Raw genomic sequence first — 57,671 nt, 5'->3', positions numbered from 1 at the left:
ATTATCCGGAAGCAGGATTATTTGCTACAAAATATGAACAGGTTTATCCTGAAAATGTGATTGTACCTTCATTCAAATTACAGCTTACTAATAATAGAGGGGTGGTCGATTTTTACAAATCAAATTTGAATGAAGCTATTTATTACCCTTCATGTTTGTGTGTTCGCAAAATAGCTTTCGAAAAAGCAGGGCTCTACGATGAACGGATTAATTTTGGGGAAGATATTGATTTTAATATCCGGGCGCATCAATTTTTCAAACTGGCCTACTGCGATGAACCACAAGTATCATATACAATGGATTCGCAAAACCAAATTACCCGATCAGGAATAAGCAATAAGACACTTACAAATTTTGACAGGTATGAGATTGTAGCAAAAAACCGGAAAGACATTAAACGCTATCTCGACTTCAACCGTTACTTTATGGCCAAAGAGTACCGTAAGGAAGGCAACGAAGCCGGCTACAGGAAAATGGTAAAAGGCATCGACCCAAAAAGCCTGAACTACAAGCAGCGGTTGTTATTACTGATGCCCGGAGCTTTGCTGCGGATGGTCAGTAAAATAAAAGGATTGCTGCTAAAGAAAGGCATAGTAGTGAACAGCTACGACTGAGATTTTACATACTCAAGAAATGCGCTATAATCCCTAATATAATCCTTTTCATCATAAACTTCGGAAGCGATTACCATGCAGACTGCCCCGGATGAGAAGTTTTCCAGTTCACTCCAGATGCCATTCTGAATAAGTAGCCCTTTCACCGGGCTGTTGAGGTTAACACGCTCTTCGCTTGTACCATCTTTCATCACCACATCAAAACTCCCGGAAATCGCTATAATAAACTGTAGCAATTTTTTATGAGCATGACGCCCTCGGGTAACGCCTTCAGCGATATCAAATAAGTAAAAGACCCTTTTAATCTCAAAGGGCACAACACTTTTTTCAATGATACCTACGTTTCCTGTAGCGTCTTCTACTTTTGGTATGTCAATTAAATTTATGTACATCAAATTTTAATTTTCAGGTAATTAATCCACTCAACACCAACGCTTTCTAAAAAAAACTTTCCGATGCTTTTAGGTGCACTTGTTTTGCACTTATCATACAAATATTGATCAGTAGCCATACGCTCCATCGCTTGGCGTAATGCTGTAAAATCCTGGTCTTTTACCAACAGTCCGTTATACTCATGTTGGATAATTTCGGACGGACCGGCATCACAGTTAAAAGAAACTACCGGTGTGCCACAGGCCAATGCTTCAATAAGCACCATGCCCAGTCCCTCCCTGCGACTGCTGAGAACGAAGAATAAAGCATTTTTCATATATACATAAGGGTTATCTTTAAAACCCGGAAACACTACCATGTCTCCCAATCCAAACTTTTCGGCTAATGAGACATAACTCTCAATCAATTTCCCTTTCCCGAGTATAACTAGCTTGATTCCCTTAGTCGGCAATGATGAAGCGGCATAGGATTCAATGAGAAGGTCAAATTGCTTTATGTTACCGTCCATGCTACCTACAGCCAGGACATATCTATAACTGGTATCAAATTCTGTTTCAAGGCATTTGTTTATATGTATAATGTCCACAGGATTATATATCCTCTTCACATCCTGCCCTAGATGCCTTTTGATTACATCATCCTTTATTTTGTCAGATACGGCAACCAGGCCATACGCCTTTCGGAATAGCAGCCGTGCGACAAAATTATTTTCAGGAATATAGTAATTCAGCACTGAACTGTGAACTGTAAAAACAATTTTTTTCTTTTCATAGAGCAGCTCATTGATAATCCATTCCTGAAGATAGCTATTCTTGTAACGGAAATCAATTACAAAGTCAAAACGGTGCTTCCTAAAATACTTTCGTAGTTTAATAAATCTTTTCACCTTATTAAACAGCCCAGACTCAAGGTCAAGCCCAAGGTTTAGTAGTTCGCCTGAGTAAGGATAGGTAATTTTGTTCTGTATGATTACTATATGTACTTCTATTCCTTGTGAATGAAAATAGTTCGACAGATCAGCAGTAACGCGCTCTGCTCCGCCATCTGAAAGCATATCACCAATGAGGCATATTTTTATTTCGTTAGTTTGCTGCATCAACTATATTGGCTACATTCGTTGCAAATATAGATTATTCTAATGAAGATATTGCTTTTGGGTGAATATAGCAGGTTTCATAACTCACTGAAAGAAGGACTGACCGAAATGGGACACAAAGTGACACTCGTTAGTGATAACGATTTTAAAAATTATCCCGCCGACATCTATCTTTATGCTTATTGGTTTAAAGACATTTATATCCTCAACAAAATAAGACAAGGCATATTCAGGATATTCAAAACAGATGTGGCCCAATGGGAAACGGCAGTCCGCTTTTACCTGATGCGTAAAAAATTCACAGGCTATGATATCGTACAAATGGTAAATGAGTATCCCATCCAAAGTACTCCTTACCTTGAAATGAAAATGTTGGGATATATCTTTAAAAAAAATAAAAAAGTGTTTGTTTCGTCTTCAGGTGATGATTACATCTGTGTTAAATACATGCTCAGTGGTAAACCAAAATATTCTGTTCTTACACCCTGCAAGGTAAACCCAAACGCTACACATTGCAAATACACCCTAAAATATGTAACTAAGCCCTTCAAAAAGCTTCATGAATTCGTCTTTGAAAATGTTCATGCTGTGATACCCGGCGACATGGATTACGCACTCCCTTTGCAGGGGCACCCGAAATCGACAGGTCTCGTTCCATTCCCTATCAATTTGAAAAAAAATGCTGTAGTGGAGGTGCCATCTCCTATAACCTCAAAAATCATGATATTTCACGGCATTAATAAAGTTAATTATTACAAAAAAGGGAATGATTTCTTTGAAAAGGCCCTAGACAATGTTAAGAATAAATATGGCGACCGCATAGAAGTAATTACTACATGGTCGGTTCCCTACGAAACCTACATTACACTCTACAACAGTTGCCATATCCTGCTGGACCAGATCTATGGTTACGATCAGGGGTACAATGCCCTGGAAGCCATGGCCAAGGGGAAAGTGGTTTTCAGCGGTGCCGAGGACGAATTTATGGAACATTACGGGCTAACCCAAAGCGAAAGGGTTGTTGTAAATGCCATTCCCGATGTACAGGCTATTGCGGATGAATTATCTTTCCTGATAGAAAACCCCTCGGAAATTGTTGCCATGGGAAAAAGAGCACGGGCTTTTGTAGAAAAGGAGCATGACCACGTAATGATTGCTAAAAAGTATTTGGAAAAGTGGGGGCTTTAAGATATTAAAAACAACTGCTTCCTGAAATAACCTGCCAATACTGCCAAATACACTGAATAGGTCAACAAATGTGCCATAACAGCGCCCTCACTGGCATATAGCGAAGCAAAATAAGATGCAGAAACATACAATATCGCAAAAGACATTATTTCAGTAATAATAAATATTTTTATATGTTTTTTTGCCAACAGTTCGTATCCAAGAATCAAAGAGCACACTTTAAGAAAATCGCCCGACAGTTGCCAGATGAAAAGGTTTTGCATGGGCAGGAACTCATCTGAAAGTACTGTGCGGATAATAAAGTTCTTTAGAAAATAAATTACAATAAGCCCAAATGCAAATACAGGTACTATACCTCTGTAATAGCTCCGGAAAACCGAGCGTGTTTCTGTCGGGGTTTTAGCCTGCGAGAGGCCCGGAAGAAAGTAGAGTGTGAGGAGTGTAGATACAAACAGCAGGTAAAATGACGATATACGATTCATTGCTTCCCAGTAGCCCGCCTCATGGTCACCAAAAACCTCAATGAGATTGTTTCGTATAGACAAGTAGATAACAGGGCCGAGAAGGGCAGATATCAAAGCCATGCCACTATAAGAAAACAGACCTTTCAAAACTTTCCTGTCAAAGTGCTTCCATCTTAAAAAGGGAAGACGGGGAAAAATGCGGTATAACAGGTAAAACGATAAAAAGAACATGATCGACGGATAGAGTATCAGGCCAAGGAACGCACCTGGTACGCCAAACTTCCATATTAGCAGAGCCGAAAGCAGTACTCCAACGATGTTGCCCCATATGTTGATGCTCACGACCTGCCTGTATTTTCCAAGTCCGTTGAGTACCGCAATAAAAATAAGGTTACCGGTATACCAAGGCAGGGAAAGCGCAAGTACCCGAAATACCCAGGCATATTCTTCGGTCTTTAAAATCCATTTACTCCACAACAATGCAGGAAAAAAAAGTGCAACGCTAAATAAAAGGATGGTAATAAGTATTGAGATAAATACAGTGCCCAATGTCCGAAATAGCCTTTGCTCCTCGGCGGCGTTCTCAGCTGTATATTTTATAATCCCATTCTGGAATCCTAATATGGAAAAAGTATCTACAGAAGTAAGAAAATTGCGCAGGTTGCCCGTGAGTGCCATCCCGGATGGCCCAAGGAACCTTGCCGTCATTACGGATGCCAGCAACCCGCCGGCAATGCGCACAAGCACGCTAACTGAGTTGAGCGAGGTCACTTTGAATAGGTTAGTTTTAAATATGTTCTTTATAAGGTTTAACAATCGCTATTAATGGTTTAAATCAAAAAATCTCTCAAAAGATTAAAATTTCGGGTTTCTACTTCATAAAAATCCTGAACTATGGTACGCGCGCCAAAGCTCTCTTTCCAATAGCTCAAGCCGCCATTTAGCTTCGTTCCCTGGTCTTCATTTGAAATGCCAAAGTCAAAATATTTTTTTTCTGCAAATACATTATTTATCAGGTGGCTGTACAAAAAATCCAGACTGCCTGTTTCATTTTTACCTGCCAATGCCGATGTGTATTGGGAGTGCGCAACAGTATCGGTTACAAAAAAAGTCGTCCCTGCAACAATGTCATTATCTTTATACACATTGAACTGCCTTATATTATCTGGAAAATTTCGATGAAGCTTTATGATTTCCTCTGCAGTGTGAACCGGAGCGGCATCATGTTTACTACGAAGGTTCGGAATGAGGACTTTGCTCCAAAACAGTTCAAACGCGGGCTCCTCTACTATTCTCAGCCCATTCTTCATGCCTCGTTTTACTCCGTCTTTCCTGTCTTTAGATAACTTTAAAGGATTTTCAGTTACGATTACAGCCAGGCTGTCTCTCCTTACAAGATTGGCTTTAGCAAGAAAAAGTGCATAACTTAGCTCCTCAGCAGGGCTTTTGTGATAAATAGACGGTACCAGTTTTAAGTAAAGTTTTTTAACCCCGTTGGCATGTAAAAAAGTTAACACTGCTTTGAAAATCTGCACCACTGCAGCGAGCTTCACTTTTTCTCCATAAATAAGGCCTCCGTAAGTAAGCCCCTGATGGGAAAATAAAGTATCACCTTCAATATTAGCCGGAAGTACTGCTATAAGATTCCCTGTTTCAAAAATAAGGAGTGAATAATCCCTAAAACGGTCAGCGTGGTACTCCAAAAAATCCCGTTGGAACAGGAATGTAGCATTTTTAGCTTCTGTAATAAAGCTATTCCATGCCAAAGCATCTTTACCGTTATATTTACGCACAGTATACGCCATAGCTTAATGTTTATCCCGCACTACTTTACCATTTTCATCAATCAGCTTATATACGTCATTGAAAATGCTTCCCAACCTTATATTGTAACTCTCATTTTTTTCAAGATGGTTAATGTACGAAGTATTTTCTGCAAGGCAAGAGAACAGTACCCTGAAGACATTTACGTTGCTTTTTAAATTTTCGTCATATTTGGCGTTGTCTAATCCCACCCAGCGTATTGCAGCAAGGTTAGTGAAGGTAGATCGAACAAGGCTCTCATCTTTTGTACTGTATAGCTCATCGTAGGTATCAATACCTACCCACCCTCCATGGTCGGCAAGGATTATTATCAGGGCATTGGGATCTTTATCTTCAATTTGAGCTATAGCTTTTTTTAGCCATAGGTTAGCTTCCTGCAATTTTTCAACATAAGCATCTCTTTTTGCTTTTTTCCCCTCATCACCATATAAATGTACATGATGCGGCAGCACACGCTCCACAAATACAAACTTTGGCTGGCCTCCGGACGGAACATTAGCGAGATCGGCAAGGACATCCCTCGTGAGCTGGGGACGTGGAATTAAATAGGGTATGTCGTCTTTATTTATATTATAATGATCATAAATTCCATGGGTTTTATTCTGCTGGAAATATTCATCCTGTGCCAGTAAAAAAGTCTGGTATCCATTATTTTTAAATATATTAAGTACATTATTTTGCAGGATGACCTCACGGGCGTTTGGCATCTCTTCGGAAGGGAAAAGCATTGCGTCAAAATAATGGTGCTTCATGGCAAACATCGACGCGTTGGATGCGAGGCTTGCCGGGTAATTGCTCCTAAAATCATCGTACACCTTAAATCCGTTACTTTCAAGCCACTCGTAAAAACCATTTTGATAGGAAAAAGGCGGTTTTTCCATTACTTTCCTGCCTGCATAACCATCGGGCTGTATCATGTAGACATTAGGCTTGTGCCTGAACTTCACACTGACTATGTCATCCGGCTGTTCAACCCAATACAGAGGCCTGATATCTTCATATATGTGTACTGCTACTTTAAACAACGGTATGAGCGACATAACCATAATTAGTGCCAGTAGCCTCTTATAATGGTTATATAGCTTAAGCGATAAAAGGCACAACAATATCAACAGGGCCAACAATACTTTTTTCTTAAAAGTAAAAAACATTCCATATGAAAGCAGCGTTGCCATGACCATCACAGCAAGGACAAACAGCAAGTGCCTGCGGAAAGGTTTAAGCTTCCCTGAAAGTCCAAAACCAATATATCCCAAAACCGTAACTGCAATAGCGGGGCCTACAAGCATAAGGAAGAAAAATCCGGCATGCTCCCATGTATTGATTGTTGTATAATTATTACTATAGAAGAAGAGGAATGGATAAAAGCCGAAAATGAACCCAGCCAGCAATGGCACATCCTTAGGACTGTCGAAAAAAAAATTTAGCTTGTCTTTCATTGAGCTGTCATTTTATTTTTTCAAATATAATACTGCCATCATCATTAATATATTTATAAACCCCGGCAGGATCTTTAAGTTTTATATAACTGCCATCATTTTCCATATGTTCAAGATATTTTTCTTCACCGCTTAAAAAAGAAAAAACAGTCCTGAAAAGGTTAATTGATGTTTTCATTTCCTTATCATACACCTTAGCCTTAGTATTACTCCATCTTATAGCAGTCTGCACCCCAAATATTGAATAAATCTGATTCCTGTCCGTTATTTTTATCAGGCTTTCATCAGTACAATTCATTCCTGCAAATCCGCCATGGTCGGCACCTACAATTATAATAGCACCCGGATCATTAGAAGTAATATGCTCAATCACCTTTTTAAGCCACGAATTGGCCTGCCGTAATTGATCCAGGTAATCGCGTGTTTCATTGATTGCTCCTTTGGAGTCACTAATGAAATTAGGAATATGTCCTGGGGTGAATTTTTCCAGGAAATAAAAATTGCCTGAAGTGCTGTTATCTTTCATTTGCACTTTAAGATCTGCAAAAATATCCTTTTTTGTATCCAGCCCGTCTTTTATATATGGCAACTCCACTTCACGTATATTACAGTAATCATAACCCAAACCAGGCCTGTTAACAAGCAGATAAGATTTTTCCGTTATGAATGAACTTCGGTATCCATTATTCCTTAGTATTCTAAGTACTGGATTATCGTTCACAATCACATTGCGGGCGCCATAAAATTCAATGTCACTGGCAATGTAATGGTGTTTCATTGCAAAGGTGGCTGAATTGGACAACAAGGTTGAGTTGTAATTTGACCGGAAATTATCATAAAGCGTAAAGCCTTGCCGTTTCAGGAAATCTTCATAATCGCTGTTATCAAATCGGTGAATGCTGTTTTTCAGGGTAGTGAAACTGGTATATCCATCAGGCTGAATATAGTAAATATTAGGTTTTGATCTGAATACAACCTTTTCAATGTCATCAGGCAAATTTTTCCATTCATCCGATGCAGTTGCAAACTTGTATGCAGCACCCGCTATAGGCCTTACGTTAAAAAGCGATATTAAAAATAATATCGGTATCAATGCTTTATAGTACTTGCTGAATCTAAATGACAATAATAAAGCTACAGCAAGCACACCTGCAAAGAAATACAGGTTGTTTTGATTAAGTGTATTTAACTGAAGGATAAAAAAGGCAAAAAAGGCAATGGAGCTTACAAACAAGAATGGCCTAACAGACCTTGAAAGTTTCAGCAAGTTCAGAAATTTATAGCCCAGCAACAATGAAATACAAGGAATAATAATATAATACCCAACAAAAAACAATAGCTGCTGCCATGAATTGGCCAGGGCGAAGTTCTTAGAATAATAAAACAACAGCATGTAAAATCCAACAGCAAACCCGGCCAGCAAAGGGGTGTCCTTGTCTGACTCAATGAAAGCCAAAAGCCTGTTACGCAGTTTTTCCAGCATGCTATTTCCTTTTTAAAAGGTACATTGTCCTTTCGGTATTCGGTATCTGCTGCTTTTCGATGACATCGAAATAAGCGGCATAATCCTTTTCAAAATTCTCTTTATTGTAATAATCAAAATGGTTCAGGAATTCGCGCTTGCTCTTCAGCAGGAAATCTACCCAAGAGTCACCCCTGTCCGGGAACTCGATGATGAGGTATGGCGTAAGGGAAGCAAACATTTCAGCCGACATCGCAAACGGCACATTGCCGGTAAGCGATATATGATGTATAAGCGCAAGTGCCAAAGACACATCATATTTATTTTTCCTGATACGTTCCTGTAAAGAGGCACGTTCAGCGTTATTGAAGCCAATACCCGGGACGGGATTTAATAAGTCACTCACTAATGGCACTATGTTAGTCTCCTTATTCTTCAACACCTGCAGGTAATTGTGGTTTACGGCATTCGGGTCAATGTCTGCTACCAGCAGCTCATCGGCAATATCTTTCAGCTCACGCGAAAAGGTACCGTCGTTGCCACCCAGGTCTACCGCCTTTTTGGCGTTGATGGACTGGTACCATTTACGCACCAGCTTCTTTTTATGTTCAAAGGCCTCAGCATCGTAGTTGGTTATGGAGTAATAATCCCTCCACTCGGTATTTTCCTTTAGTTCCAGCCCGTTGATGTAGCTGTACAGCGAGTCGATTATTTTTTCCTGAGACTGCTTCGATATTCTGATTTCCTTACCGTTACCGGATATTTTATCATCGCTGTATTTCGCATCGTATTTCGCTGTAAGGAAAATATTAGTGTACAATATAGGGTTAAACCTTGCGGTAAACGGAAGCAGCTTTGCCGCCTTTTGAAGCGTTATACCGTCAATGTACTGCGCCAGCAGCTTGAGCATGTCGTTACCGTAGTATTTCGCCAAAACAAGCGGCGCCAAAAAATGCATCAGGAACTGCTTGTATGCACGCCAGGGTTCGCCATCCTTATATATATCAAATGAAAGGCTGTCCACAAACATCGGCTTACCTTTATGAAACGTAACATTGAATGCTGTGGCATCCTTCAGGGTATATCCGTTTTGCAGGCAGTATTTTTGCAACTTAAGCGTATGGAGCGCGGCGTGCTTGTACTGGCTGAAGCTCCATTCGTACGGATAGGAAAAAAAAGGTATGGCTTCCGGCTTCATTATTATAGCGTCACCATGCGAAGAAACCTCCTCATGCCGTACCAGCAGCCCGGCATCAAAAAGCTTTTTGTAAAAACCGCTATCGGTTAGCGATCGGTATTGCCCAAAATAAATGGGGTTTACCTGCCTCAGGAGGATACCGTCCTTCATAAACATGAAACCCGACGGATCCCTGAAGGAGGAGGCATGCCTATTTGCTGTCTCCGCCATCCTTACTTTCTTCAATGTCAATGTCACCCATCAGGCTGTCGTCTTTCTTTTTACCAAAGAACGACTGTATGCCGTACTTAATCCTTTTGTAAAAAAGCAATACGCCGGCACCAACGGCCGCCACGGCCTGTGCCACAAGGGCGCCTGTTCCCGGATCAAAATATAAAGGTAGTATACTCATAGCTGTTTTGTATATAACGGGTAAAAATAGAAAAATTATTTGGCACATCCCATTTCATTGTTCAATTATCAACGCCCATTGCTAAATGCCTGTTCTATAAGTTAAAAAATTGGGGGTTAGTAAATAATTGTTAATTTTAAGCAAAAAAAGAAAATTGCAGTGAAAGAAAAATTACTCACCTTACTTTTTGCGTTGATAGCTTATGGTTCTTTCGGACAGGACATCAGCCTGTACCAGCAGTTCAATGGACGGTACGACTTTACGTTTGTGGGCAACACGCTCAACCCGTCCGAGAACAACATCACGCCTACCTGCACCATCAATACCTCATCGTCGGCCAACCTCAACCTGGCTCCGGGCAACAATATAATTGCCGCCTACTTGTACTGGGCGGGATCGGGAACAGGCGATTTTGACATACTGCTCAATGGCCAGCCGGTGACGCAACAGCGCAATTTTCCGCTTTCCGCACTCAATACCGATGGCCAGACCCGTGCCTACTTCAGCGCCTTTGCCGATGTTACGGCACAAGTGCAGGCAACGGGCAACGGCGCATACACCGTATCGGAACTCGACCTGACCGCATGGATTTCCGATCCGCTGTATTGCGGCATCAAGACCAATTTTGGCGGATGGGCCATCATTGTTTTTTATGAAAATGCCTCCTTACCCCTCAACCAGCTTAACCTGTATGATGGTTTGGAGTACGTACCTACTGCCATCAACATTACACTGCCAAGCCTCAATGTAATTGATAATGTTGGTGCAAAAATTGGTTTCGTGGCATGGGAAGGCGATGCCGGCCTGGCTGTTACCGAAAGCCTCACTATTAACGGCAATGTACTTAGCAATGCGATAAACCCCGCTAACAATGCTTTTAACGGAACCAATACCGAGGCCAACCTGAGCAATATGTACAATATGGACCTGGATGTATACGACATCCAGAACAATATAGCCATAGGCGATGAATCAGCGGAGATAGCCTTACAATCGGGACAGGACTTCGTGATGATCAATGCTATCGTGACCAAGCTCAACAGCCAGTTGCCCGATGCTACCGTGGTTGTGGATGACATTGCCAAAAGCTGTAATTCACGCACCATCAATGTAGATTATACGGTAAGCAACGTAAACAGTACCGACCCATTGCCTGCGGGAACAACAGTCGGGTTTTACATCAACGGCGATCTGGTGGCAACAGTAGTTACCACGACAGAACTACCTATAGGCGGCAGCGAAAGCGGTAGCATCAACATAACAGTGCCCAATAGTGCTCCTGCCGACTTCGAACTATTGCTCATTGTAGACCATATTTCTGCGGTAACAGAAACAAACGAGGCCAACAACACTTTTATAATTAACGACTCGCTTTGGCTCAACCCAACGCCCAACCCTGCCGATATTACCATTTGCGAAGACCCCTCTGCACCCGGTACGGGCGTAGTCGACTTTTCGGAATATGAGCAATCATTAAAGGAAGATGATACCGACATTGTGAGGTTCTTCCCTACCCTTCAGGCGGCCCAAAACAATACCGGCAACATTACGAACCTCACGTCCTATCCAATGAGTGCATCGCCTACGGAAATATGGGTACGTGTCGAAACAGCTAATGGATGCGTAGGTTATGGCTCATTCCTTGTTTTTGTTGACGACTGCCAGTTTCCTGATGCACGCATCGTCATCGATGATATTGCACAAGCCTGCGACTCCCGCATCATTACAATACAGTTTACAGTAACCAATACCAACAGTGTCGACCTACTTCCAGCCGGGACTACAGTCGCTGTTTATGCTAATAACACCTTTCTGGGCGTTACGACGACTTTAGCAGACATCCCTGTAGGAGGAAGCGAGCCGGGAAGCATTACCGTGACCATTCCTGCCGGCATACCACTAAGCTTTAATTTACTGTTGCGGGTAGACCACAATAACCAGGTAGACGAAATTAACGAGGGTAACAACACGGCCTTACAGGCTGTGACGCTGTGGATATCGCCGGTACTGCAACAGCCCGCCGACATTACCGGTTGCGAGACCTTCAATGGCTCGGGCATAGGTGAGTTCGATTTTTCAGCTTATCTCCAAACGCTGAAAAATAACCCTACCGATGTCATTACCTTCCACACTACCCAGGACGACGCAATCAATAACGTATCGGAAATTGATAACCCCGAAGCGTACCAGGCCGCACACAACACCGAAATATTCGTGCGCCTTACCGATGCCAACGGCTGCTTCGACACCGCGTCCTTCCGCCTGCTCATCATCGACTGCTACTTCCCCGACGGTGTGGTGCAAATAAACAATGTAGCCCAAAACTGCGATTCACGTACCTTCACAATCAATTATACGGTTAGCAACCCGGATAGCTTTGACATCCTCCCGGCAGGGACGCAGGTGGCCATTTATGCCAATGCCACACTGATCACCGTAACAACAACCCTGGCAGACATCCCGATTAACGGTACCCTGCCTGCAACCATTACTATTGACATCCCTGTCTCGATACCTTTGCTGTTCAACCTCACTTTTGTAGTGGATGACAACGGTACGGGTTCCGGATTGGTAGTGGAGACCATCGAAACCAACAACTCATTTACACGCAATTCGGAAATATGGATCTCGCCGGTAATGGCACAGCCTGCCGATATTACAGCATGTGAGACTTTTAACAACTCCGGCATCGGGCTGTTTGATTTTTCGTCTTACCTGACTTCGCTGAAAGACGATCCCGCCGATGTGGTTACCTTCCATACCTCTCAGGAAGATGCAAATACCGGGGATAATGACATTGACACCCCGGAAGCATACACATCCAGCGGACTGGTTCAGGAAATCTATGTGCGGCTTGAAGATGTAAACGGCTGTTTTGATACGGCATCCTTCACGCTTACCGCGGTAGATTGCTACTTTCCTGATGCAACCGTAACCATCGATGACATCTACAAGCAGTGCAACTCGCGCATACTGCATGTACACTATACCGTACACAACACCGGTAGTGCCGACATACTGCCTGCGGGTACGCCAGTGAGCATCTACGTAAATGGTGAATTCCTCGACTACACGGAAACACTGGAAGATATCGCCATTGGCGAAAGCGAGAGCGGCTTTATACTGCTGACCATCCCTATTGGCGTACCCCTGGACTTCGAACTGACATTTGTAGCCGATGATACGGGCGACGGTAGCGGTATCATCGTTGAGGCTGACGAAACAAACAACAGCTTTACGCAGCCGGCTAATCTTGTGCTTTCTCCTGTGCTGCAACAGCCTGCCGACATTGAAATGTGTGATAAAGGCTTCGGGCTGGCAACGTTCGATTTTTCGGCTTATGCAGAATCACTAAAGAATTACCCTGACGAGATAGTAACTTTTTACCTTACCCAGCAAAATGCCGACCAGGACATTGACCGCATATACAATACTTCGCAGTTTGTAACCACAGAGAATCCGCAGCGCATTTATGTACGCCTGTTCAATGGCACATGCCATACCACAGCATCGTTCCTGCTGAAGACCAAAAAGTGTGCTCCCATTACCTACAACTATGTAACCCCGAACAATGACACCTATAATGACACCTTTTTTGTGGAAGGCCTGCGCAATGTGTTCCTCAACTTCAGGATGACCATATACAACCGCTGGGGCAACCTTGTGTGGACAGGAGACCACAATAAAGAGGATTGGGATGCCATCGCCACAGTAGAAAAGGTGGGACCCGAAGGCACTACCGTTCCCGTAGGTACCTACTATTTTGTACTGGAACTTAACGATCCTGATTTCCCGGAGCCTATTGTGGGCTGGGTGTATGTGACGAAGTAATTTCAGATTTTAAATCAGATTGAGATACCCTCGTACCTATAAACATTATGAAAAAAGCAGTATCGCTGATTTTATTGATTACTCTTACCGCCTGCTCTAAAAAAGAATCAGGCGATATCCCTTTCAATGCATTTGTATTTTCAGTAGATGCCATGCGCCAGAATTTTTCCCTTAAAATCAATAACAGCGACACGGTTTATCTACAGGACAGGGACATTAGTACAGGGGAATTCCGGAATTTTTATACCCTGGTTGAAAAACCTTTACGAGACACTTTGGTCGCCATTGCTTCGCGCATAAATTTTGCTGAATATGGCAGCGTTTACAATGATGAAAATCTTATGGACGGTGTCGGAATAAAACTATACAGCAAGAGAGGTAGGGTTGAAAATTCGGTATATTGGTATGGAAAGGTGCCATCGGATGAGCTTGGTGCGGCAGCCGATAAACTTTACACTTTAAAAGGACAAATGCATTTTAAACCCTATCACAACAATATAGATTGTGGCAATCTCGACGAGATAAGACTTCCTCCATGGCCGAAACCTACGGATATCCAAAATAAAAATCGTAAAGCGTAATTTTCTATTGATTCTTATGAAATTAGCAATCCTGATATTCACGTTATTCCTTACCGCGGCTTATGGCCAGGGACTTCCGAAGCCTAAAGAAATAACAATGAAGGTTTCTTTATCCGATTTTCAAAAATCACCCATTGATTGTGGCTGCTTTAAAACCGCCAGTATTTATAAGGCTACGATAAAAGACTTCCATAAAATAAGTTACGGAGAGGATATACTCCTATTTGTAATTTGCAAAGCGGAGCAATACCCGCCTCACGAATCGATTTTAAATGATGAAGTGTATATTACCGTATCGGATTATAATTTGGAAATAACAGAATCATTAATATTTAATTTTAGTGGCTATAAAGATGATGAAGTTAAAAAACTGACGATCTACAAATTGATTTCCATAAAAAATTCGCCATATTGAAATCTCTAAAATAACTCATAACCTCTGTTCAAAAAACAAAAACCTGCAAAGCCATAGCCTTACAGGTTTCCTGTTAACTAAACTCAACTTAAAGCTTATCCAACTGGTTCGTTTTCTTATCATCGCTGATGGTCCAGAAGAAGCCCACAAAGATGAAGCGGTCTGCTGCCTGCCTTACCGCCTGCCTTGCATACATACCGTCGGCACCCGGGTTGTTGGCATAGGTATAGCCGAATACATTATCCGTCCCCAGTACGTTGGACACTGAAAGATATAGTATCTTTTGGTCGCTTACGAGATATGCCCAGCTCAGGCTCAGGTTGTTGTAGCTTTTTGTTTTACTGTTCATAAAGGCTGTTTCATTGGGATTATCGTACGGCCTGCCGGAGTTGAATGTGTGGGTTATTCCCAACTGGGACCTCAGGTCGGTAATGAAATATTTGGTCACTACAGAAAAATTGTGGTTAGCGATGTAGCCCGGCGTTACGCTGGTTTCGTAATTCCTATAGTCCCTTTTGCTGTCTATATAGGAATAAGACACCCAGTAATCCAGGAACTTTATGGACTTGCTGTCCCTCCAGAAAAGATCCAGGCCGCGTGCATAGCCACTACCGTTGTTATTGAACTGCGAATTATACTGCACCACAGGCGTATCGTACTTCACCAAGTTGTCGTACTCCTTGTGGTACAACTCTGCACGGAAGTTGCGCCCATCGGCATTGTACATATAATTGAAGATGTAATGTGCGGTTTTCTCATATTCAAAATCTCTGAAATACTTTACATAATCGGCCTTTGGGGTCTGGTAAAAGTCACCATAGGCAAGGGAGAACTGGCTTCTGTTGCTCACTTTGTAGGCGAGTGCGGCCCGTGGCTCAAAAGTACCTTCACGTAACAGCGAGGAATGCGAAGTCCTCACGCCAGCCTTGAGGGCAAAGTTTCTGGTAAAGGTAAAGTCTGCCTCAGCATAACCTGCAGCTATTGAGTTATTGTAACCGCTGTTGAAAGTAAACCCGTCGGGCTGGCTATAATCCTCATTGAAATCGGTAATGAAATAATCCCCGCCGAAAGTAAGCCTTATCCTGTTGCTGAACTTCTTGCCCAGCTTCAGCTTCATGTGCGAGCTATGTTCGCCGTTGGTGACCTCGTCCGGCCCTAAATTGATTCCGTTATGGCTATATCCGTAGGCAACTCCGGTATGGATGGTCCATTGTGTGCCAAACATCCCTTTATAGGATGCGTTGGTGTAGAAATTGTCGTTGGCCATGTCTACACGAGTTGGATCTCCAGGCCTGTTAATATCCTTCTGGTTAAGGTCAAAAGTCGCATGGTCGAAGGCGGCATACACTTTTAGCATCCCGCTTTCGAATTTATAGCGGTACACAGTTTCGCCGGCAAGTGAACGGTAGGGTTTGTTCCAGTCTACATTCTGCGGTACAGCCCATTGGTAGGGTGCAAGGTCGGTATAGGCCGCGTTGAAGCTAAGCGAACTCTTATCCCATTTTTGGGTATTGCCAAGGCCGAGGCCCACTGTCATGAGTGCAATGTCGGTTTGTTCCTGGGCGGGCTCTTCTATCGTATTGAGCAGCAGCACACTGGAAAGTGCTTCGCCAAACTCTGCCGAATAGCCGCCGGTAGAAAACGTCATCCCACTGAACAGGAAGGGTGAAAAGCGCCCTCGGGTCGGGATGTTGTTTGCAGTAGCACCATAGGGTTGTGCCACACGAATGCCGTCTACAAAAGTCTGTGTTTCATCACTTTCGCCGCCCCTGACAAACAGCCTGCCGCTCTCCCCTACCGTTTGTGTACCGGGCAGGGTGTTGAGCGCCCCCACGATATCGCCCGCGGCACCAGCTGTGGTTACTATATCCAATGGCTTGAGCGCATTGATCTTGCTGTTATCGCCCGCGCTGAAAGTACCTGCGGAGATGATTACGGCATCAAGGGTATTTACATTATCCTTCATCGTGAATGTCTTAGGCTGGTACTCCTCCACAACAATATTCACCCTTAGGTCTTCCATGGTAAGGAAGGTTATGACCAATACCTGTGCGCCTGTTTCTGTAGTTTCGAAGGAAAAGGTACCATCCTCGGCTGTGGTGGCCCCGTCGTACGTACCGTCGATGAAAATGTTGGCAGCGGCTACAGGCTGTCCCTTTTCGTTGGTTACAGTTCCCGAAATTTTGGTTTGTGCCTGAAGCGCCAGACCGGCTAAAAGAAATAGGATTGTAATGATTGGTTTCATCGGTTGCTTTGTTTTGATGGGTCAAAGTTGCAGCAGAAAAAGCATCATTCATAAAAAAGGTTACCGAATTGCAGGATTTTGGTGATGAGTTGCGAAATATTCCACAGTAGAAATCATCCCGATTTGAAACATAAATTATTTAACACCATATTTAGCACTGTTTTACGTGCATAAAATAGTCCTGTAAAGTACCTTTGTGATTATCATCCTTATTAATTACAATGCCTGACTATTCTATCCGTAAAATTTATCCTTTTGTAAAATACCAAAAACTTATCATAGCATCGCTTATTATTGGCTTTCTTGCTGCCTTCCTGGCGGTATCGCTCAAGAAGATGACCGACCATTATGAAGAAGTGCTGTTTGCCCAGTCGCAAAACAACATTATATACATCCTGTTGTTCCCGCTTTTCGGACTGTCGCTTATTTACATCCTGAGGCAGTACCTTTTTAAAAAGAAAGAGAACAAAGGCATCAAGGAGGTTTTTGAAAGCACAGCAACAGGCAAAGGGCTTCCATCGTACAAGATACCGTCGCACTTTATCAACGGGCTGATCACCGTAAGCTTTGGCGGTAGCACGGGCATTGAAGTATCTACAGTAGTTTCATCGGCAGCCATTGGTTCATTGGCACAGGAAAAAGAAAAATTCCTTAAAAAATATAAGTCCGAATTGATCTGCGCGGGCATAACCGCAGGCATTACCGCATTGTTTTGCACGCCTTTTGCCGGGCTGCTGTTTGCCTACGAGGTGATTGCAAAAAAACTCAGTAAAGTGTTTGTCATTGCCAATGTCCTTGCCGCGGCCATAGCCTATGCCTTCGTCCTGCTCATTGGCGAAAAACCGCTATTTACCATCAACATCACGCAATGGCATCTGCACGCAGCGCCGTGGCTCGTGATGTTGGGCGTTCTGTGCGGGCTTAACGCGGTGTATATGACCAAGTGCGTGATGTTCTTTAAAAAGCACTCGCAAAAAATTGCCAGCCACTACCACCGCATATTGGTAGGTGCAGCCATCATCAGTGCCCTGATCTTTATACTTCCCCAACTGTACGGGGACGGCTACCATGCCATACGCGAAAGCATCCGCACAGCCAATACCGCCGCACTGACACTTTCCGGCACCCTCATCTTTTTGGGCATATTGCTTTTAAAGCCGGTAATCACATCGGTCACACTTTCGGCAGGCGGCGACGGAGGGGTATTCGCTCCCAGTTTGTTCATTGGGGCTTTTTTGGGACTTTTTACCGGTGCTGCGCTCAATACCTGGTTTGATGCAGGCATTATCCCCATCAACTTTATGGTAATGGGCATGGCCGCAATGCTAAGCGCCAGCATCCACGCGCCATTTACGGCACTATTCCTCATTTGCGGGTTAGTAGGCGACTACACACTGTTCCTCCCTGTGCTCATTGTGTGCCTTATCTCAAAATATACAGCACAGGCCATTTATCCCCATACCGTTTACAGCCTTTCGGCCAATAAGCAATGATATGCCTACAGAAAAAATAAAACGCACTTACCGCAAGGCACGCTATGTGGTATACAAAGAAACACTTGTAGACTTCAGGGAACATTTTTGGGCTTTTTTAGGTTCTTTTATGGGCCTTGGCACTATTGCCTTCATAGAGTACAGGGCAATGCCGGAGCAGGATTTCATATTCCTCATCGGTTCTTTTGGCGCATCGTGCGTGCTGGTATATGGTGTCATTCAAAGCCCGCTGGCACAACCCCGAAACCTTATTGGCGGCCATGTCATTTCTGCATTTATAGGAGTAACGGTGCAAAAGCTGCTGCCCGATGTAACCTGGCTGGCAGCGCCTTTGGCTGTATCGCTGTCTATAATCGCAATGCAGATTACAAAAACATTGCATCCGCCGGGCGGCGCTACGGCACTGATAGCTGTTACTGCCTCTCCTCAAATAAAAGCCATGGGGTATTGGTATGTGCTTACGCCCGTGCTTACAGGAGCTTCCATACTTCTGGCAGCGGCACTTATATTTAATAACCTTACAAAAAACAGGCAATACCCTTCCGATTATACGGTTAATAAGCTGAAACGGTTCGGAAAGAGGTTCAAAAAGAAGCCGCGAATTAGCTAGGTTGCATCATCATTTTGTATTTTTACAAAAAAAGATCATGAAAATACCATCTGCTTATCTTCCTGTAATGCCTTACCTCATACTGGACAAGGCTGTCGAATTTCTTGAATATGCCAAAAAAGTGTTCAATGCTGACGAGCAGATGATTGTTCCCGGCGGTGAAGGCCGTGGCATAATGCATGGTGAAATAAAGATACACGATGCCGTAATCATGTTTGCGGGCAGTACCCCTGACTGGAAGCAGAAAACGGCAGGAATGTTCCTTTTCGTTGAAGACCTGGACAGGGTATACAATGCCGCAATTGAACAGGGAGGCACATCCCTCCAAAAACCGGAGCAAAAGGAATATGGCTACTCGGCAGGGTTCGAAGACCCGTTTGGCAATCAATGGTGGATTACGCAGGGGTAAATTCCAAACAAAAAATTCCAAATGACAAACTTTTTGACGTACAGAAGTTTGTCATTTGGAATTTGTTGTTTGGAGCTTATTTGAAATTTGCGATTTGAAATTTGGAGTTTTTAATCTTACCTTTGGTTCTTCTAAAAACAGAAAGTTATGGTTTATAAATTTAGGGTAATACTGGACACGGAAGAGGACATTTTCAGGGATATTGCTATCCTTGACGAAGATACGCTCGAAGACCTGCACAACGCTATTGTAAATGCTTTTGGCTTTGACGGGCTTGAGATCGCCTCATTCTACACGTGTGATGACGAATGGACACAGGATGAGGAAATACCTTTGTTTGATACCGGAGACACCCCGGGCGAACAAAAGACCATGGCCGACTATATACTGGGCAGCACGCTGAATGAAGAGAATAAAAAGATCATCTACGTATATGACTTCCTGAATATGTGGACCTTTTTTGTAGAGCTTGCGGCAGTTGAAGAAGCCGAAACCGGGGTTGCCTATCCTGAACTGCTTTTTGCCCACGGCGAAATGCCTGCCAATGCTCCCGATATCGCTTTTGGTGCCGACGGGGCTGAAGATGACCTGTATGGTGAATTTGATGATGATTATGATGAGGAAGACCTCGACATGTTCGACGATGATTTCAACGTGGGAGGCGGGGAGTTTGATGACCATAATTGGAATTAAAAAAGTTGCAAAGTTACAAGTAACAAAGTTGCAAAGTTTTAAGGGCCAGCTTCAAAAGATATAATTCAAACAATTTAATAATAACTAAATAGTTGCAGGTACTTTGCTACTTTGCAACTTTGAGACTTTTCCACTCACACAATGATCAACCTGTTTAACACTCACATTGAAAGCCTGTCAGTACACCGCGTAGGCAACAAAAGCCGCAACGAGGCCATATTTTTATCAGAGCAGCCATACGGCCTTAACGACGAGATCGTACCGCTGCTTAAGGAATATTTCTTCAAGCCATTCCGTGACAAGGAGGAAAATTATTTCCAGTTTGCCCACGATGTGCATTTGGACTACCACGACATGTATAACTTCGCCTCAGAGATATTTACAAATCCATCGACGGTACATGAAGTTTCCAAAAAAATAACAAAGCACTTGTTCGAGCAGTCAAACCACCCGCATATCAAGAACGGGGAGGTTTATGTCGCATATTTTACCCACCTTACCATCGATAATAACCCGGTAGATGCTATAGGTATTTTCAAAAGCGAGATCAAGACCGACTTCCTCCAATTCGAGGAAAGGGGAAGCAACCTTGAAATCATGCTACAGCAGGGCATCAACCTGAACAAGCTCGATAAGGGCTGTATCATCTTCAATTACAAAAAAGAAGAAGGCTACAAAATACTGACCATCGACAGCAACCGCTATGATGCGCGTTACTGGCTGGAACACTTCCTTTCGGTAGATGCCTTCCAGGACGAAAACTTCATTACTAAAAAATACCTTAAGTTCTGCCAGGATTTTGCTAAGGATGTGGTACTTCCTGCCGAAGATAAAAAGGAGGAAGTGATGTTCATGAACCGTTCGGTAAACTACTTTGCCAAAAACGACGACTTCGAAGAAACCAGCTTCCTTAATGAGGTATTGGACAACCCCGACCTTATACCTGAATTCAAGCATTATAAAGAAGAAAAAGCGCCGAAATACAGCATTGAGGACGTAACTTCCTTCCCTATTGCCAATGCCGCAGTAAGCGATGCCCGCAGGAAAATGAAGAACGTGATCAACCTTGACACCAACATCCAGATAAAGCTCGACTTCATTAACCCTGAAAGCGCCGAGAAATTTGTAGAAAAAGGCTGGGACGAAGAAAAGCAGATGTATTATTATCTTGTATATTTCAATAAAGAACAAAAAGGTTAATTAGTTTATTTGTTGATGCGTTTATTTGATAATACAGCCCTTAAACGCATCAACAAATAATCCCATCAACAAATAAACTTCCTCCGGCCTCTTTTTTGCTGTTAAATCCTTCGTAAAATATACTAACGGTGCCTATTTTAGGTTTTTGTTAGGTTTATATTTCCTAATTTTCACGAATATTTCGCTTAAACAGGGATGGCCTTAAAATTTAAATTGCTGCTGCTATTGGCATTCATTGCCGTTGCCCCTGTGGCGGCGCAGGTTCCTGTACAAAAAGACACCGTAAAGGAGAAGCAGGACAAGATGTATAAAAATATTGAAAACTTTTCCAAGCGGAAAAACTTCACCAAATTTATACACAAGCTTATTTTTAAGCCCGTCAAAAAGCAAGAACTCTCCCAGCGACGCAAAAAGACCAAAAGCCGTACACCTGAAATGACCATCAATTACACTAAATTTGAAGGCAGGATTGTACGGAACATCAATGTTGAAACACTCGACCCATTTGGCTATTCCATCAATGACACAACGCAAAAACCCGAAGCCTGGCTCGAAAAGTTCGGAAACGGTATCCACCTAAAAACTAAAGTACTTGCTGTAAAAAACCTGCTGTTGTTTAAGCGCAATCAGCCTTTAGACTCACTGCTTGTGCAGGAATCGGAACGTTTGATACGAAGCCAGCGCTATGTAAGGCGTGTTACCATACGCCCTGTACCCATTCCCGGAAGTAAAGATTCTGTAGATGTAGACATACGTGTTCTGGACTCATGGAGCCTTATACCAAATGGTTCTGCATCGAGTTCGGGTACATCATTAGAGCTGACAGAAAGAAATTTCATGGGATTGGGACACGAATTCCGGAACGAATTCGACAAACGTTTTGATAGCGGCCAGACAGGGTATCTGGCCCGGTACACGATACCGAATATTATGAATACCTACATCAACACCACCGTTAATTACCAGATATGGAAAAGCGACAACTCACTAAAAAGCGTGGGGGTACAGCGCAACTTCTTCTCGGCCTACACCAAGTGGGCAGGCGGCGTGTATTTTGAGTCGCGGCTCGAGCGGGATTCACTTCCCAATGCCAACCTGGAATGGTCAATGCAAGACTACCGTTCGGATGCGCAGGATTACTGGGCGGGCTACTCCTGGAAAATCTACAAAGGAGATAGCGAGGAAGAACGAACTACAAGGCTGGTAACTACGGGACGCTTTTTTAACCAGCATTATAAAGAACAGCCTACCGTGGAATTTGACTCCATAGGATTTTATTCTGATGAAAAGCTGTATCTGGCAAGCATAGGTATCACATCGCGAAAATTCGTACAGGACAAATTTCTGTTTAATTACGATATTGTTGAGGATATCCCGATAGGTAAAGTCTATTCCCTAACTGCAGGAATGCAGGACAAGAATTGGGAACGACGGCTCTACCTGGGCGGACGATATGCGTTTGGTAACTACTATGACTGGGGCTTTATGAGCGCTAATGTAGAGCTGGGATCTTTCTTTTACGGTAATCGTACTGACCAAACCACCCTCAAGCTGGAAGGCCTCTATTTTACCGATATTAAAGAATGGGGTGAATGGCGGTTCCGTCATTTTATCAAACCGGTTATCGTACTTGGCGACAACCGATTCCCCATCATTACCGACCAACTGAGCCTTAATGGCGATACCGGAATAATGGGCTTTAACAGCCGGACGCTCCTAGGTACTAAAAAAGCGCTCCTTACATTGCAGACACAAGGCTACTCCCCATGGACCCTTTTTGGATTCCGCCTCAACCCTTTTGCTAATGTTACACTGGGTGTCATAGGTGATGAGCAGCACAAGCTCTATGAAAGCAGGCTGTACAGCAAAGTAGGAATAGGGCTTCTTGTTTATAACGACTACCTTGTTTTTAACAGCTTTCAGGTTTCATTTGCCTACTATCCAAGTATACCGGGTGAAGGGGACAGCATTTTTAAAAACAATACGTTTAAAAATACCGACATAGCATTACCAGATTTCCAGATTGGCAAGCCTGCGGTGGTGCCTTATGAGTAAATTTCTATTTTCTATTTTCTATTTTCTATTCGTCTTTCATCTCTCATCTATTATCTATTATCTTTCTCCATCCTAAAAAATCTTTTTTCACATTTACGGTAACAAAACAATTGTAACGTCGTCCTACTTATACAACCGATAAATCAATTATTTTGGAAACCATTTTAACCATCAACAACCTCGACAAAAGGTTTGGCAGGGTGGATGCAGTAAACAATGTATCCTTTGAGATTAAAAAAGGGAATGTATACGGCATACTCGGCCCTAATGGCAGCGGAAAATCAACCACGCTGGGCATCATCCTGAGCGTCGTGAACAAAACTTCCGGCTCTTACAGCTGGTTCGGCGGGCAGCTTGAAACCCATGAGGCCCTTAAAAAAGTAGGTGCTATTATAGAGCGCCCCAATTTCTATCCCTATATGTCGGCTTATGACAACCTGAAGCTGGTATGCAAAATAAAGGGAACATCTTACAATAAAATCGAAGAAAAGCTCACACTGGTTGGCCTTTGGGAACGAAAGGACAGCAAGTTCAAAACCTTTTCACTGGGCATGAAGCAGCGCCTTGCCATAGCCTCTGCCCTGCTCAACGACCCCGAAATACTGATACTCGACGAACCTACCAACGGCCTCGACCCACAGGGCATCCGCCAGATACGCGACATCATCAGGCTCATCGCTTCGCAGGGCACAACCATCCTGCTGGCGTCGCACCTTTTGGACGAAGTGGAAAAAGTATGCAGCCATGTGGTTGTTTTGCGCCACGGGATAAAATTGTACGATGGCACAGTTCATGGCATGTTAAACAGTGAAGGTTTTTTCGAACTACAGGCAGAAAACCAGGAAGCACTCACTCAACTAATGGAAAAACATCCTGCAGTAAGCAGTGTTGAGGATAATGAAGGTAAACTTACGGCCTACCTTTCCGCTCCGCTGGAGCCGGCGGAACTAAACCGCTACCTGTTTTCCAACGGAATTACATTGAGCCACCTCGTTAAACGGACACACAGCCTCGAAGAACAGTTCCTGCAACTTACTAACCAATCAAAAGAAATTTAGCCATGAAACGCCTTTTATCTATAGAATTTCAAAAATTGTGGCAAAACCGCGCCAGCAGGATTTTAATCCTGACCTATTTTATCCTGCTATCCTTTATAGCCCTTATGGCATCCATCAAGTTCACGCTTTTTGGCGTTGAATTCCGCCTGGCCGACCAGGGTATTTTCAACTTCCCGTATATCTGGCATTTTAATACCTTTATCGCCTCCATACTCAAGTTTTTCCTTGCTGTGGTAATCGTATCGATGATGGCTAACGAATATACCTATGGTACACTGAAACAAAACCTGATTGACGGTTTGAGCAAAGAGGAGTTCATCAAAACAAAATTCCTTACGGTTGTCGTGTTTGCGCTCGCATCTACTGTGTTCATTTTCCTGTTGTCGCTTTTATTGGGATACAGCTTTTCATCCTATGATGAAGCTTCGATAGTATTCTCGGGCCTCGACCATATAGGCGGATTTTTCCTTAAACTTACTGCCTTTTTCTCTTTCTGTTTATTTACGGGCATACTGGTGCGCAGGTCGGCTTTTGCCATAGGTTTTGTGTTTGTATGGTGGATTGTAGAGAAAATCATTCACCTGTTGCTAAGATGGTATGTGCTCAAGGATGCTGAACTTACCGAAAAAGTGATTGGTTTTTTTCCTCTCGAATCGATGTACAACCTCATAAAAGAACCTATCAGCCGCTTTGAAGCCTATCGTGCTATTGAAACCCAGGTAAGCCAAACAGCTGCGGAAGTCAAGTTTTATGGCGTACACTGGTACGAAGCTGCGATTGTAATCTTCTGGATAGCATTCTTTATGTTAATGTCGTACAGAATTTTGAAAAAGAGGGATTTGTAATAGTATCTTTGCCGGTGCTATGGTGAAACGACTCGCTTTATTCTTTGCGCTGTCACTTGTTGGTGGCATGGCATCGGCACAAAACATACAGGTAAACGACAATTATACCGCACAACAGCTGGCAGATGCGCTTGTGAGCAATTCATGCGCCCAGGTTACCAATGTAGTGGTAAACGGGTGGACAGGCGGAGCCGGAGGCCCTAGCTTTGGCTACTTTACAGCCGGGGCATCCTCTTTCCCCTTTGCCAATGGCATCATCCTGAGTACCGGATTTGCAGCATCGGCACCGGGGCCCAACAATTCACTTTTAAGCGAAGGCAACACGTCTTGGGGTGGCGATGCCGACCTGGAGCAGGCTCTTGGCGTAAACGGTACCATTAATGCGACGGTGCTGGAATTTGACTTTACGCCCTATACCAGCCACATCAGTTTCGATTACATTTTTGCTTCGGAGCAATACCTTACCAGCATCAACTCTCCGAACCAGTGCAACTATACTGATGGTTTTGCCTTTTTGCTGAAGAAGGCTAATAGTACCGGTGCCTATACCAACCTTGCCGTCGTACCCGGAACCAACACCCCTGTCAGGGTAAACACTGTACGCGGCCAGGGCGTATGCCCCGCGGCAAACGAACAATACTTTGACCAGTTTAATCCCTCTAATTCGCCGATAAACTTTAACGGGCAAACGGTTATACTCACAGCCGAATCGGATGTGGAGGCCGGGCAAACCTATCATATAAAACTTGTTATTGCCGACCAGGGCAACAACCTGTATGATTCAGCCATATTCCTTGGGGGTGGCAGCTTTAGCGCGACGCTGGACATTGGACCCGACAGGCTTATTGCTGCCGGCAACCCGCTGTGCAGCGGCGAAACCTTTGAACTGGATGCCAATTTTAATGGAGCTACGGCATGGCAATGGTACAACGGCACAAACCCTATTCCGGGGGCGACCGGTGCAACTTATAATGTGACAGCCACAGGTGATTATACCGTGGAGGTAAGCTTTGGCCCAACCTGTACCACTACCGGCCAGATACGCCTTGAATATGCTGCCCCGCTTTTACTGGGCAACTATACGTTGCTGCAATGCGATGAAGATAACGACGGCTTTACAACATTCAATCTCGGGCAGGCCGGCCAACTGGCCGTAAATGGCGATCCGAACCTCTCGGTTGTAGGCTATTATCTGAACGCTGACGGTTCCGGCCCAATCGCCAACATTAGTGCTTATGAGAACACAAGTGCCGGACAGACAATATATGTAGTATTACGCAACAATTTCGACTGTACGGGCATTGCATCGGTAACGCTTGCGGTGTCCAACAATACGGTGGCTGACCCAACCCCGTTAGAAGAATGCGATACCGATGGTACCGATGACGGCCTTTTCCATTTTGACCTTACCACAGCCGAAACCGAAATACTGGCATCCCTCCCAGCAGGATTGCAGGTAAAGTTCTACACATCATATAGCGATGCACTTACATTTGCCAATCCGGTGACAGATGCTTCAAACTTCAGCAATACGGTTGAAGATGAACAAATTGTTTATGCCCGCATCAACAGCGGCAGCGATTGCTATGGTATTGCCGAAGTACGCCTTATTGTCCATTCATTCGGGGATGCTTTTGCCGATGAGGAAGTGATATTGTGTGATGATGTTGCCGATATTACCCTTGATGCCGGGGCTTACAGTTCGTACAGCTGGGATACCAACCCGGTACAAACCACCCGGACAATAACTGTCGACGAGCCCGGCACTTATACAGTGACAGTAACCAACAGCTTCGGTTGCGAGGGCAGTAAAACATTTACCGTAATTCCGTCAGGCCGGGCCACGGGTGCTGATTTTGACATAAAAGACTTTACCGGAAATGACAATGCTGTTACCGTTTTGCCGGTAGGCATTGGAACGTATGAATATTCACTCAACGGAAACGACTGGCAGGAAAGCCCGGTGTTCAGCCATTTGGCATCAGGAGTGTACATTGTCTACATCCGTGATGTTAACGGTTGCGGACCGGTATACCGGCAAAGTGTTGTTGTGCTGGACTATCCGCTATTCTTTACGCCCAATGGCGACGGCATCAACGATATATGGAGGATACCGTTCAGCTACAACCGTCCCGGTATTTTTGTAACCGTTTTCGATCGCTATGGAAAGATCATAACAGGTTTCAGTGGCAATGATCAGGGATGGGACGGAACCTATAACGGTGCTCCCCTGCCTGCTACTGACTACTGGTTTTTGATAGAACTGGAAAATGGAAAAAAAGTAAGGGGCCATTTTTCCATGATAAGGTAAGAACACTTCTTGCTTAATTATCATTTTTTTCTCGACCAGAATGCACTCTTCCTAAACAGGAACCGCCAAATAGTAATCCGGTGTGTAAAAAGCACTTAAAGATTTGGTAAAGCCGCAAGTTACAGTTTATATTTACAAAAAAAAATTGCCCGGTATCGATGATGCCATTTGGGACAGTAGTATTGCGCCTTTACTTTTTGCTATGAAGTTTTTTTATCTTCCTGAGATCAGGATATGGATAAAATTTGGGGCTATTTTGCTGTTCTACAATAGTTTTTACTAAATTTATAAAAAAATTAACACCGAATGCTGTGAAAGTTACCCTCAGGATATTGCTGGTGGCGTTTCTCCTCGTTCCCTTTTCATACGCCATCGCCCAAACGGATTGCCCGGATGCGATAATAGTATGCGGGAATGCCAATTATACCGGGCTCAATGCCACAGGTATCGGTGTGCAGGAAATTGACTTCAACAATGCCTGTTCCAGCCAGGAGCATAACAGCCTTTGGCTCAAAATACTTATAAAGGACGGCGGCACCCTTGGTTTTATACTGACACCTGAAAGCGATAATCTTGTTGTGGATTTTGATTTCTGGATATACGGCCCCAATGCAACCTGTGGGGCGCTGGGAACTGCAATCCGCTGTTCGACCACTAATCCCGGTGCGGCCGGGCTAACCTTTAACGACACGGGGATGAACGGGACAGAAACCGACGTGTCTGAAGGGCCGGGTCCGGATGGCAATGCCTATATACGATGGATGGATGTAAATGATGACGACATTTATTACCTTGTTATCGACAGGCCTCATGGTGAAGCCAATTTTTCGATTGAATGGACCGGAACAGCTACCTTTCATAGCATTCCGGAATTCCTCAACCCTGATAACATTGCTCTGGAAATCATGGAGTGTGATGACGATGGTGTCACCGACGGATTCACAACCTTCGACCTTACAGTATTTGAGGAAATGTTCATAGGCCCTCAAACGGATGTTGAAATCACCTACCACACCGACAGCAATGGCATGCTTACAGGCGATGACCCTCTTGAAAACCCCGGGGCCTATTTGAACACTGCTAACCCGCAAACCATATACATGCGGATGACTAATCCGGTTACAGGATGCTACAGCACCCAAACTATGGATATTTGGGTAAACACAAGCTTTCCGACAGGGGTACCTGCAAACATATCCCTGTGCGACCTGGATGGCACCGGCATAAGGGAATTTAACCTTATACAAACAGCAGCTCCGATAAGCAATGGCTTTGAAAATACCGAGGTTGTATATTATGCATCATTTAACGATGCGCAGAATGAAAACTCACCCCTGCCCAACCTGTACCAAAACCAGGTGCCCTATACACTCGAAACGATATGGGCAAGGGTTGAAACTACAAGCGGATGCTACCGTTTTGCATTTGTACCCTTTACCATTACTGTATTCCCCAATCCTGAAATGATGCATTCGGATGAGTTTCCTGAAGGTATGCCTTTGGAAATAACCGAATGTGATGAAAACTGGGATAATGCTACCGCATTTGACCTTACCGTTTATGAACCTATGCTGACAGGCACGCAAACCGGCATGCAGTTTACCTATCATACAAGCGCTGATAATGCAGAAATCGGGAGCAATTCCATAGCCGGTCCATTAAGCTACGTAAATACATCCAATCCGCAGACAGTGTACATACGGATGTCGAATCCGATTACCGGGTGTTATGTTTTTGAGCCACTAACCCTCAGGATCGATTATTCCATGCCGGTTGGCGAACCCGAAAAACTGGAGCTGTGCGACCTTGATGGCGATGGCGTTGGGGAATTTGACCTTTCGCTGAACACCGAAGCCATAGCCAATGACTTTCCTGACACCACTGTAACCTATTACAGCTCGGCAGAAGATGCGCAAAACAAAGTAAACATGCTCCCTGTGCCGTATCAGAACCAGGCGGCGGACAGCACGCAAACCATTTGGGCACGGCTGGAAACAACACAGGGATGCTACCGTTATGGCATAACTTCCTTTGATATCGAAATTTATCCCCTGCCGCAAATGATGCGCAATCCTGATTTTCCGCCCGAAGCGCCGCTTGAAATTAATAGCTGCGACGACGATGGCATTGATGACGGTTTTACCGACTTTGACCTTACCCAATATGAAGGGATGCTTACAGGTACGCAAACAGGCGTGGCACTTACTTACTATACCGACTATAATGATGCATTGAACGGTGTGAACGACATTGACATCCCGGAATCGTATGTAAATGTTTCCAACCCTCAAACAGTGTTCATGCGCATGACTTCAACTGCAACAGGGTGTTTTGTCATCGAATCGCTTACATTGAAGGTGGATACGGATTTGCCAACCGGCACCCCAATGCCGCTTTCGCTGTGCGACGAGGATGGTGATGGTTTTGCTGTGTTTGCCCTTACGCAAAATGACAATGCAATACGCAACGGGCAGGCCAACACATCGGTTGCCTATTATGCCTCACAGCAGGATGCAGAGGATGAAATCAACCCATTGCCTGCAAATTACCAAAACCTGCAACCAAATGTACCACAAACCCTATGGGCACGCCTGGAAAGTACGGATGCCTGCTTCCGGTATGGCATAACATCATTTGCAATTGGTGTAAACCCGCTGCCCCAGCCGATGCGCAGCAATGAGTTCCCGATAGGCACACCTCTTGAAATAGCGCAATGTGATGACGATGGCACTCATGACGCAATTACCGATTTTGACCTCAGTGTTTTTGAGGAGATGCTTACAGGGACACAGACCGGAATTTCAATAACCTACCATACCGACCCTGCCGACCTGGCATTGGGCGGCAACGCAATTGACAATCCTGAGGCATTTATAAATACCGCAAATCCGCAAACCGTTTACATCAGGATGGCCTACAGCGCAACGGGGTGTTATGTTACCGACAGCGTAGTCCTGAGCATCGATTACAGCCTCCCGACAGGCGAGCCTGAAAACATGGAACTTTGCGATACCGAAAGGAATGGCATAAGGCAGTTTGACCTCGCTCAAAATGATGAATACATTAAAAATGGCAACAATAATAGCGTAGTGACCTATTATGCCTCCGAGCAGGATGCTATTGATGAAATAAACCCGCTGTCCAACCTGTATGAAAACCAACAGCCCTATCTTACCGAAACGGTATGGGCAAGGCTGGAGAACATTTCCGGATGCTACGGCTACGGCATTACATCCTTTACAATCGGTGTGCTGAGCATACCTGAAATTACCTATACAACTGAAATTACAGACTTTACCGCATATTCGAACAGCATTGCTGTAATGATGGCAAGTGCAGACGTGGCCAACTATGAGTTTTCACTGGATGGCAGGACGTTTTCGGACGCGACCTTTTTCGACGGTCTCGTGCCCGGGGTGTACACGCTTTACATACAATCAAAAGACGGGTGCAGCAGCGTGACGGAACAAATACCGATACTTAACTACCCTAAATTCTTTACCCCAAATGGTGATGGGATCAACGAAGTATGGAACGTGGTATTCATTTACTTTTTTCCCGATGCCATAGTGAACATCTTTGACCGTTATGGAAAGCTCATTAAAAGCTACAGGGGAAAGGAACCCGGCTGGGACGGAACCTATAATGGCGAGAGGCTCCCTTCTACCGATTACTGGTTTGAGATTGTTTTTGCCAACGGCCGAAAAATAAAAGGCCACTTTGCCATGGTTCGATAAAATTAAATACTTTTGGAGGTTCAATGCCCTGTTATGAATAAAATTATACCCCTGTTTTTGTTCTTTTTCTCACTGAATGCTTTTTCCCAAAAAGAAGCTAATAACTGGTATTTTGGCCGGTTTGCCGGCATCCGCTTTCTTGATAACGGCTCGGTGGTAGCATTGTCTGACGGGCAAATGGATACCAACGAAGGCTGCAGCGTTATATCTGATGCTGACGGCAACCTGCTTTTTTATACCGATGGCCGTAACGTGTGGGACCGCAACCACCTGAAAATGCCCAACGGCAATTACAATGCCGGTACGGGCCTGATGGGCGACCCTTCTAGCACACAGTCGGGCATCATTGTTCCTAAAAAAGGCGACCCCAACATTTACTATATTTTTACGGTAGACGAGCCGCACCATGAAAATGCGGCAGTGTACCCTGCGCAATTCAATGGCGTCTATTCCGATACCGGATTAGGCGTACCTGAGACGGATGACGGATTCAATAACGGCCTGAACTATTCGGTGGTTGATCTTTCGGTTACGGGTGCTAATGGCAGCATAGGCGACGTGGTAACACGAAACGTGCATTTGGTAACCTACAACCCTGCCAATCCTGAAGAGATAAAATATAAATGCTCAGAAAAGATTACTGCCGTAAAGAACAATACCGGTACCGGCTTTTGGGTGGTAACACAATTCGTTGACAGGTTTTATTCCTTTTTTGTGGACGAAAACGGCGTAAATGCTACCCCTGTAATTACCCAAATAAACCCTGTTGTGGGCACTGAAGGATACAGGCGGAATGCAATCGGGTACATTAAGGCCTCTCCAAATGGGAAAAAGATAGCCATTGCCCATAATCAACGCGGAAACATAGCGGGCAGCAACGCCCAAAACGGGACGGTTTATCTATACGACTTCAACAACGGAACAGGGGTTGTTTCCAATGCCATCCAGATAAGTAACAATACCGTGCCCTATGGGCTTGAATTCTCGGCAAAATCGAAAAAACTTTATGTGGCTTATGATGCAAGCCCTTCGCACGCTGCAGGACTGCACCAATACAACCTCGAAGCAGCTAATATTCCTGCTTCCGAAATTTTCATTACTAACAATTCCAGTACCGCAAGCGCACTTCAACTGGGGCCCAACAGCAAGATATACATAGCCGTAAACGGCCAGCCGGCCCTGGACATCATTCACCTGCCTGAAGAAGACGGGGTATCCTGTGACTTTGAGCCCGGAGGTGTGAATCTCGGCTTCAACGGGTTTGCCATTTTTGGGCTGCCGCCGTTCATAACTTCTTTATTTTCTGCCAGTATTTTGGCCGAACACACCTGCCTTGGAGACACTACACATTTTACACTAAATGCGTTGGGCGACTTTCAAACGATCTCCTGGGATTTCGGGGATGCCACACCGGCGTCAACAGAGCTTGCCCCTACCCATATATATGCAGCGCCGGGTGTTTATTCGGTGGTGGCTACTATTACTAACCTTGCCGATGTATATACGATACCGCAGGAAGTCACCATATATGGGATACCTGCCGCAAACACTGCGCCGCCGCTCAATGAATGTGACCCTGAAAACGACAGGTTTGAAATATTCAACCTTTCGGCGAACAATGCTTCTGTCCTTGGCACACAAAACCCGGCAGCATTTGAGGTGCGCTATTTCACGTCACAGCAAAATGCCGATGAAAATACCAATGCGCTGAACGGCACAACCTATACCAATACTTCAAACCCGCAAACCATATTTGCGCGTGTTCACCAAAGGGGCAACAATAAATGCTATGCTACGACTTCATTTGACATAGCGGTAACGGGCGCCCCCGTTATGAATGCTACAGAATATGCCATTTGTGATGACGATGCCGACGGGAACGATACCAACGGCAGGGCGACTTTCGATTTACAAGCCGTCACTATGGCGCTGGTTCAGGACACTGCCAACTTTACCACCACCTATTATGCGAATGAAACCGCAGCCAATAACGGCGCAGCCAGCACCCTCCCGGCACAGTTCTACAATACAATAAGGGATGCGCAGGTGGTATATGCCCGCATGGTGCATACTACTTTTACAAATTGTGTTACGGTATTGCCTGTAACACTTATTGTCAATCCGCTTCCTGATGTGGTCATGGGAACAGAGCTGGTGCAATGCCTGAACCCCGATGGCGCTAATATTTTTAACCTCACCCAGGCAGATTCACAATTAACCAACGGCGACGCAGGCCTCATGGTGCGTTACTACCCTACTGTTACCGATGCCGGAGATGGCACAAACGAGATTGTGGGTGCCTATAACAACACCTCAAACCCGCAAACCATTGCTGCGCGGGTGATTGTTACAGCTACCGGATGCTATCGCATTTTACCGGTAACGCTGAGGGTCACCACTGATATTCTTCCGCCTGTTCCAATGGAACGCTGCGATGATGACGGCACCGAAGACGGATTTGCCGAATTTGACCTTACTGCCCTTGGCCTTGAAGACGGTACCAACAGCGTTATTTACTATCCGGCAGTGGTTGATGCATTGTTGGAACAAAATGCCATACCGTCGCTGTATACCAATACCATTGCCAATGCTCAAACCGTGTATGCGCGTGTAGAAGTGAACAACGAGTGTGCTGCCCTTCAGCCCATTGACCTTATCGTGCGCCCGCTGCCTGACATTGATATTGACGATACTGCGATAGTATGCCTCAACACCCATGATTTTGTACCCATAAGCGCAGGCGTGCTGTTAAACCTCCAAAACTATGCTTTTGCATGGTCGACAGGCGAAACGACGCACACCATCTTTGTGAACCAGCCGGGAACATACACTGTGGAAGTAACCAATATCACCAACATTTCGGCTTGTTCCAAGGTGCGTACGATAACGGTTGCCCCTTCGGACCTTGCGGTAGTAGACGATGTGATTGTAGAAGAACTGAGCGACAACAACACGATTACCATTTTCGTGCACCCCGGCAACAACGTGCAGACCACTTACCTGTATAGCCTGGACTCACCTAACGGGCCATGGCAGGAATCGAACTTTTTTGACGATGTGGATGCAGGCATCCATACGGTTTATATATACGATACCAACGGTTGCGGCGTGAAGCCCTATGGCGTATCAGTACTGGCGGTGCCTAAATTTTTTACCCCGAATGGCGACGGCATCAACGATACCTGGAACATCATCGGTGTGAATGCGCTGTTTTATGAGAACAGCAAAATCCATATTTTTGACCGTTACGGCAAGCTTCTCGCCGACGTCAATCCCAAAGGTAAAGGCTGGGACGGCATATACAACGGCTATCCGCTGCCCTCAACAGACTACTGGTATGTCGTAGCCCTTGATGACGGCAGGACGGTAAAGGGGCATTTTTCGCTGATTCGGTAGAAAATTGTAGATTTCAGATTGTAGATTTCAGATTGAGCTTCACTCAAACGTAAAAATAAATTCTTGTCCTTTAAATGAAAAAACAATTCCTTGCACCCGAAAGCATACTACCGGTAATTGCGTTGATCCTAAGTATCGCTAACCTATTCAATCCTTTAGAGCTTTCAAGTATAGTGTCGTTGGCCGGAATAGTTGGTGGGATCATGTATTTTGCAGGTAATCCTTTTGCTTCTAAAATACTATATGCGTGGATCATTGCGCAAATCGTTATCATCCCTCCTTATCTTGACCTGTCACAGGTATTCAACTTTACATTGGGCATGACATTTAACGAAACCGGAATTTACGTTAATGTTTTAGCCATCGGAATGCTGGTCTTTATAAAATCCCTCGAGGCAGCCAAAGCCGTTGGGCAAATCGTACGGATACACGAATTTCGTGAAGGGAGCATGGAAGGCATTTTACCTTTAGAGGGGGTTGTAAATACAAGGATAGATTTTAGCCAGGAAAAAAACTGGCTGCTGGTCAAGCCTTACGCGCCGTTCACTTATGACGGAATGACCATTAGCCACGTACTTATTAAACGAAAAGACGGAAACATCCTAAAGAGGAAAACAAAAAATCAGTTGGTTTTCCTTCGGCTATTCACGGGAAATGAGAATGCCCCCGGCTTAGACATCAACGACTATCCGTTTATTGACTGGGCTTACGCTGACAATTAAGCATTCGGCTACATCCGCTGCGTATAGAAATTATAATCATTCAGTACGGTATCTACAAAAGCGGTGGCATTGGCAGAAACGGATTTGATGCCCGTTACATCCTCAATTTTCTTTTGTAATTTGGCAATCATGGCAAAATCAGTAGATTTCAGGCTGGTTTCGTATGTTTCCTTAATGATTCGGACGTCGTTATCGGAGAGCCTTATCACCAACGGATATAACGGCACATAGGCATCGTTGATTTCCTTGAGGATGGTATGGTTGATGGTGATGTCGTTTTTAAGCGAAATGACAGCAGTTCCCGCGGCCATGTCGCCCAGGCGCTGTGTTTTTTTGTTGACAGCCATGGTAATCAGCCCTATGAACAGAAAGCCGAATGGCGGCGTTACCTCAACAATCCTGAAGATCCAGCGCATCAGGTAGTCGCCAAAACCTGCCTGGTAGCCGTCAATCTTTATCACTTTGATCTTTATCAGGCGCTTCCCGGGTGTCTGCCCGTCCATAAACGTTTCGAAAATAAGTGTGTACAGGAATACCGGCAACCCGAAAAAGACATAAATGGCATTGCCCGACCAGTAATCGAGGGTACTGATGTAATCATCAAATCCGGTCATGCTGAATATGATGTCAACCACAAAGTAATAGGCAACCCATATCACAAAATCGATCAGGTAGGCCAGCATACGCTCACCCGTGGTGGCCGTCCTGAAATTTATGTCGACATTTTGTGTTGTCGTAATAGAAAGTTCTGACATATTTTATATTTTAGCATTCTTATGAGAGAGGTCGCCTTTATAAAACAAAATAAAGAAAAATGGCTTGAATTTGAGCAGGCTATTTTTGGTAAATCTAAAAAAAATCCTGACGACCTGGCAAGCCTGTACATCCATTTGGTGAACGACCTTGCCTACGCACGCACCTATTACCCTAAAAGCAAGACAGTTGTATACCTCAACCACCTTGCTTCCATAACCTACCAGAAGATATACAAGACCAAGCGCGAGGAAACCAACCGCCTGGTATACTTTTTTACCACCGAAGTACCGCTTATAGTATACCGCAACAGGCGGTATGTGCTGTATGCATTCCTGCTTTTCATCGCCTTTACAGCCATCGGGGCCATATCGGCAGCGCACGACGATTCGTTTGCAAGGCTCATCATGGGCGACGACTATGTGAACCGCACCATACAGAACATCGAGAACGGCGACCCTGTAGCCGTGTATAAAGGCGGCGGCAACTGGGGTATGGCGTTTGGCATCACCTTCAACAACCTTAAAGTGGGGCTCATCCTCTTCATTACCGGGATTACCGGGGGCATCGGTACGGCCTTATTCCTGTTCCAGAACAGCGTAATGCTGGGTTCGTTCCAGTATTTCTTTTACGAGCGCGGGGTATTTTGGGCCAGCGTGCGCGGGATATGGATACATGGCTCGATGGAAATTTTCGCCATGGTGATCGAAGCCGCGGCGGGCCTAATACTGGGCGCGGGCATACTGTTCCCGAAAACGAGGTCGAGGATTGAGTCGCTCAAGCTCAGCTTCAGGGATTCGCTCAAGATTGTGGTCAGCACCATGCCGTTCACCATTGGCGCGGGGCTGCTGGAAGGCTTTGTAACGCGCTATTCGAAAGAGATGCCCATGGTACTGAACATCGCCATAATACTCATCACGCTCATTGCAATATCCTACTACTACCTGGTATACCCTTATAAAGTCAACCGAAAAATAAACAGCCTGCAACCGGCGCCCCACGAAGAAGCCTGATGCGAAACCTAATTACATTGAACAGATTCCTGCTTTGCATACTATTGCTGCTTATCCCGCTTGCAGCCTGCCCGACTACGGTTCAGGACAGTGTGGCATTTAAAGAGGCCCAGGCACAGCCCGAAGCGGACCTCCCCTATGCACAACGCAGTTTTGAAGAAGGCTTTAAGGACAGCTATTCGGGATCGGATTTTAATTACGAGCCCAAAAAGCCTGCAAAGAAAACAGCCTGGGACCGCTTTAAGGAATGGCTGGGCGAAGTGTTGCGCAGCATCTTTTTCGGTGAGGAAGAAAGCGGAAAGGGCAAAGGCTGGTCGCTGACGCTGAAGATACTCGCATTTGTCCTTATTGGCATAGCGGTATATTTCATTTCGCGCGCCCTGCTTAACAAGCAGGGATACTGGATATTTGGCAAAGCGCGCAAAAAAATCAATGTGCAGGATGCCGATGAGGAAAACATCCACGGCATGGACCTGGTCAAACTTGTGGCCGAAGCAAGCCATGCCGGCAACTACAGGCTGGCGGTACGCTACTACTACCTGTGGCTGCTGAAGAAACTGGCCGATCGTGAAGTGATACGGCTGCACCGCGACAAGACCAACAGTGACTACCTGTATGAGATACGCGACAATGGCCTGAGAAAAGATTTTGAATACCTTTCGTATGTGTACGACCACAGCTGGTATGGCGAGTTCCCCATTGACAGGGCCGCCTATGATAAAGCAGAGAGGGCATTCCGTAAAACATTAAATACGTTATAAGATGAGCAGGCAAACCACAATCTTTATCGTATTCGGTGTATTTGTTATAGGGCTTGTAGCAGTCATTGCGGCCATGATGCCCAAAGAGGTCAACTGGTCGCCTACCTATGAGCCGCGGCACAAGATGCCCCTGGGGCTGTATGTGCTGGATAACGAAGCGCCTAAACTGTTTAAACAACAGGAAATAAAGAAATTTTCGGTAACTCCTTATGAGTTTTTCGATGATAAGTTCGACTACGACAAACATACCTACACCACAAAAGGCACGTATCTGGACATAAAGGACCACAACACGCTTGACGAAGCTTCGGCCATGGAACTGCTGTATTTTGCAGAACACGGCAATACGGTGGTGTTAAGTATGAAAGATTTTCCGCCAGTGCTGCTCGACACGCTCAACCTCAGGCTTAGCGGCGATTATTTCCCTGCCGATTCCATAAGCTTCCGCCTGAAAAAAGATTCCGGAAAGTACTGGTATGCGAAGGGGGCCGGCTACACTGCTTTTGATTCCATAGAAAAATCGGGGGCAACGGTATTGGGCTACCAAAATACGCCAAAGGGCGAAAAGCCCAACTTTATACGCGTGGGCTTTGGCGATGGCCAGTTCCTGCTGCACACGCAGCCTGCGGCCTTCAGCAATTATTACCTGTTGAAAGGCAGCCGCCACCACTATGCCGAAAAGGTACTGTCGTACATCCCTAAAGGCAACATTTACTGGCATTCGGGTTTACGCAACCTTTCTACCAGCAAGCTGCGGTTCATAGAAAGCCAGCCTGCCTTGTATTCGGCCATGTGGCTGGGCATCGTCGGGATCATCATCTTCATCCTTTTCAATGCGCAAAGGAGGCAGCGCATCATCCCGGAGATAAAGCCGGTGCGCAATACCACGCTCGACTTTACCAAAACCATCGGCAACCTCTATTACCAGGAGGGCGACCACCATACGATCATCGAAAAGAAAATCATCTACTTCCTTGAGTTTGTACGGACCGAATACCTGATAGACACCTATGCCCTGGATGAGGCCTTTGTCGAAAAGCTGCACCTGAAGTCGGGCAAATCGTACGAAGATATCCAGAAAGCGGTAGGGCTGATAAAAAAACACAGGCACCAGTTTCAGAGTACCGAAGCTGACGTTATAGAAATCAACAAAGCAATTGAAAAATTAAGGTTATGACAGAAGAATTCAACAGCCCAGAGGGGATCAACCTGGATAAGGGTGCGCAGGCAAACGATGCTGCCGGCAGTACCCCTGAAACCGACAACATCAATTTTACCTCAAGGATCGACCTTTCGGGCCTGCAGCAGAGCATCGAGGCAGTTAAGTCGGAAATAAGTTCGGTAATCGTTGGCCAGCAGAAAATGATCGACCAGCTTTTGGTTGCCATACTGTCTAACGGGCATGTGCTGCTTGAAGGCGTGCCGGGCGTGGCCAAGACCATTACGGCCAAGCTGCTTGCCAAAACCCTGACGCTTGACTTTAGCCGAATCCAGTTCACACCGGACCTCATGCCGTCGGACATACTGGGTACATCGGTATTCGACATGGCGTCATCCAAGTTCAATTTCAAGAAGGGGCCTATATTTTCCAACTTCGTATTGATTGATGAGATCAACCGTGCACCTGCCAAAACACAGGCTGCCTTATTTGAGGTTATGGAAGAACGCCAGATAACCATTGAGGGCACTACCTACCCGATGGAAGCACCATTTCTTGTAATCGCTACGCAAAACCCAATCGAGCAGGAAGGCACCTACCGCCTGCCCGAAGCGCAGCTGGACCGTTTCCTGTTCAAGATTGCCATCGATTATCCCAAACTCGATGAGGAAGTTGCCATACTGCAGCGCGAAAATGCCCTGCACGACAGGGAAAAGCTGGAGAACATAAAAAAGATACTATCGCAGGCTGACATCCTGAAATACCAGGGCGTTGTAAAGCATATCGTGATCGAGCCGCAACTGATAGAATACATTGCCAAGATCGTGACCAATACCCGCGAAAATGCGTTCCTCTACCTGGGGGCTTCGCCGAGGGCATCCATAGCGATACTAAATGCCGCCAAGGGCTTTGCAGCACTGAGGGGCAGGGATTTTGTAACACCGGAAGACATTAAGGATTCGGCCATACCGGTACTGCGCCACAGGATCATGGTAGCGCCCGAGCGTGAAATGGAAGGCCTTACCAGCGAACAGATTATCAAACAGATTATAGATACCGTAGAAATACCGCGTTAATGAAGTGGCTTAACCGCATATACCTAAACAACCTTTTCTTCTATGTGCTTGTGGGCATCATGGTTTGCTTTGTGCTGGCCTTTGTGTTTCCTGCACTGTATGCCGCCGTGTGGCTGATGGTATATGCATTCATCGGGTTTACCGTAATCGACTTCCTGCTGCTTTTTGCGTCCAACCAGCGTTTTGACGGGACGAGGATTCTTGCCGAAAAGCTGTCTAACGGCGATGAGAACCAGGTGGTGGTTCGGCTGGAAAGCGGCTACTCGTTTCACGCTGCCTTAAAAATCATCGACGAGATACCGGTGCAGTTCCAGATGCGCAATTTCAGCGTAAACCGTACCATAAGCCCGGGAGGAAGCGACAGCTTTGAGTATTTCCTAAGGCCGACGGAGCGCGGCGAATACCATTTTGGCAGCCTGAACGTATACGTGTCCTCTCCCCTGCGGCTGGTATCGCGCAGGTTTAAATTTGAAACAGGGCAGATGGTGCCGAACTACCCTTCGTACATGCAGCTGCGCAAGTATGACCTGATGGCGTTTTCGAACCGGCTTTTTGAATACGGCCTGAAAAAGATACGCCGCATAGGCCACACCATGGAGTTTGAGCAGATAAAGGAATATGTGGGCGGCGACGACCTGCGCACCATCAACTGGAAGGCCACCGCCAAAAAGAACCAGCTGATGGTAAACCAGTTTCAGGACGAACGGTCGCAAAACGTGTACATGGCCATAGACAAAGGCCGCGTGATGAAGATGCCCTTCAACGGGTTGAGCCTGCTGGACTATGCCATCAACTCGACATTGGTATTGGCCAACATCATACTGAAAAAAGGCGACAAGGCAGGGATGTTTTCCTTCTCTAAAACAGTAGAGAACCGCGTTGCCGCCGACAGGCGTTCGATGCAAATGCAGCGCATCATGGAAACGCTGTATAACGTGAACACCAACTTTTTTGAAAGCGATTACAGCAGGCTATATGCCGACATTAAAAAGAACGTGACCCAACGCAGCCTGATATTGCTGTATACCAACTTTGAAACCCTGGACGGCCTCAGGCGCCAGCTGCCTTACCTGAAGGGCATTGCCAAAAGCCACCTGCTCGTAGTGGTATTTTTTGAGAACGTAGAGCTGGAAGCACTTATGAATAAAAAAGCCGGCGACATACAGGAGATATACGACCAGGTGATTGCCGAGAAATTCGCATTCGAGAAAAGGCTGATCGTGAACGAGCTGAAGAAGTACGGCATCTATTCGGTACTCACCAGGCCCGAAGACCTGACCGTGGAGAGCATTAACAAGTACCTTGAGATTAAAGCGAGGGGTATTTTGTAAAAACCATTATTCATGAAATATTTCGGATTGCTGCTTTTGGGTATTGTTTTGGTTTCGTGCAAAAAGGAAACGCCACAGGATATTGCAACAGAAACTTCAACACAAGCTACAGATACGACTGTTGTAGAAAAGGTTTTCGCCGATAAAGGCAAAACCTCTAAACTGGAAGGGCTTGTTGCTGATTTTTCAAGACTGAAGGAAAACACAATGGCCCGGCTTTCGTCGCTTAAACCTGAGGAAGCCAACAAGCTGTACGATGAATACGAAAAACAAAACAATGAAATAATCGGCCGCATGAACGTTGCCGAAGGCAAATTGCTGGAGGACTTCCATAATCACTTTTACGACAACAATGGCGACCCCATAAAATTGCAGGATTCCATCCAACATAAAAAAGACCTGCTGGAAAAGGCAGGCCTGGAGTTTTGGCACATTGGTGAAGGCATGGGCGAAATACGGGCGAAGCATGACTATTACCTGAAAATGTTCAACGACTATGTGACACCTGATTATAAGCGATTCCTTGCCCTGCAGTCTTTTGACGACTCGGACCTGTGGAGCGCTGATGCAGGGCTTGCCATAACCTGGGAGGAACTGTCCCAACGGGTTATCAACTGGGAGGATTTCCTGCTAAAATATCCGGGGAGCAAACTATATGCAAGGGCATCTGCCAATTACCGTATGTACCGATTGAGCTACCTGTTTGGGCAGGACAACACACCTACCCATGAACACGAAGGCAACACCCTTTATCCTGAAATAGTTGAAGAATACAACCGCTTTATAAAAAAGCATCCCGACAGCCCTACGGCAAAGATTGCCCGACAGATGCTCAGAAACAGTGGCAACATTGGTTTTGAAGGCATACATGAGCAGGAGACTACGGAATTTCAAAAAGCTTATAATGGGTATTATGATGAAGAATGATATTTCCCTAAACTTTTCAGTACTATTTTAAAACAGATTAGGAATGAAAAAATATATTAAGTAATTTCCTGCATTATTAATCTGCCGAAAATTGACAAAAAAATGTTTTCTGATGATAGGTTCATGAAATCATATCACAACACCCCTGAATTCCTGTAGCGAGTACCAAAAAATCATATAGCGCGGGTATGAAAATCATATCGTAACTTTGCAAAAATCATCAAGAAAAACAATTTTGAAACAGATTACGAGTCCGCAAAATCCATTGATAAAACACCTCGTGCAATTGCAGGAAAAAGCAAAGGCCCGGAGGCAGAGCGGCACGTTCCTGATCGAGGGGCAACGTGAGATAGAACTGGCACGAAAAGGTGGCTATGAGATTGAAACAGCGCTGTTTATGGAAGGCATGCTTACTGAAAATGAGGTGAAAACTCTTGCAGGCAGGCAAACCGAACTGATAGAAATAAGCCGGGAGGTATACCAAAAACTTGCCTACCGCGATACGACCGAAGGGATCATTGCCGTAGCTAAAACAAAGAGCCTGAGGCTTGAAGACCTTGAACCGGGCGATAATCCGCTGATACTGGTAATGGAGGCTACTGAGAAACCCGGCAACATTGGCGCTATGCTTCGCACTGCCGATGCCGCCAACCTGGATGCCGTAATCATTGCTAATCCTAAAAGCGACCTGTACAACCCCAACATTGTGCGCAGCAGTGTTGGCTGCCTGTTTACCAACAACATAGCCGTCGGAACTACAGAAGAAGTAATCGCTTTCCTGAAGTCGAAAAACATCAATATTTACTGCGCTACGCTGCAGGATTCGGCGCAATACCACACCCAGGATTATACGGAGGCATCGGCCTTAGTCGTGGGTACAGAAGCAACCGGCCTGACAGACGAATGGCGGGCGGCCTCTACAAAGAACATCATTATTCCCATGCAGGGTGCCATTGACTCGATGAATGTTTCGGTTGCTGCGGCCATACTTATCTTTGAAGCCAAAAGACAGAGGGGTTTTTAAAATATTACGTATCTTTCGACGTTTACTAATAGCCAATACGACACCAATGAAAGCCCTTACTTTACTTGCAATTTTGCTATCCTTACCCGTTTTTTCGCAGGACATTGAAACGTTATCATGGGATGAAGCCATGATCAATGACAAAATAAAGATGACCATCAGTAAAGCTGAATTTGACAGGCGGTACAAAAAAGCTGATAGTATTACGGCACCACGACACGATGAGATATGCGGGCGCGAGGAAGAGGCAACTGTAAAAATGGTGCATTATAAGGGCACTAAATACGAGCTTGACAATGGCATCATGAATTTCAGGAGCGTGGATTTCACTAAAAACCGCAACACTTACTTCTCTATAAAAAATGACTGGTTCGACCGTACCACTACCCTGAAAAGTTTTATGAAGACGTATCCGGGTGCGGCTGCATATATTGAGGATGTAGAAGGTGAAGAAGGCGAATTGCTGGAAATGATTACCCTTCTCCCCGATACCGCTGAGGACTATGAATGGCGTTTTTACTTTAAGGATGATAAGCTAAAATCCATTGAATGCTATTTCCCGTGTGATTGATGCCCAATCCAAAAACATATTACAATCCCGTAAACGGTGAATATGCCCGAATAATCGAATCGTCCGAGGATACCGGCGGCGAATATTCGCTGCTCGAAGTGAGCCTTTCGCCGGGCGGTGGCAACCCGCTGCATTATCATACCCGATTTACCGAAGAATTCTTTGCCTTAAAAGGGAATCTCGGACTGCAATACCAAAAGGATATTGTGCATCTTAGGCCCGGAGAGCGGAAACTTGTCCCCATAGCCATTCCACATCGTTTCTTTAATGACAGCACCGATGAAATCGTCTTCAGGGTAATGCTCAGGCCCGGACAACCCGGTTTTGAAAATTTCCTCAAAACAATGTTCGGGCTGGTAAATGACGGAAAAACCATAACGAAAAATCAAATACCTAAAAACATTTACCTGATTGCCGTAATGCACAACTGGGGCGACACGCATTTGGCAAATCCCCTTTTCAGGCTTATTTCACCGATGGTAAAACTATTTTACCGACGGGCGGTATATCTCGGTATAGAAGCTGAGCTGCTTGAACGGTATGTAAAGGATTAGGTGTTTCAGGATTTAATCCATAAATTTGCATTTTTCAATCCATTATGAATCCGAAAGATATTGAACGCATATCGAAAGCGCTGGCCGACCCCAACCGACTGAAAATCCTTGAACAGGTGAAACAGCAGGGAAGCGGAATGCAGTGCTCGTGCCTCATCAATTTTTTGGGGCTTGCACAACCATCTGTTTCCCATCATATTAAGCAGCTCACAGATGCCGGACTCCTTATTCCGGAAAAGGACGGGCGTAGCATCAGCTACACTATTGACAATACGGTACTTGCCGGATACATCAACTATTTAAAAACTTTAGGGTAAAATAATATATCGAAATATTTAAATATGTAGATTTATTATATATCTTTGTCCCTGTAATTAATCACGGACTTTTTTTGATTAATTACATCGATAAATTTAAATATATAGATAATTTAATTAAACGAAAAATGAGTTTAAAGTTAAGTGGAAAAGTGGCGCTGGTTACAGGAGCCAGTAAAGGAATAGGGTCCGGAATAGCTAAAAGCCTTGCTGCGGCGGGTGCGGCAGTAGTGGTTAATTATGCTTCGGACAAAGAAGGAGCAGACAAAACCGTAAGCCAGATACAATCGGATGGCGGAAAAGCAATTGCCTTACAGGGGAAAGCGGACAACGAAAGCGACGTGAAGCGCATATTTGACGAAACAATAAAGACTTATGGCAGGCTTGATATTTTGGTAAACAATGCCGGCATCTACAGGTTTAACCCACTTGAGGAGATAGGCCGCGAGGAGTTTGAAGCCCAATTCAATACCAACGTATATGCACCTATACTCACATCCAAAGAAGCTGTTAAGCATTTTGGCGAGGCCGGTGGCAGCATCATAAACATCGGTTCGATTGCCAGCCGGACACCTGTAGTCAATTCATCTGTGTATTCAGCCACAAAAGGTGCTCTCGACACCCTTACGCAGGTACTGGCGCTGGAGCTTGCCCCGAAAAACATAAGGGTAAACGTAGTAGCACCGGGCCCTGTAGAGACTGAAGGCACCCATGCCGCTGGCTTAATAGGCAGTGACCTGGAAAAGAATCTTGTGGCAATGACGCCGCTTGGGCGCATTGGCCAGCCTAATGATATCGCCACGATTGTAACTTTCCTTGCAAGTGACGAATCTGCGTGGCTTACCGGCGAACGCATCAGTGCCGGTGGTGGAATGCGATAAAACAGGCAAACCAAAGTAAAGCAGGCAGGATTATTTCCTGCCTGCTTTTTTTATAACCCTCATACTATTGTAATTCTCCCAAATATTTACTATTTTTAAGGCTATTGATATGTATTTATGACTGAGACAGATATAGAGCTTGAAAATAAGGCTATAGCCAAGGAATATAAGGAACTCTTACGAATAAGCTACCAAACGCTTACGGAAGACGACAAGAAGCTGATACGCAAGGCATTTGACGTAGCTGTTGACGCTCACAAAGACCAACGCAGAAAATCGGGGGAAGCCTACATTTTCCACCCTATCGCCGTAGCAAAGATCGTTGCTTCGGAAATTGGCCTGGGCGCTACATCAATCGCTTCGGCGCTGCTGCACGATGTGGTCGAAGACACTGACATTACGGTTGAAGACATCGAGAAGATGTTCAACCCCAAAATTGCACAAATTGTAGAAGGGCTTACCAAAATCGCCCAGGTTAAGACTGACCAGGAGATATCGATGCAGGCGGAGAACTTCCGCAAAATGCTGCTTACCCTGAATGATGATGTGCGCGTAATCCTGATTAAGATTGCCGACAGGCTGCACAATATGCAGACCATGGGATCGATGGCCGATTACAAGCAGGCCAAGATCGCATCGGAAACGCTGTATATTTATGCTCCCCTCGCCCACCGTTTGGGATTGTATAACATCAAATCGCAACTGGAAGACCTTGGCTTGAAATATACCGAACCTGCCGTATACAATGACATCGTAAGCCGGATGAAGGAGAGCAAGGAGGAGCAGGATGCCTATATCAAGTCGATATCGGAAGTACTGAAAGCCTCCCTGGATGCTGAAGGAATTGAATATACAATTAAGGGCAGGCCGAAATCCATTTACTCCATTCGACGCAAGATGCTGGCGCAGGGCGTAACTTTTGACGAAGTGTATGACAAGTTTGCATTGCGCATCATCTATAAATCGAACACCCATGATGAAAAGTTCCTTGCATGGAAAATTTACTCTATAGTAACCGACCATTACCGGCCAAGCCCGAGCAGGCTGCGGGACTGGATATCGTCGCCCAAATCGACAGGTTATGAAGCCCTGCACATTACCGTCATGGGCCCCAAAGGACGATGGGTTGAAATACAGGTGCGGAGCGAACGCATGGACGAAGTAGCCGAAAAAGGTTATGCTGCCCACTACAAATACAAGCAGGGCGGCGCTACTGAGGAACACGGATTGGAAACATGGCTTAACCTCCTGAAGGAAGCCCTGGAAAGTTCGGCGGCTAACGCGGTGGACTTTGTAGAAGATTTTAAATTGAACCTGTATGCCAAGGAAATTTACGTGTTTACCCCAAAAGGTGAAATAAAGTCACTGCCAAAGGGCGCAACCTCGCTGGACTTTGCCTTCAGCATCCACTCGGAGGTGGGGATACGCACCCGCGGCACAAGGGTAAACGGTAAACTGGTACCCCTAAACCATGTGTTGAACAGCGGCGACCAAGTGGAGGTTATCACGTCGCAAAACCAAAAACCAAACTCGCACTGGCTGGAGTATGTGACCACCGCCCGTGCCAAGAACAAGATAAAGAACGTACTTAACGAGGACACGAAGAAAATTGCGGAAGACGGAAAAGAGCTGCTTACCCGCAAACTTCGCCACCTTAAAATAACGCTGAACGAAGCTACGGTAAACGAACTGGTTTCTTTCTTTAAGCTAAAAACCAGCCTCGACCTGTTTTACCGGGTAGGCGTTGGAACAATCGAAAACCAGCAGCTGAAGGATTTTGCCTCGCTAAAGAGCAATACCTTCATGAATTTCTTTAAGGGCAAAATCAAGCGTACGCCAAACCTTCCGCAGGAACAGATCCAAAAAGAAGAAATCAGCCGTAATTATGACCTGCTGGTATTCGGGAAAAACGAAGATAAGCTGGACTATAAGCTGGCCAATTGCTGCAACCCGATACCGGGAGACGACGTGTTTGGCTTTGTGACCATAAACGAAGGTATCAAAGTACACAAAAGGGACTGCCCGAACGCAATCAGGCTGCAAAGCAACTACGCCTACCGCATTATCCAGGCCAAGTGGATCGACTCGTCGCAGGAGGAGTTCAAAGCCACACTTAAGATCACCGGTATGGATTCACTGGGGCTTACTAACGAACTTACCAAAGTAATTTCCAATAATATGCACGTGAACATCCAAAGCATATCACTAAGTGGAAATGCAGGCATTTTCAACGGGCAGCTGACGGTGGTGGTTCAGAACAATACCATATTGAAAAAACTGATTGAGAATATTAAGAAAATAGACGGGATAGATAAGGTGACGAGGATTTATAATTAAAGGATGAAAAATATATTACTGCTATTTATACTGACAATAGCGCAATTAAGCGTTGGCCAGGAAATTGAAATAAACGAAAAGAACCTCAGCAAAAAATGGGTATTTGCCGATATAATCAATGATGATACCGAAGAAAAGAAGGCCGAGATTAGGGAGATGCTGGAAGCAACGGTATTAACCTTTAGGGAAGACAAAACCTACACCTTTGAATTTATAGCTGAAATTACCGGTACCTGGACGCTGGATGCAACTAAAAAAGAGATTACTACCAAAGACCGAAGGGGTACCAACATCTGGCATATTCATTCGTTGACGAAAGACAAAGCCGTACTTTCCCGGAATGATGCGAAGCAGAAGATTATTTTTAAGCCCGAATAGCTATTTCAGCAGAAACCTTTCACTTCAGGAAATTTAGATTATCTTTGCAGTTATTGATACCAACATCATGGAAAATAATAAAAACCAGGACATTGTAAAAAATGTCTTTACCAAATTCCTTGAGGATAAAGGGCACAGGAAAACTCCTGAGCGCTATGCTATCCTGCAGGAGATATACAACAGCCAGGAGCATTTCGACATTGAGTCGCTGTACATAAAGATGAAGAACAAGAACTATCGTGTGAGCCGCGCAACGCTGTACAACACGATAGAATTGCTATTGGATTGCGGCCTTGTGCGCAGGCACCAGTTTGGCCAGAACCAGAGCCACTATGAGAAATCGTATTTTGACAGGCAGCATGACCACATCATCATGACTGATACCGGCGAGGTGATCGAGTTTTGCGACCCACGCATACAGTCGATCAAAAAAACCATAGAGGAGATTTTTGGTATTGAAATTCATAACCATTCTTTATACCTTTACGGCCACCGAAAGGCGCCCGCGCCCGAAGTGAACACCGATGCGGAAATTGCAGCGGCTACAAACCAACCCTAACGGATTGGTTTTATTTTTTTAACGAATAAACATAACTACAACATAAACTAACAACTAAAGAGAATGACAGTAGATTTGCTGCTTGGACTACAATGGGGCGACGAAGGCAAGGGAAAAATTGTTGACGTACTTACTTCCAAATATGATATCATAGCCCGTTTTCAGGGCGGCCCCAATGCCGGGCACACATTGGAATTTGACGGTATTAAGCACGTACTTAGAACGATTCCATCGGGAATATTCCATCAAAATTCAGTGAACATTATCGGCAATGGCGTGGTGATGGATCCTGTAGTTTTCCAGAAAGAACTTGAGGGCCTGGAGAAATTCAACATTGACATTAAGTCGAGGCTTTTGATTTCTCGCAAAGCCCACCTGATATTGCCTACCCACCGCTTGCTGGATGCGGCCTCTGAAACTGCCAAGGGCAAAGCAAAAATAGGTTCCACCCTGAAAGGCATCGGCCCTACATATATGGACAAAACCGGCAGGAACGGCATCCGCGTAGGCGACATTGAGCTGGAAGATTTCCAGGAGCGTTACCGTGCATTGGCCGACAAGCACCAGGCGATGATCGACTTTTATGACGTGGCACTGGAATATGACCTTGAGGAACTTGAAACTGAATTCTTTACTGCCGTTGAGGAGCTGAAAAAGCTAACATTCATTGACAGCGAAGAATACCTGAATAAAGCCATGAAAGAAGGAAAATCGATCCTTGCCGAAGGTGCACAGGGTTCACTTCTTGACATTGATTTTGGCACCTATCCGTTTGTAACATCATCCAACACAACCGCCGCCGGCGCCTGTACAGGGCTTGGCATTGCACCGAATAAGGTAAAAGATGTGTTCGGGATATTCAAGGCCTACACTACACGCGTAGGCAGCGGGCCCTTCCCTACCGAGCTTTTTGATGAGGATGGCGCTACCATGGCACGCGTGGGCAATGAATTTGGATCGGTTACCGGGCGCGCAAGGCGTTGCGGATGGCTGGACCTTGTGGCTTTGAAATATGCGGTGCAGGTAAATGGCGTTACGCAGCTATATATGATGAAGGGCGACGTTCTTTCGGGGTTTGACACACTGAAAATATGTACCGCTTATGAGTATAAAGGTCAAAAGATAGATCATTTCCCATACAACATCGAGCCGGAGAATGTGAGCCCGATCTATGTAGAGAAAAAAGGCTGGGCGGCCGACCTTACCGGAATGACCAGCTATGATGAACTTCCATCAGAACTGAAAGAGTACATCGAATTCATCGAGAAAGAATTGGAAGTGCCTATTAAAGTAGTATCTGTCGGACCGGACAGGACACAGACGATAATGAAGTAATAGCACGATTTTATATTTATAAGGCCCGGCATATTTAATATGCCGGGCTCTATATTTTTATACAATGAAATAATAACTCCGACGTTTTAATACGGCACGGCTATTGTTATAATATTTCCCGTAAATTTGCCACAAAATTTCATACATTGAAAAAACTGTTTTTCTTTATTATAAGCCTCACTTTACTGGTTGGGTCATCTTTGGTAGCCCAGGAAAAGAAGAAGATCATCATTGAGAACTCCGACTTTACCGAAATGAACCAGAATGAAGTACCCGGCGCCGTCATACTTTCCGGCAATGTGCAGATATTGCACGATGGTGTGAGGATTACCTGCAACAAGGCCTACCACTTTACCGATGAAAATTATGTGAAGCTTTTTGGGAATGTAAAAATGAACCAGGGCGATTCCCTTTTCATGGACAGCCGCTATGCCGAATATAACGGCGACAAAAAGTTTGCGTATGCTACAGGTGGCGTAATAATGCGGTCACCCGATATGACACTTACCACTGATACCATCAACTTTGACCGTGCCATACAGCAGGCCTATTACAACTCGCATGGCACCATTGTAAATAAGGAGAATACACTGAAAAGCAAATCGGGGCGCTACATCATCGGGCAGAAAAAATACGAGTTCCGTACCGCGGTGACGCTTACCAATCCCAAATATGTATTGAAGTCGAACAACCTTGATTATTACACTAATTCCGGGCACTCCTATGTATTTGGGCCAAGTACTATAACCAGTAAGGAGGATTTTATTTACACGGAAAAAGGTTTTTATGATACTCGAAAGCGGCTGGCGAGGCTGTACACAAACTCCTATATAAAGTATGACACACAAATAATCAGGGGTGATGAGATGTACTACGATCAAAATAAGGAATTTGCCACAGCCACGAATAATGTGAGCGTAACCGACACTGTAAACAAATTCAAAGGGACAGGGCATTATGCAGAGGTTTACAGGGCAAAGGACTCTACCATGCTCACCAAACGGGCTTTGGTTGCAACGGTAGTAGAAAATGATACGCTATTTACACACGCCAAGCGGATGATTATTACAGGTAAAAAAGGGCAGCGTGTGGTACGGGGATACAACAACGCCCGCTTTTACAAGATTGACATGAATGGCAAGTGTGACTCGATACACTCTGACGAAGCTACCGGTTTGACACAACTTATCCGGAGGCCTGTAATTTTTAACGGGCAGAACCAAATAACCGGAGAGGTCATACACCTGATATCGAACGCGAAAACAGAAAAGCTGGATTCGATAAAAGTACTCAACAAAGCGTTTATCATCCAAAAGGATACGCTCGGCACAGGATTTAACCAGGTAAAGGGGATGAACCTTTACGGCAAGTTTAAGGACAATAAGCTATCTGAGGTGGACCTTATCAAAAATACCGAGAAGATTTACTACATGTATGACGATGATGATGCATTAGTAGGCATTGATAAAGGCAAGAGCAGCAAGATACACCTTGACATTGAGAATAACGAAATCGTATCGGTAACATCATTCACTAACATTGAAAGCGATTCCTATCCAGACAAGGAACTGCCGCAAAACGTGCGGAAGCTTCGTGATTTTGAATGGCGCGGCGACGAAATGATAAAGAGCAAGGAAGATATTTTCCCGCCCGATGAGCAGGAGCTGCATGAAAAGATTGTGGAGGAAAGCGAAAAGGACAAGCTGAAGGAGGATACACCCCTTGAGCCTCTGCCGGAAACACTGGACTTTGATAAAAACAACGCTGCCACAAAAACGGATAAAGCAAAAACGAAAACGCAGGTTTCTGCACCGGAAAAAGCACCGGCAGCAAAGCCCGCAAGCACAAAGCCCAAGCCTAAAAAGAAGCCTTAAGGCATACATACCATGATTGAAGATTTTTACAAATACCAGGCGCAGACTTCCCCTTACCCTTTGGGGATGGAAGTTTCTCACGCCAAAGGAAGCTATATATATGATACAAAAGGAAAAGCCTACCTCGACTTTGTAGCCGGTGTATCGGCAGCAAGCCTTGGGCACCAGAATGCGAGGGTAAACCAGGCTATAATTGACCAACTGAACAAGTATTCGCACGTAATGGTTTACGGGGAATACGCGCAGCACCCAGCTACTGAATTTTGCAGGCTGCTGGCACATCACATGCCGGAGAAACTAAGCAAAACTTACCTTGTAAACTCGGGTACTGAAGCCACCGAAGGCGCGCTTAAGCTGGCCCGCAGGGTAACCGGCAGGAGCCAGCTGATATCCTGCTTTAAAGCCTATCACGGCAACACTATGGGATCGATGAGCGTAATGGGCTTTGAGGAGCGCAAACAGATATTCAGGCCCCTGATACCCGATGTTGACTTCATCACCTTCAATAGTGAAGAAGACCTGCAAAAAATAACCACAAAAACGGCGGGTATCATCCTGGAGACCATACAGGGAGGTGCAGGATTCATCCAGCCTCAAAATGATTTCCTTAAAAAAGTAAGGCAAAGATGCGACGAAGTGGGGGCATTAATGATACTCGATGAGATACAGCCGGGGTTTGGGCGCACAGGCAAATTGTTCGGTTTCGAGAATTACGGTGTGGTGCCGGACATTGTAGTTATGGGCAAAGGCATGGGCGGCGGAATGCCGGTTGGCGCTTTCACAGCCGCTCCCGAAATGATGGACCTGTTGAGCCATGACCCGAAACTGGGACACATAACCACATTTGGCGGCCATCCGGTGATTGCCGCGGCCTGTTTGGCAACGTTGCAGGAAATAACCGAAACTGACATAATGGCGCAGGCACTGGAAAAAGAAAAACTTTTCAGGAAATTGCTTGTTCACCCGCTTATAAAAGAAGTTCGTGGCGAGGGGCTTATGCTGGCAGCCATGACCGAAAGCGCCTCTATTACTGATAAAGTCATACTTCGTTGCCAGGAAAAAGGGCTCATTTTATTCTGGTTGCTGTTTGATGGCACCGCCATCAGGATCACCCCGCCACTAACAATATCAGAAGAAGAAATTATTGAAGGATGTGGCATTATTATTGAAGTTATGAATGAAATAGCTGCCGGACAATAAAATTGGCAATCATTTGTTAATTAAATTGTTCAAAAGAAAACTAAATAAATTCCTTTTTTGCGTAACTATTCGTAACTTTAAAAAGGATAATATTAAACTATAGGAGCATGAATTTGAGCCACGAAGAAGAAGATTACAGTTTATCCTTATCAAAGTTTGAATCGATGTTGAAAACCAACAAAGTATTCTTCTTTGACTCTGAAGAGTTCGAGGACATTATTCTTCACTACCTCGACTCGGGCAAAATCAATTTAGCTAAGAAGGCCTTAAAACTCGGCCTGGAACAACATCCCAGGTCAACAGGCTTAAAATTAGTACAGGTGGAGATACTTATCTTTGATGACAAGCTCGAACCGGCAGAGCGATTGCTGAACGAACTCTACGCCATTGAGCCCACCAACGAAGAAATTTACATCCAAAAAGCCAATATTTACTCAAAAAGGGACGACCACCAGAAGGCAGTAGACCTGCTGAATGTTGCCCTGAAATATACTGATGACTATGCCGACGTGTACTCACTCATTGGCATGGAATACCTTTTTATGGACAACCTCGAGCTGGCAAAAGATAACTTCATCAAGTGCCTGGAGGAAGATACCGAAGACCATTCCGCACTATATAATGTGGTATACTGCTTTGACTTCCTTGACCAGAATCTTGAGGCTATCGACTTCCTGAACAGCTTTATAGACAGGAACCCATACAGCGAAGTGGCATGGCACCAGTTAGGCCGCCAATATTATGCCATTAAAGAATATGAACAGGCCCTTCGCGCCTTTGACTATGCAACGCTTATTGACGATAGTTTCCTTGGGGCATTCCTCGAAAAGGCCAAAACCCTCGAAAGGCTGAAACGCTATAAGGACGCCATTGAATGCTACAACATTACTATGGAACTGGATGACCCTACCTCCTATGCCCTGTTGCGCGTAGGAAAGTGCCACGAACGCCTTGGCGACCATGAGAAAGCGTTGAAGTTTTATCTCAGGACGGTACATGAAGACCCGCTTTTGGATAAAGCGTGGATTGCCATAACTGATTTTTACATTCGCAGGAAGAATTTCCAAAAAGCACTGTATTATGTAAACAAAGCCATAGGCATAGACAATGAAAACAAGCTGTACTGGAAGCGCTATGCCATCATCAACAGGGCGCTTGGTTTTCATGAAGAAGCTGAGGAAGGCTACCGCAAAGCGGTAGAGTTTGGCGATTACCAACTGGATACATGGCTTTTTTGGAGCGATACACTTATTGCTCTTGGCGAGTATGATACTGCAGTAGTGACATTGCTTCAGGCATGCGAATACCATCCCGAGGAATTTGAGATTGAGTACCGCCTAGCAGGATTGTATTTCACCCTGCTGGAAACAGACAAGGCAGTATTCCACCTTAGTAACGGGCTGAGGCTAAACCCTAAGAACAATACGCTTATAGAAGAATTTTTTCCTTCTGTCTGGTATTCGGACATCGTTCAGGATGCCATAGCGAAACACCAGAAAAAGAAGTAACCAATTTAGTTTATGTTAAACCCGGCACCGGCTCACGCCCTGCCGGTTTTTTATTGCCATGAAAATCAAAGCCAAAATATACGGACTCGTGGGCCGGAACATCAGCTACTCTTTTTCAGCAGGGTATTTCAATAAGAAATTCGCAGAAAAGGAAAAGCTAAAGAACTGTGTTTATACCAATTTTGACATTAAGGACATTGGCGAGCTGCCGGAAATAATACAGAACACTCCGAAACTCAAAGGCCTTAATGTTACCATTCCGTATAAAGAAGAAGTGATCCCACTACTGGATTCGCTATCCAACACCGCTAAGATAATTGGTGCCGTAAACACAATTAAAATTTTGAAGGACGGCAGGCTGAAAGGCTATAACACCGATCATCACGGCTTTAAAAAAGCGTTACAGCCGCTACTCCTGCCACACCACACCAAAGCGCTGATACTGGGTACCGGAGGAGCATCGAAAGCTGTAGCGTATGCCCTTCGCAAAATGAAGATTGAATATGATTTTGTATCCCGAAATGGCAGTGATACCATTTTTGCTTACGAAGACCTGGATAAAGAGGTTTTTGACGATTACACTGTCATAATAAATACCACGCCTGTGGGTACTTTCCCTTCAATCGAATCCTGCCCATCGCTGGACTACTCCCTCTTTACCGACAGGCACATTGCTTTCGACCTTGTGTACAATCCTACTGTAACAAAATTCCTGAGGCTTGCCAAAGAAAACGGCGCGGTTACCGAAAACGGCTATGCCATGCTGGTATACCAGGCGGAAAAGGCATGGAAAATTTGGAATGAAAAATAACATCCATCCAACATTAAGAAATTTTCATTTTTATTTTAAAATCATTGTAGATTAGGGCAGAAATTCATGTTTTGCTTTGAATATTAAACTGGCTTTACTATCTTTCGGCTGTAAAGTAGTTAAACCCTAAGCATTTTATACAATGTTAGACCAAAAGAATGATAACCTGCACGATGCAGATGGAGAGGAGCTGAACGAAATAAACGGCACTGTAAACAATGTACCTGTACCGGAGGACGGCTCAACAGGCGATGACGATATGCCGGTAGTACACGAAACTGAAGGGCAATTGCCTTTTGCACCCAAAGAGCTGCTGGATGCTGCAAAGGTAGCCGATGAACCTGCCGAAACCGTGCCGGAAACAGAAGAATCTGATGACAGTGGCGCCGGACTCGCAGCAGCAGAAACCAATGCCGAAACTGCTGAACCCGACCATGAAAGCGTTGCTCCCGAAGTAGTTGCCGATGATACTGCAATTGATGAAGTAGCTGCTGAGACAGCCGTGCCGCTTTCGGCAGTGGAGTCTATAGAGCAAAGCAATGCAGAAGAAGGTGAAGATGATTCGGCAGATAAGCACGACATACCCCAGCAGGACTACGATGCACTTGGCATGGAACAGCTTTACGATGAATTGGAAAAGGTCGTGTCCCATGAAAAAGTGATGTCGGTAAAAGAGCATGCTGAGGAAATCAGGAAGGCATTCTACGCAAAATACAATCATTTCATAGAAGAGAAAAAAGACGAGTACAGCCATGAAAACAATGGCGATACTACGGAATTTGAATACCACTTCCCGCTTAAGGGTAAATTTGACGCGCTGTTTAACCAATACAGGGACAAAAAAAGCGCACACTTCAAGAAAATGCAGGGTGACCTGAAAAGCAACCTTGACAACAGGCTTGGTATCATTGAAGAGCTTAAAAACCTTGCGGATGGCGGCGAGAACATTAAGGATGCCCTGAAGCACATCAATGAACTTCGTGAGCGCTGGAAGAATGCAGGCCCGATACCACGCGACAAGTACAACCACGTGTGGAATAACTTCCACTTCCATATCGAGCGTTTTTACGACCACCTGCACCTTGACAGGGAGGCACGCGACATGGACTTTAAGCACAACCTTGACCAAAAACTGAAGATCATTGCCCGTGTTGAGGAACTGGTACAGGAAGAAGACATTAACAAGGCTTTCCGTGAATTGCAGGCACTGCACAAAATGTGGAAAGAAGAGATAGGCCCCGTATCGCGCGAACATCGCGAGGAGATATGGAACCGCTTTAGCGAGCTTACCAAACAGCTGCATGATAAACGCGAGGCACTGCAGGCAAAAAGCCGCGAGCTTGAGGAAGAAAACCTTGCGAAGAAAAAAGACATCATTGCACAAATAGACGCTATCGCTGCTGAAAAAATAACCGCGCACAATGCATGGCAGGGCCAGATAGACCGCATTGAGGCCCTGAGGGAACAATTCTTTAAAGCCGGTAAAGTGCCGATTGAGGTGAATGAGGATACCTGGGCTGCCTTTAAGAATGCCGTAAGGAATTTCAACTCCGTAAAAAACTCCTTCTACAAGGACATCAAAAAAGACCAGCAGGAAAACCTTAACCGCAAGCTCGCCCTGGTGGAAAAAGC

At 45.0% G+C, this 57,671-nt stretch carries 47 protein-coding genes (2 of these 47 cut by a window edge); 37 read left to right on the top strand and 10 right to left on the bottom strand.

Annotated elements, in window-relative coordinates; genetic code table 11:
• Positions 1–614: the 3' portion of a glycosyltransferase family 2 protein gene (locus OGH69_RS05490; RefSeq protein WP_265173448.1), read on the top strand. 319 nt of this gene lie to the left of the window's left edge; only the last 614 of its 933 coding nucleotides appear in the window; its start codon lies beyond the left edge, outside the window; its stop codon occupies positions 612–614.
• On the opposite strand, the gene OGH69_RS05485 is transcribed toward OGH69_RS05490, so the two are convergent.
• Positions 605–1,006, bottom strand: a complete 402-nt coding sequence (locus tag OGH69_RS05485) for a sugar 3,4-ketoisomerase (RefSeq protein WP_265173447.1) — start codon at positions 1,004–1,006, stop codon at positions 605–607. The genes OGH69_RS05490 and OGH69_RS05485 overlap by 10 nt on opposite strands.
• Positions 1,006–2,103, bottom strand: a complete 1,098-nt coding sequence (locus OGH69_RS05480; protein ID WP_265173446.1) for a glycosyltransferase — start codon at positions 2,101–2,103, stop codon at positions 1,006–1,008. The genes OGH69_RS05485 and OGH69_RS05480 overlap by 1 nt, the downstream gene beginning before the upstream one ends.
• Before the next feature lie 42 nt (positions 2,104–2,145).
• Here OGH69_RS05480 and OGH69_RS05475 point away from each other — a divergent pair, with 42 nt between their 5' ends.
• A complete protein-coding gene (locus OGH69_RS05475; RefSeq protein WP_265173445.1) occupies positions 2,146–3,291 on the top strand; it encodes a glycosyltransferase in 1,146 nt (381 codons plus the stop codon).
• On the opposite strand, the gene OGH69_RS05470 is transcribed toward OGH69_RS05475, so the two are convergent.
• Genes OGH69_RS05470 through OGH69_RS05445 form a run of 6 tightly spaced genes read right to left on the bottom strand, consistent with a single transcriptional unit; the run spans position 3,288 to position 10,069 of the window.
• Positions 3,288–4,571: an O-antigen translocase gene (locus OGH69_RS05470; protein WP_265173444.1), complete on the bottom strand. Its 1,284-nt coding sequence runs from the start codon at positions 4,569–4,571 to the stop codon at positions 3,288–3,290. The genes OGH69_RS05475 and OGH69_RS05470 overlap by 4 nt on opposite strands.
• 14 nt (positions 4,572–4,585) lie before the next feature.
• On the bottom strand, positions 4,586–5,560 hold the full coding sequence (locus tag OGH69_RS05465) for a GNAT family N-acetyltransferase (RefSeq protein WP_265173443.1): 975 nt from the start codon (positions 5,558–5,560) through the stop codon (positions 4,586–4,588).
• A gap of 3 nt (positions 5,561–5,563) precedes the next feature.
• Complete coding sequence (locus OGH69_RS05460; protein ID WP_265173442.1) at positions 5,564–7,018, bottom strand: sulfatase-like hydrolase/transferase; 1,455 nt, start codon at positions 7,016–7,018, stop codon at positions 5,564–5,566.
• A 7-nt stretch (positions 7,019–7,025) separates the two neighbouring features.
• A complete protein-coding gene (locus OGH69_RS05455; RefSeq protein WP_265173441.1) occupies positions 7,026–8,501 on the bottom strand; it encodes a hypothetical protein in 1,476 nt (491 codons plus the stop codon).
• 1 nt (position 8,502) lies between these two features.
• Positions 8,503–9,888: a class I SAM-dependent methyltransferase gene (locus OGH69_RS05450; protein WP_265173440.1), complete on the bottom strand. Its 1,386-nt coding sequence runs from the start codon at positions 9,886–9,888 to the stop codon at positions 8,503–8,505.
• Complete coding sequence (locus tag OGH69_RS05445) at positions 9,869–10,069, bottom strand: hypothetical protein (RefSeq protein WP_265173439.1); 201 nt, start codon at positions 10,067–10,069, stop codon at positions 9,869–9,871. Before OGH69_RS05445 ends, OGH69_RS05450 begins: the two co-directional genes overlap by 20 nt.
• Before the next feature lie 159 nt (positions 10,070–10,228).
• Here OGH69_RS05445 and OGH69_RS05440 point away from each other — a divergent pair, with 159 nt between their 5' ends.
• Genes OGH69_RS05440 through OGH69_RS05430 form a run of 3 tightly spaced genes read left to right on the top strand, consistent with a single transcriptional unit; the run spans position 10,229 to position 14,896 of the window.
• Entirely contained in the window at positions 10,229–13,900 is a 3,672-nt protein-coding gene (locus tag OGH69_RS05440; protein WP_265173438.1) for a CARDB domain-containing protein, read from the top strand.
• 47 nt (positions 13,901–13,947) lie between these two features.
• Positions 13,948–14,481 carry a hypothetical protein gene (locus tag OGH69_RS05435; RefSeq protein WP_265173437.1) on the top strand — a complete coding sequence of 178 codons (534 nt, stop codon included), beginning with the start codon at positions 13,948–13,950 and terminating at the stop codon, positions 14,479–14,481.
• Positions 14,482–14,497: 16 nt separating this feature from the next.
• Complete coding sequence (locus OGH69_RS05430; protein WP_265173436.1) at positions 14,498–14,896, top strand: hypothetical protein; 399 nt, start codon at positions 14,498–14,500, stop codon at positions 14,894–14,896.
• An 88-nt stretch (positions 14,897–14,984) separates the two neighbouring features.
• On the opposite strand, the gene OGH69_RS05425 is transcribed toward OGH69_RS05430, so the two are convergent.
• Positions 14,985–17,141, bottom strand: a complete 2,157-nt coding sequence (locus OGH69_RS05425) for a TonB-dependent receptor (protein WP_265173435.1) — start codon at positions 17,139–17,141, stop codon at positions 14,985–14,987.
• Between the two features lie 221 nt (positions 17,142–17,362).
• Here OGH69_RS05425 and OGH69_RS05420 point away from each other — a divergent pair, with 221 nt between their 5' ends.
• The 12 genes from OGH69_RS05420 to OGH69_RS05365 all read left to right on the top strand — a co-directional run bounded on the left by OGH69_RS05420 (position 17,363) and on the right by OGH69_RS05365 (position 35,670).
• Positions 17,363–18,634: a chloride channel protein gene (locus OGH69_RS05420; RefSeq protein WP_265173434.1), complete on the top strand. Its 1,272-nt coding sequence runs from the start codon at positions 17,363–17,365 to the stop codon at positions 18,632–18,634.
• A 1-nt stretch (position 18,635) separates the two neighbouring features.
• A complete protein-coding gene (locus tag OGH69_RS05415; protein ID WP_265173433.1) occupies positions 18,636–19,244 on the top strand; it encodes an HPP family protein in 609 nt (202 codons plus the stop codon).
• 37 nt (positions 19,245–19,281) lie between these two features.
• Positions 19,282–19,653, top strand: a complete 372-nt coding sequence (locus OGH69_RS05410) for a VOC family protein (protein WP_265173432.1) — start codon at positions 19,282–19,284, stop codon at positions 19,651–19,653.
• A gap of 147 nt (positions 19,654–19,800) precedes the next feature.
• Entirely contained in the window at positions 19,801–20,346 is a 546-nt protein-coding gene (locus tag OGH69_RS05405) for a plasmid pRiA4b ORF-3 family protein (protein WP_265173431.1), read from the top strand.
• 141 nt (positions 20,347–20,487) lie between these two features.
• Complete coding sequence (locus tag OGH69_RS05400) at positions 20,488–21,546, top strand: nucleoid-associated protein (RefSeq protein WP_265173430.1); 1,059 nt, start codon at positions 20,488–20,490, stop codon at positions 21,544–21,546.
• A 195-nt stretch (positions 21,547–21,741) separates the two neighbouring features.
• On the top strand, positions 21,742–23,601 hold the full coding sequence (locus tag OGH69_RS05395; protein ID WP_265173429.1) for a BamA/TamA family outer membrane protein: 1,860 nt from the start codon (positions 21,742–21,744) through the stop codon (positions 23,599–23,601).
• Positions 23,602–23,753: 152 nt separating this feature from the next.
• Complete coding sequence (locus tag OGH69_RS05390; protein WP_265173428.1) at positions 23,754–24,659, top strand: ABC transporter ATP-binding protein; 906 nt, start codon at positions 23,754–23,756, stop codon at positions 24,657–24,659.
• Positions 24,660–24,661: 2 nt separating this feature from the next.
• The gene (locus OGH69_RS05385; protein WP_265173427.1) at positions 24,662–25,504 is read left to right on the top strand and encodes an ABC transporter permease; all 843 of its coding nucleotides are present in this window, start codon (positions 24,662–24,664) and stop codon (positions 25,502–25,504) included.
• 19 nt (positions 25,505–25,523) lie between these two features.
• Positions 25,524–27,815, top strand: a complete 2,292-nt coding sequence (locus OGH69_RS05380; RefSeq protein ID WP_265173426.1) for a T9SS type B sorting domain-containing protein — start codon at positions 25,524–25,526, stop codon at positions 27,813–27,815.
• 311 nt (positions 27,816–28,126) lie between these two features.
• Positions 28,127–31,552 carry a T9SS type B sorting domain-containing protein gene (locus tag OGH69_RS05375; protein WP_265173425.1) on the top strand — a complete coding sequence of 1,142 codons (3,426 nt, stop codon included), beginning with the start codon at positions 28,127–28,129 and terminating at the stop codon, positions 31,550–31,552.
• A 33-nt stretch (positions 31,553–31,585) separates the two neighbouring features.
• The gene (locus tag OGH69_RS05370; RefSeq protein WP_265173424.1) at positions 31,586–34,948 is read left to right on the top strand and encodes a T9SS type B sorting domain-containing protein; all 3,363 of its coding nucleotides are present in this window, start codon (positions 31,586–31,588) and stop codon (positions 34,946–34,948) included.
• Positions 34,949–35,022: 74 nt separating this feature from the next.
• Positions 35,023–35,670 (top strand): hypothetical protein, encoded by a 648-nt coding sequence (locus OGH69_RS05365; protein ID WP_265173423.1) that lies wholly within the window; start codon positions 35,023–35,025, stop codon positions 35,668–35,670.
• Positions 35,671–35,678: 8 nt separating this feature from the next.
• On the opposite strand, the gene OGH69_RS05360 is transcribed toward OGH69_RS05365, so the two are convergent.
• Positions 35,679–36,425, bottom strand: coding sequence for an RDD family protein (locus tag OGH69_RS05360; protein ID WP_265173422.1), 747 nt, complete (start codon positions 36,423–36,425; stop codon positions 35,679–35,681).
• 21 nt (positions 36,426–36,446) lie between these two features.
• Here OGH69_RS05360 and OGH69_RS05355 point away from each other — a divergent pair, with 21 nt between their 5' ends.
• The 20 genes from OGH69_RS05355 to OGH69_RS05260 all read left to right on the top strand — a co-directional run.
• A complete protein-coding gene (locus tag OGH69_RS05355; RefSeq protein ID WP_265173421.1) occupies positions 36,447–37,436 on the top strand; it encodes a stage II sporulation protein M in 990 nt (329 codons plus the stop codon).
• A 17-nt stretch (positions 37,437–37,453) separates the two neighbouring features.
• Positions 37,454–38,197, top strand: coding sequence for a DUF4129 domain-containing protein (locus OGH69_RS05350; protein WP_265173420.1), 744 nt, complete (start codon positions 37,454–37,456; stop codon positions 38,195–38,197).
• A gap of 1 nt (position 38,198) precedes the next feature.
• Positions 38,199–39,374, top strand: a complete 1,176-nt coding sequence (locus OGH69_RS05345) for a DUF4350 domain-containing protein (protein ID WP_265173419.1) — start codon at positions 38,199–38,201, stop codon at positions 39,372–39,374.
• The gene (locus OGH69_RS05340; RefSeq protein ID WP_265173418.1) at positions 39,371–40,432 is read left to right on the top strand and encodes an AAA family ATPase; all 1,062 of its coding nucleotides are present in this window, start codon (positions 39,371–39,373) and stop codon (positions 40,430–40,432) included. The genes OGH69_RS05345 and OGH69_RS05340 overlap by 4 nt, the downstream gene beginning before the upstream one ends.
• Positions 40,432–41,763, top strand: coding sequence for a DUF58 domain-containing protein (locus OGH69_RS05335; RefSeq protein WP_265173417.1), 1,332 nt, complete (start codon positions 40,432–40,434; stop codon positions 41,761–41,763). The genes OGH69_RS05340 and OGH69_RS05335 overlap by 1 nt, the downstream gene beginning before the upstream one ends.
• 12 nt (positions 41,764–41,775) lie before the next feature.
• Entirely contained in the window at positions 41,776–42,690 is a 915-nt protein-coding gene (locus OGH69_RS05330; RefSeq protein WP_265173416.1) for a hypothetical protein, read from the top strand.
• A 235-nt stretch (positions 42,691–42,925) separates the two neighbouring features.
• Entirely contained in the window at positions 42,926–43,714 is a 789-nt protein-coding gene (locus OGH69_RS05325) for a TrmH family RNA methyltransferase (protein WP_265173415.1), read from the top strand.
• Positions 43,715–43,760: 46 nt separating this feature from the next.
• Positions 43,761–44,285, top strand: coding sequence for a hypothetical protein (locus OGH69_RS05320; RefSeq protein ID WP_265173414.1), 525 nt, complete (start codon positions 43,761–43,763; stop codon positions 44,283–44,285).
• On the top strand, positions 44,285–44,839 hold the full coding sequence (locus tag OGH69_RS05315; protein ID WP_265173413.1) for a cupin domain-containing protein: 555 nt from the start codon (positions 44,285–44,287) through the stop codon (positions 44,837–44,839). Before OGH69_RS05320 ends, OGH69_RS05315 begins: the two co-directional genes overlap by 1 nt.
• Positions 44,840–44,883: 44 nt before the next feature.
• On the top strand, positions 44,884–45,156 hold the full coding sequence (locus OGH69_RS05310) for an ArsR/SmtB family transcription factor (RefSeq protein ID WP_265173412.1): 273 nt from the start codon (positions 44,884–44,886) through the stop codon (positions 45,154–45,156).
• 128 nt (positions 45,157–45,284) lie between these two features.
• Positions 45,285–46,037 carry an SDR family NAD(P)-dependent oxidoreductase gene (locus OGH69_RS05305; protein ID WP_265173411.1) on the top strand — a complete coding sequence of 251 codons (753 nt, stop codon included), beginning with the start codon at positions 45,285–45,287 and terminating at the stop codon, positions 46,035–46,037.
• A 117-nt stretch (positions 46,038–46,154) separates the two neighbouring features.
• A complete protein-coding gene (locus OGH69_RS05300) occupies positions 46,155–48,374 on the top strand; it encodes a RelA/SpoT family protein (RefSeq protein WP_265173410.1) in 2,220 nt (739 codons plus the stop codon).
• 3 nt (positions 48,375–48,377) lie between these two features.
• Positions 48,378–48,752: a hypothetical protein gene (locus tag OGH69_RS05295; protein ID WP_265173409.1), complete on the top strand. Its 375-nt coding sequence runs from the start codon at positions 48,378–48,380 to the stop codon at positions 48,750–48,752.
• A 67-nt stretch (positions 48,753–48,819) separates the two neighbouring features.
• Entirely contained in the window at positions 48,820–49,311 is a 492-nt protein-coding gene (locus OGH69_RS05290) for a Fur family transcriptional regulator (RefSeq protein ID WP_265173408.1), read from the top strand.
• A gap of 63 nt (positions 49,312–49,374) precedes the next feature.
• Complete coding sequence (locus tag OGH69_RS05285) at positions 49,375–50,646, top strand: adenylosuccinate synthase (protein ID WP_265173407.1); 1,272 nt, start codon at positions 49,375–49,377, stop codon at positions 50,644–50,646.
• A 146-nt stretch (positions 50,647–50,792) separates the two neighbouring features.
• Entirely contained in the window at positions 50,793–52,520 is a 1,728-nt protein-coding gene (locus OGH69_RS05280; RefSeq protein WP_265173406.1) for an OstA-like protein, read from the top strand.
• A gap of 12 nt (positions 52,521–52,532) precedes the next feature.
• A complete protein-coding gene (locus tag OGH69_RS05275; protein ID WP_265173405.1) occupies positions 52,533–53,720 on the top strand; it encodes an aspartate aminotransferase family protein in 1,188 nt (395 codons plus the stop codon).
• Positions 53,721–53,827: 107 nt separating this feature from the next.
• Complete coding sequence (locus tag OGH69_RS05270; protein ID WP_265173404.1) at positions 53,828–55,228, top strand: tetratricopeptide repeat protein; 1,401 nt, start codon at positions 53,828–53,830, stop codon at positions 55,226–55,228.
• 58 nt (positions 55,229–55,286) lie between these two features.
• Positions 55,287–56,039, top strand: a complete 753-nt coding sequence (locus OGH69_RS05265) for a shikimate dehydrogenase family protein (RefSeq protein ID WP_265173403.1) — start codon at positions 55,287–55,289, stop codon at positions 56,037–56,039.
• A 142-nt stretch (positions 56,040–56,181) separates the two neighbouring features.
• Positions 56,182–57,671: the 5' portion of a DUF349 domain-containing protein gene (locus OGH69_RS05260; protein WP_265173402.1), read on the top strand. 676 nt of this gene lie beyond the right edge of the window; 1,490 of the gene's 2,166 nt are visible here — the first part of the coding sequence; it begins with the start codon at positions 56,182–56,184; its stop codon lies beyond the right edge, outside the window.

Origin of the sequence: Flavobacterium sp. MFBS3-15, assembly GCF_026107645.2 — a bacterium.
Taxonomy (GTDB): Bacteria; Bacteroidota; Bacteroidia; order Flavobacteriales; family Flavobacteriaceae; genus Flavobacterium.
The sequence above is the reverse complement of the archived record's forward strand: the minus strand, read 5'-3'. Positions and strand labels throughout refer to the sequence as shown.

Bases quoted from the DNA above. Each gene is read 5' to 3' on its own strand.
- OGH69_RS05485 (WP_265173447.1), bottom strand. From the start codon at position 1,006: ATGTACATAAATTTAATTGACATACCAAAAGTAGAAGACGCTACAGGA.
- OGH69_RS05480 (WP_265173446.1), bottom strand. From the start codon at position 2,103: ATGCAGCAAACTAACGAAATAAAAATATGCCTCATTGGTGATATGCTT.
- OGH69_RS05475 (WP_265173445.1), top strand. From the start codon at position 2,146: ATGAAGATATTGCTTTTGGGTGAATATAGCAGGTTTCATAACTCACTG.
- OGH69_RS05465 (WP_265173443.1), bottom strand. From the start codon at position 5,560: ATGGCGTATACTGTGCGTAAATATAACGGTAAAGATGCTTTGGCATGG.
- OGH69_RS05460 (WP_265173442.1), bottom strand. From the start codon at position 7,018: ATGAAAGACAAGCTAAATTTTTTTTTCGACAGTCCTAAGGATGTGCCA.
- OGH69_RS05455 (WP_265173441.1), bottom strand. From the start codon at position 8,501: ATGCTGGAAAAACTGCGTAACAGGCTTTTGGCTTTCATTGAGTCAGAC.
- OGH69_RS05450 (WP_265173440.1), bottom strand. From the start codon at position 9,888: ATGGCGGAGACAGCAAATAGGCATGCCTCCTCCTTCAGGGATCCGTCG.
- OGH69_RS05445 (WP_265173439.1), bottom strand. From the start codon at position 10,069: ATGAGTATACTACCTTTATATTTTGATCCGGGAACAGGCGCCCTTGTG.
- OGH69_RS05435 (WP_265173437.1), top strand. From the start codon at position 13,948: ATGAAAAAAGCAGTATCGCTGATTTTATTGATTACTCTTACCGCCTGC.
- OGH69_RS05430 (WP_265173436.1), top strand. From the start codon at position 14,498: ATGAAATTAGCAATCCTGATATTCACGTTATTCCTTACCGCGGCTTAT.
- OGH69_RS05425 (WP_265173435.1), bottom strand. From the start codon at position 17,141: ATGAAACCAATCATTACAATCCTATTTCTTTTAGCCGGTCTGGCGCTT.
- OGH69_RS05420 (WP_265173434.1), top strand. From the start codon at position 17,363: ATGCCTGACTATTCTATCCGTAAAATTTATCCTTTTGTAAAATACCAA.
- OGH69_RS05415 (WP_265173433.1), top strand. From the start codon at position 18,636: ATGCCTACAGAAAAAATAAAACGCACTTACCGCAAGGCACGCTATGTG.
- OGH69_RS05410 (WP_265173432.1), top strand. From the start codon at position 19,282: ATGAAAATACCATCTGCTTATCTTCCTGTAATGCCTTACCTCATACTG.
- OGH69_RS05405 (WP_265173431.1), top strand. From the start codon at position 19,801: ATGGTTTATAAATTTAGGGTAATACTGGACACGGAAGAGGACATTTTC.
- OGH69_RS05400 (WP_265173430.1), top strand. From the start codon at position 20,488: ATGATCAACCTGTTTAACACTCACATTGAAAGCCTGTCAGTACACCGC.
- OGH69_RS05395 (WP_265173429.1), top strand. From the start codon at position 21,742: ATGGCCTTAAAATTTAAATTGCTGCTGCTATTGGCATTCATTGCCGTT.
- OGH69_RS05385 (WP_265173427.1), top strand. From the start codon at position 24,662: ATGAAACGCCTTTTATCTATAGAATTTCAAAAATTGTGGCAAAACCGC.
- OGH69_RS05380 (WP_265173426.1), top strand. From the start codon at position 25,524: ATGGTGAAACGACTCGCTTTATTCTTTGCGCTGTCACTTGTTGGTGGC.
- OGH69_RS05370 (WP_265173424.1), top strand. From the start codon at position 31,586: ATGAATAAAATTATACCCCTGTTTTTGTTCTTTTTCTCACTGAATGCT.
- OGH69_RS05365 (WP_265173423.1), top strand. From the start codon at position 35,023: ATGAAAAAACAATTCCTTGCACCCGAAAGCATACTACCGGTAATTGCG.
- OGH69_RS05360 (WP_265173422.1), bottom strand. From the start codon at position 36,425: ATGTCAGAACTTTCTATTACGACAACACAAAATGTCGACATAAATTTC.
- OGH69_RS05355 (WP_265173421.1), top strand. From the start codon at position 36,447: ATGAGAGAGGTCGCCTTTATAAAACAAAATAAAGAAAAATGGCTTGAA.
- OGH69_RS05345 (WP_265173419.1), top strand. From the start codon at position 38,199: ATGAGCAGGCAAACCACAATCTTTATCGTATTCGGTGTATTTGTTATA.
- OGH69_RS05340 (WP_265173418.1), top strand. From the start codon at position 39,371: ATGACAGAAGAATTCAACAGCCCAGAGGGGATCAACCTGGATAAGGGT.
- OGH69_RS05335 (WP_265173417.1), top strand. From the start codon at position 40,432: ATGAAGTGGCTTAACCGCATATACCTAAACAACCTTTTCTTCTATGTG.
- OGH69_RS05330 (WP_265173416.1), top strand. From the start codon at position 41,776: ATGAAATATTTCGGATTGCTGCTTTTGGGTATTGTTTTGGTTTCGTGC.
- OGH69_RS05320 (WP_265173414.1), top strand. From the start codon at position 43,761: ATGAAAGCCCTTACTTTACTTGCAATTTTGCTATCCTTACCCGTTTTT.
- OGH69_RS05315 (WP_265173413.1), top strand. From the start codon at position 44,285: ATGCCCAATCCAAAAACATATTACAATCCCGTAAACGGTGAATATGCC.
- OGH69_RS05310 (WP_265173412.1), top strand. From the start codon at position 44,884: ATGAATCCGAAAGATATTGAACGCATATCGAAAGCGCTGGCCGACCCC.
- OGH69_RS05305 (WP_265173411.1), top strand. From the start codon at position 45,285: ATGAGTTTAAAGTTAAGTGGAAAAGTGGCGCTGGTTACAGGAGCCAGT.
- OGH69_RS05300 (WP_265173410.1), top strand. From the start codon at position 46,155: ATGACTGAGACAGATATAGAGCTTGAAAATAAGGCTATAGCCAAGGAA.
- OGH69_RS05295 (WP_265173409.1), top strand. From the start codon at position 48,378: ATGAAAAATATATTACTGCTATTTATACTGACAATAGCGCAATTAAGC.
- OGH69_RS05290 (WP_265173408.1), top strand. From the start codon at position 48,820: ATGGAAAATAATAAAAACCAGGACATTGTAAAAAATGTCTTTACCAAA.
- OGH69_RS05285 (WP_265173407.1), top strand. From the start codon at position 49,375: ATGACAGTAGATTTGCTGCTTGGACTACAATGGGGCGACGAAGGCAAG.
- OGH69_RS05275 (WP_265173405.1), top strand. From the start codon at position 52,533: ATGATTGAAGATTTTTACAAATACCAGGCGCAGACTTCCCCTTACCCT.
- OGH69_RS05270 (WP_265173404.1), top strand. From the start codon at position 53,828: ATGAATTTGAGCCACGAAGAAGAAGATTACAGTTTATCCTTATCAAAG.
- OGH69_RS05265 (WP_265173403.1), top strand. From the start codon at position 55,287: ATGAAAATCAAAGCCAAAATATACGGACTCGTGGGCCGGAACATCAGC.